Genomic DNA, 57,671 nt, shown 5'->3' with positions numbered 1-57,671 from the left:
TAGGCAGAAAAATGTTTACTCGTTAGCTGATGTTGAATACGCGATCTTTGAAACCGACGGTAAACTTTCTGTTGTTAAAAAACAAAATAAACAAACAATTACTAAAGGTGATTTGAATATCGAGAGTAGCACGAAACAAATTTATCCACTCCCAACAAATGTAATATCAGATGGTAAAGTGAATTATCAAAATCTTTCTAAGTTAAATTTAAACGAGGAATGGTTAAACCAGCAGTTAACTAGCAAAGGAATCAATTCTGTATCAGAAGTTTTTTATGCTGAAGTAAATAAAGATGGAACATTATATATTGACAATAGAAATGATACTGTCCATTAGACAAAGAAACATTGAGGACACTTAAAAAATATAAATACTCCACTTTCAAGTTTACGGAGTACAAACAATTACTAATAATGGAAAATAAAACTTATAAAAATTTGAAAAAATAAAGAAAACAGTTAATTTCAAGGAAAGTGTTGAAACTGTGACAAAAAAGGAATCCAAAACTCTAAAAAAACTGATCATGAAACTGAAACTGAGTTTAAAGATTCTAAGAAATATGTATATTGCTGTAACCCCCTTGATAAGGGGTTTTCTATCATCTTTCCTGTTACCGACGATAGCTTTTCCCTCGGTCTACTCTTTCTTAATATCAGGAATTTTCTCCCGCGTTTACACTTACCCAAATTAACACGGATATGAATTATTCAATGGCCAAAGTTCCCTCCTTAATTTGGAAGAATTTTTCCCCATTCTAAGCTCAAACTATTTTTTGGGCACATGTCCAATTTTTTTAGAGGGAGACATTATATGATGAACTTTGCTGCACATGAACTGTTAGAGACACAAGAAGCACTACGAGTAAAGATTGCTGAAATTGAACAGCATGGTGCTTTTGCAAATCAATGTCATGATCAAACACTAGCTGGCATTTTAAGAAATCATCAACAAAGAATGATTCAAGCATATCAGCAGGGCCTTAACCTTCTACAGGGTAGAGGTAATAATATGGCATATCATAATCCTGATTTCCAAGGACATTACTCCACTACCGGTATGCAAAATCAAGTTCCACTTGGTGTTCCAATGCCAAATACAAAAACATTATCGGATCAAACGATCGCAACACTTGTTTTAAATGCACATAAAACAGGCTCTGTTATGAGTATGGTTTGGGCAAATGAATGTGTTGATCCAGCTATCAGACATTACCATGTACAGGGAGCACTTTTATGTCAGGAAATGGCCTACGACATTTGGAGCTGGATGAATCAAAATGGTTACTATCAACCACCAAGATTCCCTCAATCTCAAATGACACAAATGGCATCAATGTTTCAACCAATGACTAACATTGATATGCAAAATCGCATAAATAATACTGGTAACTTTTCATACTAGGTAATAAACTGTTTGGATTTAAATAACACATTATAAGGAGGACTTCATTATGAATGGACAAGGTTTTGGTTTCCAACAATTTGGTGCTTTAGGCAGTTCACAATCAATGTTTCAACCTGGGTTTGCTGGAACTGATGCTCAACATGTTGCTCGTCAAAATGCCCAATCTGCTCATAGCGGATCTCAGGTTCAGGGTGGGTTCAATTCTTTTGGACAATCACCACAATATATGATGAGTGGTCCACAAGCTATGTTCCAACCCGGCTTTGCTGGAACTGATGCTCAACATGTAGTTCGTCAAAATGCTCAATCTGCTCACAGTGGATCTCAGGTTCAAGGTGGGTTCAATTCTTTTGGACAATTACCACAGTATATGATGAGCGGACCTCAAGCTATGTTCCAACCTGGTTTCGCTGGAACTGACGCGCAGCATGTAGTTCGTCAAAATGCTCAATCTGCTCACAGCGGTTCTCAGGTTCATGGTGGATACAATACTTTTGGACAATCACCACAGTATATGATGAGCGGACCTCAAGCTATGTTCCAACCTGGTTTCGCTGGAACTGACGCGCAGCATGTAGTTCGTCAAAATGCTCAATCTGCTCATAGCGGTTCTCAGGTTCAAGGCGGATACAATACTCTTGGACAATCACCACAGTATATGATGAGCGGACCTCAAGCTATGTTCCAACCTGGGTTTGCTGGAACTGATGCACAGCATGTAGTTCGTCAAAATGCACAAACTGCTCATAGCGGTTCTCAGGTTCATGGTGGTTTCGGAAGCTTTTAATAAATAATAAAGAGGCTAACTCAATGAGTTAGCCTCTTTTAAATTAAACCATACATTGCAATTATAAAAAAAGAACAGTATCTTTACTGATCTTCTTCCTATTACTTGGCGACGTCCTACTCTCACAGGGGGAAACCCCCAACTACCATCGGCGCAAGAGCTTAACTTCCGCGTTCGGCCTATCGGCTTGCGATAAGCGGCGAATCTCCGCGTCAGCTTGTTCGTTCAGATCCTCATGTGCCAAGACCGCACACTCCGGTCTTCACTCCCTGCGCTTCCTTGACCTTCTTGCTTCTCCCAAGCCTCTGGCTAGTAGTCTTATTTAATCTTCTACTTCTCAATTTCAAATCTTCGATTTTTCCACCACTTAATTATACAAAAAAAGAACAGTATCTCTACTGATCTTTTTCCTATTACTTGGCGACGTCCTACTCTCACAGGGGGAAACCCCCAACTACCATCGGCGCTGAAGAGCTTAACTTCCGTGTTCGGCATGGGAACGGGTGTGACCTCTTCGCCATCATCACCAAATAATATTTAGTTTGAAGGGTGTTCCTTCAAAACTAGATAACGATTCACAATTCAATTCACTCTACTGAGTTTACGCTCTTACTTTGTCCAGCTCCAGAAGCCAAATCCTACGGTAATTTCACTCTCTCGAAGAAGTCAAAGAACGACTTCATTTCGATCGCTCCAATTCCCTATGGATAAAAGCTAAGCTTCTTCCGCTTTTCTATTAGGTTAAGTCCTCGATCGATTAGTATCAGTCAGCTCCACACGTCACCGCGCTTCCACCTCTGACCTATCAACCTGATCATCTTTCAGGGATCTTACTAGCTAAATGCTATGGGAAATCTCATCTTGAGGGGGGCTTCATGCTTAGATGCTTTCAGCACTTATCCCTTCCGCACATAGCTACCCAGCTATGCCTTTGGCAAGACAACTGGTACACCAGCGGTGCGTCCATCCCGGTCCTCTCGTACTAAGGACAGCTCCTCTCAAATTTCCTACGCCCACGACGGATAGGGACCGAACTGTCTCACGACGTTCTGAACCCAGCTCGCGTACCGCTTTAATGGGCGAACAGCCCAACCCTTGGGACCGACTACAGCCCCAGGATGCGATGAGCCGACATCGAGGTGCCAAACCTCCCCGTCGATGTGGACTCTTGGGGGAGATAAGCCTGTTATCCCCGGGGTAGCTTTTATCCGTTGAGCGATGGCCCTTCCATGCGGAACCACCGGATCACTAAGCCCGACTTTCGTCCCTGCTCGACTTGTAGGTCTCGCAGTCAAGCTCCCTTGTGCCTTTACACTCTACGAATGATTTCCAACCATTCTGAGGGAACCTTTGGGCGCCTCCGTTACATTTTAGGAGGCGACCGCCCCAGTCAAACTGCCCACCTGACACTGTCTCCCAGCCCGATTTAGGGCTGTGGGTTAGAATTTCAATACAGCCAGGGTAGTATCCCACCGACGCCTCCACCGAAGCTAGCGCTCCGGCTTCTCAGGCTCCTACCTATCCTGTACAAGCTGTACCAAAATTCAATATCAGGCTACAGTAAAGCTCCACGGGGTCTTTCCGTCCTGTCGCGGGTAACCTGCATCTTCACAGGTACTATAATTTCACCGAGTCTCTCGTTGAGACAGTGCCCAGATCGTTACGCCTTTCGTGCGGGTCGGAACTTACCCGACAAGGAATTTCGCTACCTTAGGACCGTTATAGTTACGGCCGCCGTTTACTGGGGCTTCGGTTCAAAGCTTCGCTTGCGCTAACCTCTCCCCTTAACCTTCCAGCACCGGGCAGGCGTCAGCCCCTATACTTCGCCTTGCGGCTTCGCAGAGACCTGTGTTTTTGCTAAACAGTCGCCTGGGCCTATTCACTGCGGCTTTTCCGGGCTATTCACCCTAAAAAGCACCCCTTCTCCCGAAGTTACGGGGTCATTTTGCCGAGTTCCTTAACGAGAGTTCTCTCGCTCACCTTAGGATTCTCTCCTCGCCTACCTGTGTCGGTTTGCGGTACGGGCACCTCTCACCTCGCTAGAGGCTTTTCTTGGCAGTGTGGAATCAGGAACTTCGGTACTATAGTTCCCTCGCCATCACAGCTCAGCCTTATATGACAACGGGATTTGCCTCGTTGTCAGCCTAACTGCTTGGACGCGCATATCCAACAGCGCGCTTACCCTATCCTTCTGCGTCCCCCCATTGCTCAAACGGTGAGGAGGTGGTACAGGAATTTCAACCTGTTGGCCATCGCCTACGCCTTTCGGCCTCGGCTTAGGTCCCGACTTACCCTGAGCGGACGAGCCTTCCTCAGGAAACCTTAGGCATTCGGTGGAGGGGATTCTCACCCCTCTTTCGCTACTCATACCGGCATTCTCACTTCTAAGCGCTCCACCAGTCCTTACGGTCTGGCTTCACAGCCCTTAGAACGCTCTCCTACCACTGTTCGTAAGAACAGTCCACAGCTTCGGTGATACGTTTAGCCCCGGTACATTTTCGGCGCAGAGTCACTCGACCAGTGAGCTATTACGCACTCTTTAAATGGTGGCTGCTTCTAAGCCAACATCCTGGTTGTCTAAGCAACTCCACATCCTTTTCCACTTAACGTATACTTTGGGACCTTAGCTGGTGGTCTGGGCTGTTTCCCTCTTGACTACGGATCTTATCACTCGCAGTCTGACTCCTGAACATAAGTCTTTGGCATTCGGAGTTTGACTGAATTCGGTAACCCGATGGGGGCCCCTAGTCCAATCAGTGCTCTACCTCCAAGACTCTCATTTCAAGGCTAGCCCTAAAGCTATTTCGGAGAGAACCAGCTATCTCCAAGTTCGATTGGAATTTCTCCGCTACCCACACCTCATCCCCGCACTTTTCAACGTGCGTGGGTTCGGGCCTCCATTCAGTGTTACCTGAACTTCACCCTGGACATGGGTAGATCACCTGGTTTCGGGTCTACGACCACGTACTCTTTCGCCCTATTCAGACTCGCTTTCGCTGCGGCTCCGTCTTATCAACTTAACCTTGCACGGGATCGTAACTCGCCGGTTCATTCTACAAAAGGCACGCCATTACCCGTGATTTTCCGCAAGGAAATATCAACAGGGCTTTGACTACTTGTAGGCACACGGTTTCAGGATCTCTTTCACTCCCCTTCCGGGGTGCTTTTCACCTTTCCCTCACGGTACTGGTTCACTATCGGTCACTAGGGAGTATTTAGCCTTGGGAGATGGTCCTCCCTGCTTCCGACGGGATTTCACGTGTCCCGCCGTACTCAGGATCCACTCTGGAGGGAACGAAGTTTCAACTACAGGGTTGTTACCTTCTTTGACGGGCCTTTCCAGACCTCTTCATTTACTCCGTTCCTTTGTAACTCCATATAGAGTGTCCTACAACCCCAAGAGGCAAGCCTCTTGGTTTGGGCTTCTTCCGTTTCGCTCGCCGCTACTTGGGAAATCGCGTTTGCTTTCTCTTCCTCCGGGTACTTAGATGTTTCAGTTCCCCGGGTCTGCCATCATCACCCTATGAATTCAGGTGAAGATACTACTCCATTACGAGCAGTGGGTTTCCCCATTCGGAAATCTCCGGATCAAAGCTTACTTACAGCTCCCCGAAGCATATCGGTGTTAGTACCGTCCTTCATCGGCTCCTAGTGCCAAGGCATCCACCGTGCGCCCTTAACAACTTAACCTTTGACATCGAAGATGTCGTTTAAATCAATTATTAAGAGAATCACTAAACTAAGCGTTTAAACTCAGTGAATTACTTGAATTGTTTTCGTTATCTAGTTTTCAAGGAACATATATTGAGAGATAATTCTCTCAAAACTAAACAAAATCAGAAACGTCTTTTTATGAAGGAGCTTGTCCTTCATTTTTCCTTAGAAAGGAGGTGATCCAGCCGCACCTTCCGATACGGCTACCTTGTTACGACTTCACCCCAATCATCTGTCCCACCTTAGGCAGCTGGCTCCTTACGGTTACCCCACCGACTTCGGGTGTTACAAACTCTCGTGGTGTGACGGGCGGTGTGTACAAGGCCCGGGAACGTATTCACCGCGGCATGCTGATCCGCGATTACTAGCGATTCCGGCTTCATGCAGGCGAGTTGCAGCCTGCAATCCGAACTGAGAATGGTTTTATGGGATTGGCTTGACCTCGCGGTCTTGCAGCCCTTTGTACCATCCATTGTAGCACGTGTGTAGCCCAGGTCATAAGGGGCATGATGATTTGACGTCATCCCCACCTTCCTCCGGTTTGTCACCGGCAGTCACCTTAGAGTGCCCAACTGAATGCTGGCAACTAAGATCAAGGGTTGCGCTCGTTGCGGGACTTAACCCAACATCTCACGACACGAGCTGACGACAACCATGCACCACCTGTCACTTCGTCCCCGAAGGGGAACCTTCTATCTCTAGAAGTAGCGAAGGATGTCAAGACCTGGTAAGGTTCTTCGCGTTGCTTCGAATTAAACCACATGCTCCACCGCTTGTGCGGGCCCCCGTCAATTCCTTTGAGTTTCAGTCTTGCGACCGTACTCCCCAGGCGGAGTGCTTAATGCGTTTGCTGCAGCACTAAAGGGCGGAAACCCTCTAACACTTAGCACTCATCGTTTACGGCGTGGACTACCAGGGTATCTAATCCTGTTCGCTCCCCACGCTTTCGCTCCTCAGCGTCAGTTACAGACCAGAGAGTCGCCTTCGCCACTGGTGTTCCTCCACATCTCTACGCATTTCACCGCTACACGTGGAATTCCACTCTCCTCTTCTGCACTCAAGTTCCCCAGTTTCCAATGACCCTCCACGGTTGAGCCGTGGGCTTTCACATCAGACTTAAGAAACCGCCTGCGAGCGCTTTACGCCCAATAATTCCGGACAACGCTTGCCACCTACGTATTACCGCGGCTGCTGGCACGTAGTTAGCCGTGGCTTTCTGGTTAGGTACCGTCAAGGTACCAGCAGTTACTCTGGTACTTGTTCTTCCCTAACAACAGAACTTTACGACCCGAAGGCCTTCATCGTTCACGCGGCGTTGCTCCGTCAGACTTTCGTCCATTGCGGAAGATTCCCTACTGCTGCCTCCCGTAGGAGTCTGGGCCGTGTCTCAGTCCCAGTGTGGCCGATCACCCTCTCAGGTCGGCTACGCATCGTTGCCTTGGTGAGCCGTTACCTCACCAACTAGCTAATGCGCCGCGGGTCCATCTGTAAGTGACAGCTAAAAGCCGTCTTTCAATTTCAAACCATGCGGTTCAAAATGTTATCCGGTATTAGCTCCGGTTTCCCGGAGTTATCCCAATCTTACAGGCAGGTTACCCACGTGTTACTCACCCGTCCGCCGCTAATCTCAGGGAGCAAGCTCCCATTGATTCGCTCGACTTGCATGTATTAGGCACGCCGCCAGCGTTCGTCCTGAGCCAGGATCAAACTCTCCAATAAAGAGTTGATAAAGCTCATAATTAAATCTTTAAAACGTTGACGTTTCTGTTTTGTTTAGTTTTCAAAGAACTATCAAACTAGGTTTCAAAGAAACCAGCAACAGAAATCATTGTATCAAATAACTTCTCCGTTGTCAACTTCTCTGAATAATTTTTAGAGATAATAAAATTCACTAACATTTCCTAGCGACAAAATACATCTTATCACTTAACTTCACAGAAGTCAATAATGTCTCTAAAATGTTTTTTAGGTCATTCTATCCAACATATCTCATATAAAAATAACCTAACAGTATCCTTCTACGAAGGGACAAGGAACATCTTATCATCAGGGGTTAGTAAAGTCAACAAATTGTATAAATTATAAATTGGTATTTATACCCACTAATAACGATTAGTTATTGTAGGTAAATTATATCAAGAAAGATGAAGACTACAGACATGTATAGTAAAAAAGAAGAAGTGTTTTTAGCTAACTTCTATTATATAGTAGGTATACGAATTCCCTAGATGAAATGAAATCATATAGTAGAAAGAGTCGTTTTGAAGATAGGAACCAACCTTTGAGGGACGGTTCCTAGTGCTGCTTCTTCATTATAAAAAGGAAAACTCAAACTCCACTCGACACAATTGACTCAGTTCCTTCACAGAAAAATCCAACTGACAAAACCTTTCCTTTTCACCATAATGATTAAGAAAATCTTTTTCATTCACCGTCAAGTCAAGTAGACTAGAATCATATGAAATTTTAATACTTTGGTCACCAGTTAATACAATTCCATCAGATTCATAAGATAATGATAAAACGGGAGTGATGAATCGTTCTACGATTGAGTCCGGAGTTGAAGAGAAAGTATAAGTGTCTGTTAATACTAACATAGGTTTATTTACTTTCTTCCAAACAAACCTCCTTACCAAACTGTTTAACTCCGAAACTTCATATGCTTTTGCCAAGTCCATTTCTAACATATCTTCTTCATCCTGCTGGAGCTGATCTATTATTCTCGCACAATAGCTAGGGCCGTCTTTTTGCAATTGATTATTAATAATTGGTACCGAATGTCCCTGTGAACCGTTACATAAAAACTCATATCTCTTATCACTAAAATAGGCTTCACAATACATACCACTTCCTAAATCTTTAAGAAAGGTTTCACCATTAGCTTGTAGAATAAAGTGGCCGATATCATTATGATTATGAGGTTCGTCATTGTGACCACCTTTAGAGGCAAAAGCATAGCCATTATTTCTTGAAATAAGCCACTGAGAATCGTTTAAATAATAGGTTGTATCTCGCCACTCTTGCCCTCTCTTACTTTCATCAAACCAAAGCAAATTGCGAATAGCTGGTGCCCACCTGCTGCAATGATCTTCACTATATGAAGCTCTAAGCTCGTTTTTAGGCACTTCTATTTGTGGATACATGCGACTTAAATAATGACTAAGTCCGAGGAAAACAGTCGCTTCCTCTGTTGAATCAGAAAGGTTCACTACTTTCTTTTTATGTATAAAACATTTTTGTTGAAAGAGAGCCATTTTATGGACTTTTTTCTGATCAAACAAATCTACGTTTCCTGCTGTTTTTACTTTTAGTAAATCTGCAAAATAAACATAAAAACCAAACCCGTATTGCCAATAACCGTACCCTTCTAAACAGCCACCATCATCATTAAACCCTTTTAAATAATATTGAAGGGCATTCAGTACACGCTTTAAAATTCCCGCTAAAAGCGTCTCATCATTCAACAGATGTAATCCAGCTGCACCAATTGAACAAGCACAAACTGAAGCCCAGTTATGTGTGGATGTTTCCCAAAAATAAGACTGATGTTGAAAAGGGATAAAAATCCTTTTGTGTAGTTCCTGTACTATTCTTTTTTTGATAAGCGGATCAAGCACATCCTCTGTTAACCGATAAATTTCACTAAGAGCAAAAGCTGTTTCAGCAGAAAACAAATCAATCGTATAGTGAGGCTGTTCAGCTAATGTTAAGAAATCACTTTCCTCTAACATCTCAGGTCTATCTTTTAAATGCGCTGGCAAACACCAACTATATTCATTACAGATACTCCAAATCACCTCATGAAGTTCTTTTAAATAGATTGGTTGATCAGGTTCAAGAAGGCACATAATAGCAAACGTATTTAATCTTTTTCTTTTAGTAAAGTAGTGTTTTTCGTACTCTAGTCTTGAACCTGTTTCTCTAAAAAGGGTAAAGTCAAAAAATGACAACTCTGTAATTGGCTCTTTACATAGCTTATCAACTTCAGCTTTTATCTCATCAAGTAAGGACTGGAATGACTGTTTGCTCTTTATAGAATGAAACCATTGATGCTGTTCCTCTTTTGACGAAAACAAAAGTAAAGTTTTATTATGATCTATAAAACTACTTAACTGCTCCGCTGTTAATGTCAAATTAGTAGCCACCCCACTAAATGTTGATTTCAAGAGCTTTTTTATTTAAAGCTTTTATCGTTATTCGGTTAGAATCCATCTCTATAATAGGCGCTTCTTCCCACTTTGTGTAATAACTCTCTTCTGTTTCACCAAAAACCGCACTGACTAAAATACTAGTACCTGGATGGATTCGAGTTTTAATCGTTGGTATAACCGTACGTGAATGAAGAATATTCGTGTTGGAGTTAGGGTAAATAAATTCAGCATTTCCTCCTCCAAGAAGACTCATAATTCCGCTAGCTCCCCAAGTCATTGAAGCAATACAGGCTTGATCAGCTTGTTTTGTGACTAATTCTGAAATTACTTTTTTATCTTCAATTCCCAAAGCAAAGCCACCATCTGCGGTATCTAGTAATCTATTCGTTTTAATTTGATGAACTCGTATATGCCAAGGAGTTCCCGAGACAAGCCACGTCTCCACCTCTACATCATTCCAAGGCTTCCACTTACTATAAATATAGTCGTCTTCCACCCTATAGTTTTCACAATGTCTTTTTACACGGTAAAGATTATCTCCTTCACTTAAGGCAAGCATAGAGTCAAAGGCCCCTTGGGGAAGTCCCCATTCTGCTCGTGGTACACTAAACCCAAAAGAGGTTGAATAAACAAACTTTTCATATTTTGCTGTAGTATGTGTATGTTCATTTGTTGAAAGATGACCAGAATTAAATGCTAAAACATGATCATTCATTTCATTTCTACAAATAATCATATGTGGTTCTTTTTGAACAACCTTCTTACCCACTTCCGGTAAGGGTTCTTCTTCTACTTTCCAAAAGGGATGTTCCTTGTGTAGGGCTAAAGGCAAGAATGATTTTAATGCCCAATACGGAGAGCCTGGTGAATTATAATTTTCAGCCATCACTAGATTCGGATACGAATAACCAATTGTAAGCACACCCGAATCGTTAAAGATCGGCTGCTGAAACCACCATCTTAGATTTCTCAGAAGAATCCCCTTCATCACACCTAATGAAAAAGGCTCAATCCCTGCATAAACTGCAGCACTCCAAAACGATGATTGAGCAAATCTGTATGTTAAACTTCTGCCATAAGGAAGAGAGGAACCCTCTGAAGAAAACCAAGTGATAAATTCTTTAGCAAATACTTCTGCTCGTTCCTTATATTTTTGTGAACGAATCGGATCTTTATCTTCCATAACCTTCGCATAGATTAGACTATAAAATTGGATAGCAAAAGGAACATAATAATCAACATGACCATCGGTGCCATCTGAGTACCAGCCATTTGATAAGTAAAATGTTTCAATTCTATCTAGATTTTCCTCTACCTTTTTTGAATGATACGGCAGTCCAACATTCTGAAAACCTAAATTAACAATGACCGAAAAGAAAAGCCAATTGCAATCATGTGCTTGACAGTGATTAACTTGATTTAACCAACGACTAAAATTCCCCTTTTCTTCCTCACTAAGTGGATCCCATATTTTTTCAGGTATTAAAATCAGTGCTAGACCAAAGGCAGCCATCTCTACTATTCTTTGATCATAGTCTGTTATTTCACCCCAATATTCGTCATGCAGAGGGTTTGTGCCATTCTTAATGCCTTCCAAATGCATCTCCAATAACTCATTTTCATTATAATCTTCTCCCGCAAGCAAAGGAGCTAATCCCCATAATATCCGTGAGAAGCCTTCAAGGCCTGCAATAGAATCAGAATAAGCAGCACTTGTATGACCTAAATGTATTCGAGCAAATCCTTTACTATAATATTGCTTTAATGGATCACACAATTCTCTAAATGCATCTTCAACATCTTGCTTCGTTTTAAGAGGATTGCTCATTAATGATCGTTTTTTTGTAAGCATATGATCACTTACTCCCTCCCGATTTTATTTATCGACAGACCAAAATAACTGTTTATGTCCCTTTAACATAGCCAGACCTTCAACAAAATAGTAATCCCCATAAATTAGTGGAACGTCTATGTTTTTCCCTTCAGGATAATGACTTGTTCCTTCAAGAATTAATCCGTCTTCATTCAGATCTTCCCAAGCTCCATAATTCACATAAAGAGATTTTAAAATTTTTGTGCCTGCTTCTTTATACATTCTTTGTTCAGAAGGCTCGACTAAACTGCCTAAAAGAAGTAATCCACAAGCAGCAATTGCTCCTGCTGATGAATCACGGTGCTTTGTGATGTGATCTGGTAATCTAAAATCCCAATATGGTACAGAATCATCCGGTAGATTGGCAATAAAAAAGTGTGATACATTTTTAGCAGCTTGAAGATATTGCTCTTCTTGTGTGTGTTTATACAATAGCGTTAACCCATAAACAGCCCACGAAGTTCCTCTGGACCATGCTGAATCTGGTGAAAAACCTTGACCACCAATTGCTTCGACTCGCTCACCCGTAACCGGATCAAACCGAACAATATGGTGAACAGAACCATCTTTTCGAATAAAGTGTTCCAGCACTGTTTCTCCATGCTTTTTTGCAACATGCTTATAACGTGGATCTCCCGTAACTTCTGAAGCCCAAAATAATAGAGAAAGATTCATTAAACAATCAATAATCGCCCAGCCTGAGTTGTCTTCTCCTTCATGCCAGGGATTCCAGGCACGAATATAATTTCCCTCAGAGTTAAACCTTCCCATTAATAAATTCGCCACCAAAAGAGCACGTCTTTTAGAGTCTTCTTCACCTAGAAGCTTATATCTTGCCACACTTGTTAACGTCCACATAAATCCCATATCATGATCCAGCTTATAGTAGTCCGTAATAACGCTATCAAGTTTCTCTTCACATTGTTCAGCTATTTCCTTAAAAGAGTTCTCCTTCGTTTCACGATACAGTAGCCATTGAAGTCCTGGCCAAAATCCTGCTGTCCACCAAGAAGGTGCTTCTAATTGATAAGACCCATCTACACTTGCATGTGGAAAATTCGCTCCAATTTTCTCACTTGTTCTCTTAAGTTTTATAGTAGTCTTTTCCCATGCTTCGTTTACCCATGTTTGATTACTAACCATCAAATCTTCCTTTCTCAGTTTAGTTCGCCTGTTTTCTTTCTCCTCTAAACTCTATAGGCGTAATTCCTACATAGTTTTTGAATACCTTGATAAAATAACTTTGGTTATCATACCCAAGCCTTTCGCAAATTTTGCCGACTGAATCAGTTGTTTGCTCGAGTAATTCCTTTGCCCTTGTCATCTTTGCCTTTGTTACGTACTCTACGAATGTCTCTCCAACTTCTTTTTTGAAAAGTCTACTAAAATAACTCGGATTTAAATACAAAACATTCGCAACTTCATCAAGTGTTATCTTCTTCTCTAAATGAACTTCTACATATTTACACGCCTCAATTACTTCTTTACGTCTTGATTGTGTACTAACATCATTAACAGCTGAGAGAAGCATTTCAAAATACTTGATAAGCCAAACTCTTAAATCAGCTAATGAGTCAATACTTAGAATTTCTTCATGTAGCACTTCATCTGAAGATTTTGTTCCAAAAAACTGCAGAGCCTTCAATTTTACTTTCAGATCTAATAGGAGCTTTAGCACCCAGTCCTTCACAAATTCTGCCGAATATTGCTTTTCTTTAAAAACCATCATCCATTTTGAAACGACTGGATTTATTTTTGAAGCATCTTTCGCGATAATTAGCTGTCTTATTTCAAAAGATGCTTCATCATACCATTCAAATAAGCTTTCTCTTGAGACTGCTTCATGACGTTTTTTTTTAACTGAAGCTTTCTCCATATAAAAACGTTGCTGTGTACTCTCTAGTAAACTTTTACTCTTTATTTGAAAGGATGCTTGATCATCTATTAATTCACCAATTAAAAATGAAAGAGAAATATTTAATGTTTTTGATACATGACTTTGAATCTTTCTTATGCATTCATACGCTTTGCCATAACTGTCTGCTTTTAAGGTTGAATGATAGGAGAAAAACAGAAACGATTCTTTGCTTCCTAATGTAAAATGAACAGCTTCAATACCATCATTATTTAGTACCTCACCTATAACATTTTGAAGAGAAAACACTAATGTATCTTCTGACTGAAAAGACTCTTTAGCCGCTTGATATTCTTGAACAAAACATAGTACAGGAATATAAGTTGTGCTTTTTAAATTTAATCCAAGAGAAAATGCTTCATCATACCAATCACCATGGCTATAAATTTGTTGATAAATTGCTTTGCGAAGAAACTCACGCTTCATAGACTCACGATTTCTTTCTACTATATTTTCTAATTGTGATTCCTTTAATTTTTTACTATTTTCTTCATCAAGATTTTTTCTTATATTGTCTAATAAAACATCCAAATCTTTTGGATTAAGGGTATCTTTTAGAAGATAATCCTGAACATTTAGCTTTAATGCTTTATGCGCGTATTCAAACTCATTGTGACAAGTTAACATACACACTTTTAAATTTGGATTTAGTTCCTTTAATTTTTGTGTTAGCTCTATTCCATTCATTTTGGGCATCCCAATATCGGTGATTAGGATATCTGGCATTTCATTTAAGGCAGAATTCAGTGCATTCGCTCCATTTTCATGAGTACTTTGAAGTGTTAACCCTAACTGTTCCCAATCGATTATTTCAGATAATAGCTCCAAAACAGGATAATCATCATCTACTAGCATTACTTTATACACTATCTTCTCCCCCTTCTAGAAACGGACATCACTACCTTTGTTCCCTTTTCCTTCTCACTATCTATTTCCATACTAAAAGAATCACCGAATGTCATTCGCATCCGTTCATACACATTTGAGATTCCAAGACTTGAGAAGCCACTCTTGTTTTGACCTGCTATTGAATTTGAATCTAAACGAAGCTTATTACGAAGGTTTTTTAATGAATCCTCATCCATCCCTTCACCATTGTCCTCAATCGTAATATAAAAATCATTTCCTTTCACATAAGCGTGTAACAAGATTTCTCCTGCACTCTGATTTAGTCCATGAATAATGGAGTTTTCAATAATAGGCTGTAGGATAAATCTTGGTATCGCTTCCAAATAAGCGGCTGCTGAAACAATAATTTCAAAATTCACCGCTTCTTTTTGGCGCATATTCATTAAAGTGACATAATCTTTTACAATGTCTACCTCTTCTTTAAACGAAATCATCCCTTTATCTTTATCAATGGTCATTCGCAGTAGCTTAGATAAAGAACTAATCATTTCCGCACTTTCATAATCACCTTTTTTCATAACTTTCATCCGAATAGAATTTAAGACATTAAATAGAAAGTGTGGATTAATTTGAGCCTGTAGCATAGCAAATTCTGCTCTTCGTTTTCTTACTTGGGTTTCAGTAATTTCTCGAATCATTTCATTGATTTTATCTAGCATGGAATCAAACGAAATTGATAATCTCCCTATTTCGTCTTTGCTATGAATATGTGAACGAACGTTTAAATTCCCACTTTGTACAGATGATGCGACATCTCCTAAGTGAACAAGTGGTTTTGTAATAGTTTGAATAACATAAGTTAATAGAAGAAAAAAGATAATAAATGAGATCAATTGAGTTAAAAATACTTTGTTAAAAATGGAGTTAATTTTAAAAATTGCTTGCTTATATGGATTTATTGATACTAATTTCCATCCGGTATAAGAAATCTTGTGGTCTGCATAGAGGTAATCTTGATTTGAAATCGTCATTATATTTGAGAAATCTTTCTTTTTCACTTGCACTAGATAAGGAAACGATGTTCCGATTTTTTCATTATTAGCATGTGATAATATTTTATTAGAAGAATCAACTAACATCATTTCTTCTTTACCAGGCATGCTTTCAAATGCTTGTTTTACTTTGTTTTCCATGATTGTCACAATAACGTATCCGTATATTTTCAGATTCGAATCTCTTAGCGTTCTTGCCACAGAAATTTGATATGGGCTAGATTTTTGTTCAGATTGAAACACTGTTGGCTGACTACCGATCCACACCGCTTCATAACCAAAAACTCCATCTAGTTCTTTGAACCATGGTTCTTGGAAGAGCTGTTCAGGATTATATTCACTCAAAGAGTAATTGGTGTAATGTTTTCCGTTTTTCAGAAGAATTGTTACATATGACTTCTCACCAAGCAAAGTAATGTTTTCAATTGTTTTTGCCACTTTGCTGTATTCCATATAGTTTTCGTAGTATTCATTTTGTTGTACAACTTGGTTTTTATCTTCTTTAGCATGCTTTTTTAATATGGTATTAATCTCTGAATCTATTTGAACAAAATTAGCAACATACAGCATATCATCAAGTAATTTTGTTACATATTCACTTGCTAAGATAAGTTCTCTATTTGCATTTGATAATGCTTGCTCCTTCATGGCATCTTTTGTTAAATAACTGTAGATAAACAACGTTATAATAGCAGGAATCACGATGCAAATAATGGAAGTTAAAATGACTTTATAACGAAAAGAATGGGGCGTCAGCTTTTGCTGTATCCGATTCCACATAACCAATCCTCCTCAGTTAAGAAAAAGTTTGAGGGCGGAAACGGTTTTTTACGCCCCTGTTTATTATTTTATCAAACGACTATTGATTATTGTCGATTATTTCTTGTGCACGTTCTTGTGTTGCTTTTAATGTAGCATCAATATCTTGTTCACCTAGAATTAGTTTTTCATATTCTTCATTAACCACCTTATAAAGCTCTGCTTGATAAGCTACAGGTGGAATGATTTTAGATGATTTAGCGTTTTTCAGTACATTAACAAGTGAATCACGGTCTACCTTTTCTGGTGTTGCTGTACCAGCTAAAATGCCATCTATAATAGAACCTAACTCATCATCGCTTACACCGTTCCATGATGGGACATTTTTCCCTTGTACAAGTTGTCCTTCCGTTGTGTACCAACGAATAAATGTGTATGCTTCTTTTTTATGCTCTGAATTTGCAGCAACAGACATAAAGTCAGTTGTAACAGGTGTATAGCCACCCTCATCTCCTGCTTCGTTTTTCGGATAAGGTGCTACTGCTACATTAAAATCAAGTGGGAATTGATCTGTTCCACCAAGCTCTGTATTCATCCAGCTTCCAATTAAAATCGTGCTTGCATCTTGACCAAAGAACTGATTACGATAATGAAGCTTTTGAGAGATAATATCTGTATAAGGAACTGATGACTTGTCTTCTAATTCCATTTGAGCACGCATTTCTAATGTTTTCTTGAATAGAGGACTGTCAAAGTTTGATGTTCCGTCAGCTTTAACGAACTCTGTATTATCTTCTTCACTAGCAAGAGCTAGTTTCATAAATTCCATCCAGCCACCACCCTGTGGACCATGGAAATATGTGCCATAATGATCATCAGTTGTTAGCTTTTTCGCATATTCCATATATTCATCCCAAGTCCAATCCGTTGGTACTTCTAAACCTGCTTCATCTAAATGATTTTTATTCATAAGAACATACCATGGATTAAATTTACCTGGTAAAGCATAGTAGCTATCGTCTATTTTGGTGTCAACTTTATATTCTTCACTTAATGTATATCCGTCTTCTTCAATAAACTCATCGATCGGTGCTACCATTCCTAAAGCAACTCGTTGAGCATAGCTTGCTGGATCACTAAACATAAGAACATCCAGCTGTTCACCAGATGCAGCAGCTAAATCAAGCTTTTGCGTTGCTTCTTGCGTATCTCCCTTTTCACTAAGAATAACTAAATCAACGTCAATATTAGGATATTCCTCTTCAAAAGCAGTAATTGTTTTTTCCCAATTGTAGCTAGCTTCATTACCGTGAGTATGAAATTTGATTGTAACTGCTTCTTCGGATGCATTTGTATCTTTTTCATCTTCCGATCCAGAAGCACTTTCTCCCCCTCCACCAGAACAACCTGCTAAGGCACCAACAAGCATTGTAGATGCAAATACTGTTGACCAAAACTTTTTCTTCATGTTACATCCCCCTTGTTCATTATTAAATCGCTTTCATTTTATTCGGAAAGCCCTTACAACACGAATTATAGCAAAGGCCATTGATCATCAAATGTAAATTATTTTACCTCTATTAAGAATTATTTGACTTTTATTCGATTATCCTTTTACCCCACCTAGAGCAATGCCTTCAATTACTTGCTTTTGACCAATAATAAATACGATTAATAATGGTAGAATCGCCGATACAGCCGCGGCCATGATCAGGGAATAAAATTCTCCATTAATTGTCGTAAACTTTTGCATAGCTAATTGAATCGTATATAGGGCGTCTGTACGTAAGAAAATTAATGGGTTTTGATAGTCATTCCAGGTCCATATGAATCTCAAGATGGCATAAGTAGCAACGGCGGGACGGACAATTGGTAGAGCAATAGACCAGAAAATTCGCCAATGACCTGCACCATCTATTTTCGCAGCATCTATATATTCATTATGAATTCCCATAAAAAATTGACGTAGCATAAACGTTCCTAGAACACTAAAGCTTCCCAACAATATAAGACCTAAATGGCTATCAAACAATCCTATATTTCGATATAGAATGAATTGTGGCACCAAACTTGCTTGTGGTGGAACCATGTAAGTCGCTAGTACAATCAGAAACAACCATTTCCCAGCAGGAAAATCTACTTTAGAAAATCCATAAGCTGCTAAAGCTGAAACCGTACATGATACAACTGTCGTCAGAACAGCTACTTTAATAGAGTTCCAGTAATATAGGTAAAACGGAAATTCTCCAAACCATACTTGTTGGTAGTTATTAAACCCATTCCATCTTTCTGGTATCCATTGAATCGGAAACTTAAATACATCTGCTTCTATTTTAAATGAGGTTGAAAGCATCCAAACAAACGGCAGTAAAAACATGATACTAACGATAAATATGATTATTGTAATGATTATTTTTTGAACATTTAAACGGCTTGTCATATTATCCCCCCTTTAATAATTAACCCATTTTTTCTGACCAATCCATTGGAAGATTGTAATTAAGAAAACAATCAAGAATAAGATCACTGCGATTGCAGAGGAGTAACCTATATCTAGGTTCACAAAAGCTGTATCATATAAGTGCCATACAAGCATACTTGTTGAATGTAGAGGACCACCTTTTGTTAATACAGCGATTAGGTCAAATACTTTGAATGTCGAAATAATTCCTGTAATTAGCAAGAAAAAGGACGTTGGAGATACCATTGGGAACGTAATATGGCGAAATTTCACCCAAGAATTTGCTCCATCCATATCAGCTGCCTCATATAGCTCTTGTGGAATCGATTGTAAGCCTGCAATATAGATAATCAAGTTAAACCCAATCGATATCCAGATTTGAATTAGCATAACAGAAATTAAGGCAAAATTCGGATCAGCAATCCACTTTGGTGGATCGGCAATTCCTAAAGCCATCAATGTTTGGTTAATCGGTCCTGCAGAAGGGTGGAATAAAACCTGCCAGACAACCGCAATTGCTACTACACTTGAAATATATGGCATGAAAAATGCTACCTTAAAATAACTTTTCATGTAAACGCTTTTATCAATAACCACAGCTAACAATAAGGAGACCGCCATACAAATAGGGACTGTAAAAATAAAGAGTGCATTATTTAATAGAGACTTTAAAAACACCTTATCGTCCATCAAATCTTTAAAGTTATCAAAGCCTATCCACTTTAACTGATCAATACTTTGAATAAACTTCCAATCTGCAAAACTAAGAATAAACGTTGCAAAAATTGGCAGTAGGACTAAAATTGAAACACCGATCAGCATTGGTGATACAAATAAAAACCCTGCTAAGCTTTCTGTTCTTTTAACGGATCCTCTTTTCTTCCTTACCGAAACATTTGAGGATGTTGTTACTTCTGTTTTTGGACTCATCGGGTATCACCTCTCTTTTGTAATATACCTTTATTATAAAAAAGAAAAATTTCAATTACTTAACAGTATTTTGATGAAAGTTATAATAATTTTGACTTTCTCACTTAAACTATTTAGTCTTTGCTAGCTTCGTTTTAAAAATTGAAAAAGAGAAATACATTAATGCAAAGCTAATTCCACTTCCACAAAACAAAAGACCAACACCAGGAAAGAGGATACTAACTAAACTCCCAGTTCCTACTGATAGCATCATTAAAAAAGTACGACCTGGAAACGAAGCACCTAGAAGAATAGCAGATTTAAAGTAGTGAAGGACCGATCCTTCAAAATGAACATAAACTGGAAATATATACATGGTGATCATTAGTATGAAAATGAAAGCTATAACAAAGAAAGTTAAAAGCATGTAATGTAAAATTCCTTGCATTGAGTGGATTAAAACCCAGTCAACATACATAAATAAGACTGAAACTAAAAGGCAACTCCATAATATATTCGCCTTCTTAAATTCACTTTTATAAACTGACCAAAATAACGAAAAGATTGAGAGATAACTTTCTCCCATGATCCACTTACGTAAAATTGTGAACATAGCCACTGTTGCAGGTGCAAAGCCAAAAATAACGAACCCCAACACTGTAAAGCCCAACCATAATAAATTCAGATAAGCTAACTTACTAATCCAGTCACAAACTCGTAACAAGCCTCCCATCCAGCTAGACGATTCCACAAAGTTTCCTCCATTTCATCTCGAAGTATTACGTTTAATAATAGAGTGAATGATTTTAAGCTAAGTAGCATATTTTTTACTACTTTTTATAATTTTTTTACTTTTTCATACCAAAAGCGTAAGCGCCTCGTACAGCCCCGACAAGCATAAGGTGATTTAGAATAGAAGGCGTTCTTTGCCTTATATTCTAAATCGCCTTATGACCTCGAGGGGCTAGGCGCTGAAGCTGGCTGTCGAAGCATTGTCCACAATTAATGCAGTGATAATTTCCTAACAATAAAAAATAGTGCATCTCCTCAAAAAGAGTCATGCACTATTTTTCTTGTTTGTTTGCTTGGATTTAAATGGTTTATTTACTTTAAATCTTCCATTTTCACAGCATCCATGTCTGTGAACGTATAATTTTCTCCCGCCATTGCCCAGATGAATGTGTAATTGCTTGTTCCAACACCGGAATGAATGGACCATGGTGGAGATAGGACCGCTTGTTCATTTTTCACTAGTAGATGACGAGTTTCTTTAGGCTCACCCATGAAGTGGAAAACCCTTGAATTTTCATCCATATCAAAGTAGAGGTAAACTTCCATACGACGGTCATGTAAATGTGCAGGCATTGTATTCCACATGTTATTTGGCTCTAATAACGTCATTCCCATCATTAGTTGACAGCTTTGAATACCATCTGCATGAATATATTTGTAAATTGTACGTTTATTTGATTCACTATCAGATCCTAAATGAGTTGGCTCTGCATCTTCGATTGGTGCCTTCTTTGTTGGATATTGTTTATGTGCTGTAGTAGAAACAATGTAAAATTTTGCAGGATCAGAAGCATTGCTGCTTTCAAATAATACTTCCTTGTTTCCCATACCAACATATAAGCAATCTCTTTTATTTAATGTATAAGCTTGCCCATCAACTAAAACAGTACCTTCAGCACCAATATTAATAATACCAACTTCACGTCTTTCTAAGAAATATTCAGTCTTTAATGTATCTTGATCCTCTAACTTAAGAGATTGACTAGTTGGGATTGCCCCACCTGTGACAACACGATCATAGTGAGAGTATGTCATATTAATTTCACCTTGAACAAAAAGTGAATCAATTAAAAAATCATTTCTTAATCTTTCTGTTGTATATGATTTAAAGTCTGTTGGATTTGTAGCGTGTCTGATTTCCATTAAAAATTTCCCCTTTCGAATTCGCTTTTTTCTTAAAAATATAAAAACAATAAGTGTTTATGAACTCATCCATCCACCATCAACACATAAAATATGACCGTTCACATAACTTGAAGCATCTGATGCTAAAAAGATGACAGCACCCTTTAGGTCTTCAGGTGTTCCCCAGCGACCTTGTGGAATTCTAGATGTAATATACTCATTTCGATCTTTGTTTGCACGAAGCTGTGCTGTGTTATCTGTTTCCATATACCCCGGTGCGATAGCGTTTACATTCACACCTCTACTAGACCATTCATTCGCAAGAGATTTTGTTAATCCTGCAACAGCATGTTTACTCGCTGTATATGCTGGTACTCTTAACCCACCTTGAAACGAAAGCATTGAGGCAACATTCACAATTTTACCTGAGCCGTTTTCAAGCATATGTTTACCAACTTCTCTACATAATTGAAAAACAGAGTGTTGATTTACTTTAATCACTTCATACCAATCATCATCGGAAAAATTTTCAGCTTCAGATCTTCTAATAATTCCTGCATTGTTAACTAAAATATCAATCTTGTTTGTTAATTTAAGGGCCTCTGATACTAATTGTTCAGCTGCATGATCTACTGATAAATCAATTTTCAATCCATGAAATACGCCACCAACCGCTTCAATTTTTTCTTTTGTTTCGGACATATCACTCATACCTGCTCCAATAACAGTTGCTCCTGCTTCTGCTAAACCAACTGCCATTCCCTGTCCTAGTCCTCGACTTGCTCCTGTTAATAGAGCAACCTTTCCTTCCAGTGAAAAAAGTGAACCCATTTTCATACCTCCTCTTGTATCAATATGTTCTTTATTGTTTGTTTAAGTTCATTATAGTTTGATTATAACATAAATAAAAAAGATGACAACGATTAATTGTTCGTTTATCATCTTTTCTTCTAATCTTTATACATTTGCTAGATGTAATCGCACGTGACTATTTTCTAATGTTTCTTTTATATGTGGATCAAGATTTGTATCTGTTACAATTTCATTTACTTCATCAAAATTTGCAAATTGTATAAGAGCAACCTTTTCAAATTTTGATGAATCAGCCAACAACGTAATATGATCTGCACATGATATAATTTGTTTTTTCCAATCAGCATGGATACTATTAAAAACGGTTAATCCATGTTCAACTGAGATTCCTGTTGTACCGAAAAACAAACGATTCACTCTCATTCGCTTTAGCATTTCGGTAGCTTGTGCCCCCATCAAAGAGGAAGATTTATCAATTCTTGTTCCACCTAAAACCATTAATTGGACATTGCTTTTTGAAAGCAACACATTCGCTATTTTCAAATCATTTGTAATGACAGTAATCGGAAATTCTCCAAGTAACTCTGCAATAGCTATCGTCGTACTGCCTCCGTCCATTAAAATCGTTTCATTCGGTTCAATGAGCTTGACAGCCTCTTTTGCAATCGCAGATTTGACATCACTATATCCCGATTGTCGTTCCGCAATTGGTAGCATTCTTCCTTCGTCCTCTGCCAATACGGCTCCACCGTGAATTCGATTTAGAAGACCTCTTTTTTCTAATAGCTCCAAGTCCCCGCGAATCGTTTTCTCAGTTACATCTAACAGCTTACTAAGCTCAGATACTTTTACAATCTTATTTTTATCTAGTTGATCTAAAATACGTTCATGCCGTTCCACTGCAAGCATTCTTTATGTCCCCCGTTATTTTCTTTATTTTACTATTATAGGACAGGATTGAACAAAAACAAACCTAGTATAAAAGGTCCAGTTTTCTTTTCGAGAACCCCCTATTGTTCGCTATTGTTCCATTTATATCTTTAATGTTCTATTTCGTAAATATAGTATATAATTTAATTGGTTATTTCTCTAGACTTTTTTGTTATTTTAAAACAACTATAATAAAAAGACGTTTAGATATAACCTTACTATTCGAACAGTAAATCGCACTTATATTAATCGATAATTTGATGAGCAATAATCTTGGAAGATTGTGTCTCCATGTATTTTTACAGTATTTTGCATCCTATAGATGTGTTTTCACAAAATTAGAAAAAAATAAACGGAATAATTCCGTTTAAATCGTGAAATACCAACATTCCCCGCAGAATAAGGGGAGTTTTTCCGCTTATATTAACTTTATCTTTAGATTTAGTTAAATAAAGAGAAATTAACCGGAATATATCCGCTTATATAGGCTTCTTAAGCACCTACTATACACGTTAACCGGAATTTCTCCTCCTATCAATGCCTATACCTCCACGAAAAAATCAACAATGAATAATATCAGAGTCTTTTCCTCAACAGTATTTTCTACCTTGAATATCGAAAAGCCTACCACTTTCACCCCAATTAATTTCGCAAAACAAACTCACCACTGACACTTACTTTTGTGATTGTGTTGTAAGCAATCCAATTAGCGTTACATTTATTAAACCTTGATAAGCAACAAAAAGATGCAGTCCATTCAGTTGCGAATCCGGCTGCATCTTTTTGTTACTAATTAAGTTTTTGTACTCGAAAACTGAACTTTACATACTCTTAAAGAAAAACGTCTTCTTATTAGTTATCTTAATAATAGAAGCTTCTATCAAAAACCTAAACTCCAGAATAAGACATAAATCCACCATCAACTGGAACTGTAATTCCTGTTACAAAGCCAGCAGTGGTTTCATCCACTAGCCATAGCAGTGTTCCTAGTAAGTCTTCTGGTTTACCAAATCTTCGCATTGGGGTGTGTGCAATAATTTTCTCAGAACGTTCAGTTAAGCTACCATCTTCATTTTTCAGTAGTTTTTTATTTTGTTCAGTTAGAAAGAATCCGGGTGCTATGGCATTCACACGAATACCTGCATCAGCCATATGTACGGCAAGCCATTGTGTAAAGTTGACGATTGCTGCTTTAGCAGCACTGTAAGCGGGAACTTTTGTCATTGGTGATGGTGCGCTCATCGAAGACATATTGATGATGACTGCACCTTTACGATTCACCATCTTCTTTGCGAAAATTTGCGTAGGAAGTAATGTGCCAACAATGTTTAAATCAAAAACAAAGCCAAAGCCCTCTTTTGTTAAATCAAAAAATGTTTGCAGACCTTCCTTATTAAGGTCATCCTGGTTTAATGTTTCGTTCGTGGTCGTACCACTAGGATGGTTTCCCCCTGCTCCATTTATAAGAATGTCACAAATACCAAGTTCTTTTGATACGATTTCTTCTGCTTGTTTCACGCTTTCACCATCGAGTACATTACATGAAATAGATATCGCTTCTCCACCGAGTTCTCTAATTTCGCGAGCGACTCTTTCACCTTTTTCAGCAGTTCTGTTTAGAATCGCAACTTTAACTCCTTGCCTTGCAAGTTCTTTTGCCATTGAGCTACACAAAACACCACTTCCGCCTGTGACAACAGCTACTCTGCCTTTTAATTGATCATGAATCGGTAGCATCATTAGTTCCTCCTGTGTGCTCTTTCTAATGAATCCCAAATTCCCCAGAGGTACATGATACCTAATGCCCTATCGTATAAGCCATAACCCGGCCTACATTTTTCATCCCAGATATGTCTACCATGATCTGGTCTAGCATAACCATCAAATCCTATTTCGTGGTATGCTTTAACAACTTCATAAATATCAACTGAACCATCAAATGTTCGATGGGAGGTTTCAATAAAGTCTCCATTTTCATAGACTTTTACATTTCGAATATGTGCAAACGGAATGCGATCTGCAAATTCACGAACCATCTCTGCAATATTATTGGATGGGTTTGCTCCAAGTGAACCACTACATAGTGTTACACCATTAGATTTACTATCTACAACATCCAAAATACGCTTAATATTTTCTTTATTACAAACAATTCTAGGTAATCCGAAAATAGGCCATGGTGGATCATCCGGATGTATACCCATTCTTATTCCATTTTCCTCTGCAACAGGAATTACTTCTTTAAGAAAATATGATAGATGTTCAAATAAATCTTCTTGAGTAACTCCTTTATATGCTTCAAAAAGTTCTTTTAATCGAGATAATCTTTCTTGCTCCCAGCCAGGCATTGTAAAGGTAGAGTTTTTAGAAATATTTTCAACTAATTCATTTGGGTCCATACCAACAACTTTTGCTTTTTCATAGAAGAGAGCCGTTGAACCGTCTTCCATTTCTTTAAATAATTCAGTTCTCGTCCAGTCAAAAACTGGCATGAAATTGTAGCATATGACTTTTACGCCAACGGATGCCAACTTCTCAATCGTTCTTTTATAGTTTTCAATATATTTGTCTCTTGTAGGTAATCCTAGTTTAATATCTTCATGAACATTTACACTTTCAACAACATCTATATTCAGTCCGTAGTCATCTGCTTGTTTTTTCACTTCGTTGATTTTGTCCATTGGCCACTCTTCACCTGCTGGAACATCATGAAGTGCCCACACAATTCCCTCTACCCCAGGAATTTGCTTGATTTGCTTGAGAGTAATGCTGTCATTTCCCTCACCATACCATCTAAATGTCATTCTCACTTTAACTAACCTCCATAATTGCCTGAACTTTTTCAAGCAAGGGAAAATGTTTTGGTTTCCATGAGCTTTTTCATTTATTTTCTTTTACAATTAATAATAGTTATAAACTATTTCTAGCTTCTCTTACAATCTCACAATATTGCTTTGCCAGTTTTGTTACTTCAACAAAGTTTCCTGTTTTAGCAGGCTTTGATAAATCACTACCAATACCAATCGCAACAGCCCCATTTTTGATCCACTGATCTGCGTTTTGAAGGTTTACCCCACCAGTTGGCATTACAGATGCTTGAGGGATTGGTCCCTTGATTGATTTAATAATAGAAGGATCGAATGTATTGCCAGGGAACAATTTGACAACATCTGCTCCATATTCCATAGCTGTTTTTATTTCAGTAATGGTCATACAACCAGGCATGTATGGAATTTGATATCTATTACAAAGCATTGCCGTATCTTTATCAAAGCATGGACTAACAATGTACTCGGCCCCTGCCAAAATAGCAATTCTAGCAGTCTCACTATCTAGCACACTTCCTGCACCAAGAATCAATTCATCTGAATGAAATTTCTCTTTTAAGGATTTGATAACATCTGTTGCTCCAGGAACAGTCAATGTCACTTCAATCGCCTTAATTCCTCCTTCTATACATGCATTAGAAATGCTTACTGCTTCTGATTCGTTTTCTGCGCGAACAACGGCTACAACACCTGATTCTACGATTCTATTTAGGATATCAAGTTTTTTTATCATACGTTTTTTTGTTACGATTGTATCGTAACTTCCTCCTAACATATTTATATTTTATTCTTGAATACTTATCTCTCAATAAAATCCTTTTCACCTAATCTAATTTGAATGTCTTCCAAATAAGGCAGTCCTTCATTATCTCCCGAAACACCAACAACCATTGAACCAACTGTATTTGCAAAATGAAGAATTTTTTCTAATGACCATTTTTGTAGAACTCCATAAACAAAGCCTGCATCAAAACCATCACCAGCACCTACTGTATCAACAACCTTTTTTGGAGGAACAGGTGGAGATTCTACTGTTTTTCCATTATGGTAACCAATCGAGCCTTGATCACCCTTTTTAATGGCTACATAAGACATACCCATAGCTATTGCTTTTTCAATAATCTCATTTTCATCCGTTGTCCCTAACAATAGTTCAGCTTCTTCAATACCTGTTAAGAAAATATCAACAAAAGGAAGAATCTCTGTTAAAACCTCTTTTGCTCTTTCTTTACTCCAAAGCTTTAAACGGATATTTGGATCAAATGAAATAAGCAGATTATGTTGTTTTGCTAAGGTAATGGAGCGTTTTATAATGTCCACGTTTTTCTCATCTATTGCTGGAAATACTCCCGTAATATGAAGCACCCTTGTATTCTCAAAATAGGAATCTGTTAAACTTTCAGGTGTTAGCGTTAAAGTTGGAGATTTCATACGGTAATAAAATGTTCTCCCTGATCCATCCTCTAGCACCTCTTTAAAATTAACGGAAGTTGGGTAACCATCAACAAGCTTTACTTGTGAAGTATCAATTCCCTCTCCACGAACAAAGTGTTGAATATAGCGACCAAACTCGTCATTACCTAATCGACTAATCCATCCTGTCTGTAAACCAAGTCTTGCACAACCAATTGCAAAGTTGAGTTCTGCTCCTCCAACATTTCGTTCAAATGTATGAACAAAACGCATTGGCCCCTTTGCACTTGGATTCATCGTAATCATCGCATCACCGATTGTAATAATATCTTTCATTACTTATTCACTCCTTTGATTTTGATTAGCACGAATTTCTTATCATAAGCTCAGGTTCAAAACGATGTACTTTCGTTTCTTCTTGATAGTCTGGATCCTTAATTTTATTTAATAGTAGCTCTGCAGCTCTTTTCCCCATCTCAAATGTCGGCTGAGCAATTGTTGTTAATTCTGGGGTGAAAAAACTAGCAAATGAAACATCATCAATACCGATAAGGGCTAAATCTTCAGGAATCGATATATTATTTTCCTTTGTAAACTTTAAGATTTCCATGAGAGTTAAATCATTCCCAGCAATAATAGCTTGTGGTGGGAAATCCAGAGATAGCATTTGCTTTAATCCATCTTGAATATGATGAAGATCCAGAGTACGAATATAGTCTTCATTACTATCTAAATTGTTTTCTTGTAATGCTTTTTTATATCCTTTTATTCGCTCAATCCGTGGTGTAACATTTCTTGATATAGATGTTGTCATGATTCCGATTCGTTTATATCCTTTTTCAACTAAATGCTCTACTGCCATTTTGGTAGCACTTTCATTATTTAGCATGATTGTAGATGCCTCGATATCCTCAACAACTCGATCAAAAAACACAAGTGGAACATTCTTTTTCATCATCCTTTTATAAAGATCGATATTTCCGCCTGTTGGAAAAATAATAAGACCATCCACCTGCTTTGCAGTTAGCATTTCAATGTAGTTCTTTTCCTTTTCTGGTTCATCATCAGCATTGCAAACAATGATGTGAAATCCCTGTTCGTTACATATATCTTCAATTGCTCGTATAACTTGAGTTGAAAACGCATGCAGAATATTTGCCACAATCACACCTATTGTTGAGGTGGACTTTTGCTTTAAGCTTCTGGCGACGATGTTCGGCTGATAACCTAACTCCTCAATTGCTTGACTGATTCGTTCTTTCGTTTTTTCACTCATATAATCATAGCGTTTGTTTAAATACTGAGAAACAGTACTTTTTGATACATTTGCTTGTTTTGCAACATCAGAAATCGTGATTGCTTTCATAATTCTCTCCAATACTAAATCGATAAAAATAAATAACCTTATTTCGTTTTTATAAACCGATTTACTAAACCGGTTTAGTTTCTTACTAATTTGAATTATACGACATTTATATTCAGCCATCAAGAAATTATTTTATTCACAAAAGGTGTAGATTTTTAGTCTACACCTCCGAATTCCTACTCATTTTCCACGCTTCTATTTAAAAAGCTTGTTAATTCTTTTTCCCTTCTTTTTGAAACCAGAATATAAAGAAAATCACCCGCCTGTATTTTTGTCTCTCCATAAGGCGTAACCAAATCTCCATCCCTAATGATGGCATTGATAAGTACCTCTTTAGGAAACTTAATATCCTTTAACAGCTTATTTGTGATAATGGACGTTTCACTTACTTCAAACTCAACAATTTCTGCATTTGCTTTCCCAATTGAAACAAGTTCCAATGAATGTGGGGCCTCTACTTTTTTAGGACCATTCAGCCCTAATTTGCTGGCGATCAATGAAATAGTAGAGCCTTGTATTAAGGCGGATGTTAAAACAACAAAGAAGACAACATTAAAGAATAGCTGACTGTCTTCTAGTCCCATCGTCATTGGGAACGTTGCAAGCACAATAGGAACTGCACCTTTTAAGCCTGCCCAGGAAAGAAACACCTTCTCCTTATTCGTAAATCCTAATTTTATTGTCGAGAGAAAAACTGCTACAGGTCGAGCGATAAAAATTAATATAATGGCCAGTAGAAGACCTTTAAAGATAATATAGGTATTAAAAATTTGTGATGGAAAAACTAATAACCCTAAAATGATAAACATTAAGATTTGCATCATCCATGCAAAACCTTCGTTGAACCTAAAGATCGAGTGGCGATAAGTCAGGTCTCCGTTTCCAATCACAAGTGCTGCAATATAAACAGCTAAAAGTCCACTTGCACCAATGATGTCAGTTAAGCTATATGTTAATAACGAAAAGGCCAAGGCAAAGATTGGATAAAGACCACTTGAATCTAAATTGATTTTATTGATTGCAAACCCTGCAAATTTACCAAAAAGTAGCCCAAGAAGTAATCCAGCACCCATTTGCCAGATAAAAGAACCAATTAATAACAAATAGGATGGGTTATCAACTGTCATTAATTCAATTATTGATAAAGTTAGAAATACAGCCATAGGGTCATTTGTTCCAGATTCTGCTTCAAGTGTTGAACTTAATCTGTCACGTATATTTTGTCCCTTTAATACGGCAAATATTGCTGCAGCATCTGTTGAACCAACGATCGCTCCAAATAAAAATCCTTCAAGCCAGGTTACATCAAAGATTAATTTTGCCGCCACTGCCACAACAATCGTCGTAAGCAAAACACCAATTGTGGCAAGAGATAGCGATGGGACTGTTACTGATTTAACTGATGACCATTTTGTTTGTAATCCACCCTCAAACAAAATGACAACTAAAGCAAATATCCCGATTAATTGTGTTAGCTCAGGATTATCAAAATGAATAAGACCTAGCCCATCACTTCCCATAATCATTCCAACCATTAAGAAAAGAACAAGAGCAGGAACACCTAATCTTGTTGAAAACTTAGTTGTTAGTACTCCTAGAATTAATAATACTGCCGTGAAAAAAATAAAGTATTCTATATTTATATGCTCCAAAACCTAACTCCTCTCTTTGGTGTGAATCGTTAAAGTACAATATCTTTATTATAATATTTTGCCCCATAAAAAACATGAATGACGCTGTTGACTATAAAACATATTAGCATAGACATAACAAAAAGCCTGGAATCATCCGAGAAGATTCCAGGCTTTTCAAATTATACTATTTACTTTTCAAGCTCAACTAATCCCTCTACTGCCGCTTCTAAGGCAATCTGTGCTGCAACTACTTTTTCTAATGTAGATTGTGGATTTTTCAATGCTTCTTTTGCGGTTTGTAATGCCTTATGAAATACTTTCCAGCTTTCCTTTGTGTAATCTTTATGGTTTTTATCTTTATGTGTATCATACAATTTCTGCAATTCTTCCTTATCTACTTCCACTTTATTTTTCCCTTTAATAACATCAATTCCGTCTAGGGTAAATGTGCCGCCTTTAACAACAATTCTTGCCGTATGCTTAGTATCTTTAAGGCCTCTAATGTGATAAGAGTTTAGTCTGTCTCCCTTTGCATAAATTCTGAAATTTTCTTCAATCAGAAGATCATCGATATAAACATCGATTAAAGCATCTGGAGTAGCACCAAATAAGTTAAAGCCTGAACCTTCAAAATCAAAGATCATACTACTTTTTGCGCTATTCGCTTCAGGAGTGCTGTATATATTCACTCCTCTGTAATCCATGTACGTGTCTTTTCGCTCATTATCTTTTAATGATACTTTCAACGTGTGTGGTTTTTCTTCAAGTCCTCTTACAGAATACCTTACACCCGTTTTAAGATCGACAGCAAAATCACCGACATCCACTCCATCAAGCTCAAAATTATAAAGTGACTTTTCAGCTGTGCCTGCAAGATAGTCAATACCTGATCCCGTAAAATTGATTAAGATATAAGGATCATCGTCGAAATTCGCCCATGCATTCGTACTGTTAGATCCCCAAGCAGCATTTTTTCTAAAGGCATAAACCGTATTTTCGTTATTTCCAATTTCTGCTTCATCTGATATTTTAATTATCTCAGTTGGTCCCATGTTTTTAACTGCTAATACAGGATCCGTTGTCGTAATTTCAGCTTTTGTAAAACTAGTATATTTATCTTTAGAAACAACTTTAAGTGTGTGCTCTTTATCCTCAAGATTCTCAGCAGACCAAACCATTTGCGTAATGGAGCTGTTGTTTAAATAATTTGCTTCTCCTACTAGCTCTCCATCAAGGTAAATATCTGCTGTTCCATTTGATGGGTTAGTCACACCAAACAGCCTTATTTCAGTACCCTTAAATGCGATTTCAAAGGAAGCACCATTTGATCCCCAAGTGTTGGAACTGTTTGATGACCAACTTCCTGAATAAAATACCTTGTTTAATGTTCCTTGATCACTTGTCGAATCTCCGAAGCCTACTGTTACCCCATTCCAAACCGGAATATCTGTACGTGCTGTCATTTGTGTCCGGTTAAAATGAGCAAATCCAGCTTGGGTATAGTTCCAGTCACCAACATATCCAATCGGATTCAATGAATCGGAATTGTTTAAAGCTTCCTCCTCTGAATCGTACACCTTGCCTTGTGCACTGTCATATTTATCTGATTGATACGTATATCCTTTTATTGGATCAACACGTAAATTATCAATTAATGTTTCATAATAACCAGAACCTAACGCCACTCTACCAGCCATTACTGTATAATCTTCGTCTGTGTACGAGTCAATTTCAGCTCCATCTAAATAAAGTGTAAACACGTTTTCCTTTGCTTCAAACGCTAGATTATGCCACTCTTTATTATTGAAGTTCTCAATCGTTCCACTTTTTTCAACTTTGCCAAGCTTCAGAATTTCATAACGACCATCAGAAAAAACGCGTGCATTATAAGGTGCATGTGAATCTGCTCCACCAGCTTTTACTTGACGCACACCTATAAGCGCATAATTACTTCTACCTTCTTCTTCAGGTGTATGAGTATCTAGTAAAAAGTCATAAGAAACTTTATAGTTAACCCAACGATGATCACCTATCGTCGTATTTGGATTACTAGTTGATGCTGTACCGTCTCTACCACCCCAAACTGCCCAATCTGCTCCGATCGTCTCAGGTGTCATCATCTGTTGAAGCATATTACCATGTTTTTTGCTATCTGGAATATTCAAATCAACACGTTCAGCACTTCCACTCGTTTTTTGTTTTGTTGCTTTTTGAACTACTTCAAAAGCTCCAATTTGATCTGTTGTGTATCTTGGTGTTCCTCCGCGACGCTCAACATAACTTCTGCCTTTTTCATCAACAGGATAGTTATTATATTCAAAATCATCCTTGTAAGGTAAAGGTAAAATTGTGTCTTTTGAAACATCAACAGGCTCTGATTCATATTCAAAATCTTTCACTTCTGATTTCTTGTCTAAAGTTGAAATAGTTACGATTGAATAAGGTTTAACCTCAATTTCATATTCTCCATCCTTTGGAGTGATAGTATTGATAAGCTTAAACCAATTATCATCATAATTTTGTCCTTCATCTGCTCCTCGTGTTTCCCAAACATAAATCGGTGCATCTTCTTTTCCATTTAAATTCTGAGCCTTTATTTTATATTTGCGAGTTTCTTTCGTGTTATTTGCAAACACTGTTGTATAATCGTCTGATTCTGGATCTTTTAACGTTAAATAGTTATGAGTACTAGTGTCAACGTCTACTCCTCCATCAAAAAAGTTACCGTCACTAAATGTCGCATCCTTCACATACATCCAGCGCTCGTTTTCAGGTGTAGAATGGTCATCATATCCTACAAAATTCATCACGTGACGTACTCCTTGTAACCCTCCATCAATCTCATAAAAGCCTGACCAAGGATCGTATGCACTAATGAGATGTTTTGGATTATACTGAGAACCTTCATAAAATGCTGCAACCGACGGCTGAAAATCAAATGAAACCGCATTTAGTGGGTTATTCGTTGCCCCTGTCCATGAATAGACTGAAATGATTCGTGATGTAACATCAATAATTCCAGCCTTACCTCCAAGCCCCTTATAGTGTGGCTCCATATTTTCACGATATCGAGCATTAATCATCGGAGCAATACCCTCAGAAACCCAAACTTCCTTAGGTTTCTTTCCATCAGCAATCAGTTTATTTTGCAATTGTGTGAGTTCATTTGATCCAGTTAAACCATAATGAGAACTAATGACATCAATTTCTTCGATCAAATCTTGATGCTCAAGCAATGTAGAACTTATTGTCGATGTATCACGATAACCATCTGCAGCAACTAGTTTAATATGCTGATAGTCACTTTCGTAGTTCGGCTCTTCTTTTATTTTTGAAGTAAAGTATTTAAGCCACTCCAGCTCAATTTTTCCATTGTTATTTTGTGCACGTTCATTTTGAGAGATACCCACATAATCTAACTTAAAGCCATATTCTTCATACACAGCATCAATCGTTTGTTTATACCATTGATATCGATTTTCGTAATCTCCTTTTGAAGCGCCATTCCAAGAAAAGCGCGGCTCCCCCCAACGCAAAATTTCAACTGTAATATCTTCGTTAATCGATTTTGCATCAGCAGCAAATTGAAACCCTGCCCCTCTTAGAACATTAGCAGGCTCATCCTCATATCTCATTGTGGCCGGCTCAGTTCCGGATGAAGAATTCACATCTCCACCTAACTCTACCTTCACATGTGCCAAACCAGCTCCAGTGTCTTTATTAAAAAGCTTATTCATTATTTCCCAGTATTCTTTAGGATGCTCTTCCTTGTAATCTAACATTAAACGAGATGTATTATTCGCTGTAACGGTTCCAAATCCTTTAAATCGGTTATGTTCATCTACCTTTGTTCCATCAATTGTAATTGTTTTAGTGATCTCTTCTGCTTTAGCTTCATTATTATTCATAAATACCACTGAACCTAAAAGCATAGAGGCAATACAAGATACCCCTACAAGTTTTTTAACTGTTTTTCTCCTCAAAATTCATGACTCCTTTCTGAAATGGAATGGGAGTAATAATCTAGCTTCTCCTTCATTAGAAGAAAAATAGTTTCATTATTTTTAGACCATCGAAGCTGTTTATGTATGCTATCACTAGTAGAAATTAGTAGAGGTAAGAGTAGGAGATATGATGGACTTTTTTAATGAAACCCTTTTTGATCCCTCCTTTTATGTGAGATGGATATGTTAGCTGTATTGGAGTTTGATTTCCAATAACAGTTCTAACCTTTTTAGAGGTAAGATCCCTGGGAGTTGTGTAAACATGTTAGCGTTTTCATTATTTCACATAATTGTTTGTTTTTAATGACACTATCTTTACTTGATTTAGTGTTTTTTTTACATTCTTTTAGTAAGTACAACCCGATTCTTACCAACGGATCAACTTCACAAGGGTCTTCATCTACTTTATGTAGACCAGTTCCCGGGCCAATTCTACTGCAAATGGTCTTCATCTATTCTATGAAAACCATCTCTATGACAATTCTACTCCACGATGGTCTTCATCCATTCTATGAAAACCATCTCCAGGCCAAATCTTCTCCACAACGGTCTTCATACACTCTATGAAGACCATCTCCATGACAAATCTTCTCCATAACGGTCTTCATACACTTTATGAAAACCATCTCCAGGACAAATCTTCTCCACAACGGTCTTCATCCACTCTATGAAGACCATCTCCAGGACAAATCAACCCCGCAATGGTCTTCATCCACTCTATGAAGACCATCTCCCTATCAATCCACCTGCACAATAGTCTTCATCCAAACAAAAACAACAAAAAAAGCTTCAATTCCACCAACCAGGAATGAAAGCTCTTCTAACCTACTAACTAATGATGATGCTCCCCATCACCATCCTCTACTACAGCACCTTCCTGAAGAAACTCCAGCTCACTTTCCGAAAGCTCCCCTACAATAAACTGTTTTTGAGGCATAATAATTGAATCGCCACTACTCGCATGTACTTTAATAAAGTACAACCCTTCACTCTCTAGTTTTTTACTTAACTGAAACGTTCCATTTCCTACCTCTTCAGCTTGCTCCATTTCAAATTTTACAGAACCATCTTGCTTCCATATTTCAAAGTGAACATAGTCTGCTGAGTCTACTTTTTCTTCACCTTGAGTAAGGACAACCTGAAATGGTGTATCGCGATTTGTTGAAAGAGAATCTGGTATGATAATATCGGCCATCAAGGGCTCTTCTTCTTTATACTGCTTCGCAACATCTTGTTTAAGCTCCAGTGAACAGGCACTGAGTATCAACAACATAAAAGAGAGCAGAAGTATAGCTTTAAATTTCTTCACGGTCACAACACCCTTACTTGTCAAATTACGCATTTAAAAACCTCTTCACAACAGGTATTCTTTGAATGATAAGCAAGTCAATGATCCATACGGCGATGATGGATAAGCCAACAAGTGGGAACAAAATACTTAATCCAATTATTAACACGAAAAATGGTCCCATCTTGAACATTCGTGTTGATGTTGGTGTACCCATTTCCTTTTTAGGCTTACGCTTCAACCATAGGTAAATCCCGCTTGCCACAACAAGAATAATACCTAAACAAATGAAAAGACTTAATAGCTGGTTCAGAAAACCAAATTGAGTACCTTTATGCAAGGTGACTCCTAGCGCAACCATCTTACCGACAAAACCATAGTGGTCATAACGATAATCGGCTAGAACTGCTCCTGAGTATTGATCAACATGAATTGTTGCTTCATCCTGAGCTCTTGGAGGAAAGGCTGACAACGTATATACCCCTTCTTTATCACTTGGGATATTAATTGTATAAGTTGGATGCATTCCTTCACGATTTGCAATGTCAACAACATCGTCGATTTGGAGTGGAATAAAGCCTTGCAGATCAGATTTTGGTACATCCAAGGTTTCTGCGGCCCATGGAACATCTGCTACATCCTTTGTTTGAACGATTGATGTTGGAGCACTCCCAACCCAAACAGAAGGTGGGTAGCCCGTCCCAGCATTTGTTGCAATGGTTTGGAAGTTAGTACCCCAGAATCCTGACCATGGTAAGCCTGTTAAAATTAAAAATAACATCCCTGCTGTTACCCAAAAAGCTGGAACTACATGTAAGTCTCTTCGGAAAATCTTTTTCCCTTTGTTTAATCTAGGGATCAATACTCCTGATAAATCTTGCTTCTTTTTTGGAAACCATAAATAAAGTCCAGTTACAATAAGAACAATTGCCCAGCAAGCAGCTAACTCAACTATTCGGTCACCGATTGTACCTACCATTAACTCACCATGAATCTCCTCAATTTTATTCATGATCCTGTCTTCACTATTTAACTCTCCGATTACCTCTGCAGTGTAAGGATTAACAAACACTGTCAAAGTTTCATTATTAGATGAAATCGTTACTTCACTTGATCTTGAATCACTTTCACCTGGACGATATTTACTCACAACAGCGTCAGGATACTCATTTTTAACTGTCTCAATTTGCTGTGTTGCTGAAATTTTTTCACCTTGTGGATTTACCTCATAATATTCCTGATAGAGCAGTTGTTCAATCTGTGGTTTAAATAAATAAACGGCTCCTGTAATTGCTAATATCATTAGAAAAGGGGCAAAAATAATCCCCGCATAAAAATGCCATCGCCAAACAGTCTTGTAAAGGGATGGATTTGTCTTCTTTATCGTTTGCTTCTTTGTTTTAATTGGGACTGCTTCCATTAAAAAAACTCCTTCTTATTCTTGAATGATTCATTAGTCTAAAGAAAGAATAACGGCAAATTGTGTGGAAAGAATGAAGTTTTTATCTTTTTTGCATCTATTTTTCCCCATAGAAAAAGGAGTTGCTACAACAACTCCTTTCACTATCGAGACACACTTTGGCTGCTCGCCCTTTTTTCTGTCCCGATTCTGCCACTATCGAGACATATTTTGACTGCTCGCTCTTTTTTCTGTCCCGATTCCGCCACTATCGAGACACACTTTCACTGCTCACTCTTTTTCCTGTCCCGATTCTGCCACTATCGAGACACACTTTGGCTGCTCGCTCTTTTTTCTGTCCCGATTCCCCAACTATCGAGACACACTTTGGCTGTTCACCCTTTTTTCTGTCCCGATTCTGCCACTATCGAGACACACTTTGGCTGTTCACCCTTTTTTCTGTCCCGATTCTGCCACTATCGAGACATATTTTGGCTGCTCGCTCTTTTTTCTGTCCCGATTCTGCCTCTATCTAGACACATTTTGGCTGTTCACCCTATTTTCTGTCCCGATTCTGCCACTATCGAGACATATTTTGACTGCATGCACTTTTTTCTGTCCCGATTCTGCCACTATTGAGACATATTTTGACTGCTCGCTCTTTTTTCTGTCCCGATTCTGCTACTATCGAGACACACTTTGGCTGCTCGCTCTTTTTTCTGTCCCGATTCTGCCAATATCGAGACACACTTTCACTGCTCGCTCTTTTTTCTGTCCCGATTCTGCTACTATCGAGACACACTTTGGCTGTTCACCCTTTTTTCTGTCCCGATTCTGCCACTATTGAGACATATTTTGACTGCTCGCTCTTTTTTCTGTCCCGATTCCCCAACTATCGAGACACACTTTCACTGCTCGCTCTTTTTTCTGTCCCGATTCTGCCACTATCGAGACACACTTTCACTGCTCACTCTTTTTTCTGTCCCGATTCTGCCACTATTGAGACATATTTTGACTGCTCGCTCTTTTTTCTGTCCCGATTCTGCTACTATCGAGACACACTTTGGCTGTTCACCCTTTTTTCTGTCCCGATTCTGCCACTATTGAGACATATTTTGACTGCTCGCTCTTTTTTCTGTCCCGATTCCCCAACTATCGAGACACACTTTCACTGCTCGCTCTTTTTTCTGTCCCGATTCTGCCACTATCGAGACACACTTTCACTGCTCACTCTTTTTCCTGTCCCGATTCTGCCACTATCGAGACACATTTTGACTGCTCGCTCTTTTTTCTGTCCCGATTCTGCTACTATCGAGACACACTTTGGCTGTTCACCCTTTTTTCTGTCCCGATTCTGCCACTATTGAGACATATTTTGACTGCTCGCTCTTTTTTCTGTCCCGATTCTGCTACTATCGAGACACATTTTGGCTGCTCGCTCTTTTTTCTGTCCCGATTCCCCAACTATCGAGACACACTTTCACTGCTCACTCTTTTTTCTGTCCCGATTCTGCCACTTTCGAGACATATTTTGACTGCTCGCTCTTTTTTCTGTCCCGATTCTGCCACTTTCGAGACACATTTTGACTGCTCGCTCTTTTTTCTGTCCCAATTCTGCCTCTATCGAGACATATTTTGGCTGCTCGCTCTTTTTTCTGTCCCGATTCTGCCACTATCGAGACACACTTTGGCTGTTCACCCTTTTTTCTGTCCCGATTCTGCCATTATCGAGACATATTTTGACTGCATGCTCAAAGGAGTTGCTACAACAACTCCTTTCTCATTGGGTGATAGTATTAGAAAAGCTTTTCTCAAAAACCTATAATGTTTTTACCATATGAAGTGTCTGCCATACTGGATCATCCTCGGCTAGTATCTCTTTGTAACCTTGAGATTTCCAAAAAGGAATCGCACCAGGCAGGAACGGGTGAGTATGTAGATATAATGATTGATAACCAGCATCACGACTAAAACTAGTTGCAATAGTAGATAATTCTGTACCAATACCGTACCTTCGATAATCTGGATCAATATAGCATTTTACAATTTCAGCTGCTTTCGTAAGAGGATAAGTTTCACTTAGTTGATGAAAACGACCATCGTAGGGTATTACACCTATGGATCCTATGATTCTATCTTCAGTAACAACCGTAAAAAAAGCAGCATGATCAGGTTGAATATAACAGTTTTCAAAATGGAGAAGATCTTGAGGAAGCATTTCATGATCTAACATAGGAAAAAGCTCTTTTCTCATTTTCATAACAAAGTCTATTACAGAGGAATAGTTTCCTTCTAGAAGTTTATTCATTTTATAGTTAGGATGTTTAGTCATTTCACTGATTTCCCCTTTTTAGAGACTTTTCATACTGTTACATATTATAAACAATATAGCATGTTAAACAACAGCTTATTTTTCATCACATCTATATTATTTAGATACATGAAAAAAAGTCTCTAAACTCCACGAGCCACTATTGGGCAGGGAAGGTTTCAGAGACTTAAACTTAATTGTAGAGATCAATTATTTCATATATTTTTCGTTTCCTTATTTTCAACAACCTCATATTTCCCCTTATTCATATGATAATAGAAATATGCCCCTATTAAAATCCAACCAGCGACCATCACCCATTCATAGGGCCAAATGAGTGCAGCAGGCATTCCCGGCATGTATAATAAAATAAATCCTAAGCTTAAAAAGAGAGCAATCCACCCCACTGCATTTTGCTTGCCAGCCTTAAATGGGCGGTCCATGTTTGGCTCTTTTTTACGCAAAATAATAAAGGATAAAGCCACTAAAAAGTAGGCAACAACGATACCAAGTCCCCCAGCATCAACAATCCACACGAGTGCCGGTCTTCCTAATAATGGTGCTAATGTTGCTAAAGCACCAAGAAAGATGACTGCATTTGAAGGTGTTTTATGTTTTGGATGCAAATATCCAAACCAAGCAGGCAGCATTCCTGAGTTTGCCATAGCATAAATAATACGGCTGCCTCCGATAATAAATGCATTCCAGCTAGTAACAATCCCGCAGATTCCTCCGAATATTAAGATATTTGCGAAAATTTTAGATCCAAATACAGCTGCCATTGCATCAGCAGTTGCTAATTGTGAGATACTTAATGCCTCATGATCAAGCGCCATAGACACGCCAAAGGCAATAGCCAAGTAGAAAACAACCGCACAACCTACAGAAAAAATAAGAATCTTCCCAATATCTTTTGCAGGAATATTCGCTTCTTCAGCAACTTGTGGAATAACATCAAATCCTACAAAAAGAAATGGTACCATGATCAGCACTGTCATGATTCCGCCCACTCCACCGGTGAAAAGCGGCTGAAGGTTTTGTGAGTCTCCATTTGTCCCTGCTCCAAATACAAGTAATATCCCAATCCCAACAATAAAAACTGTTAAAACAACCTGCATAAATGCTGCTGGCTTTAAACCAAAATAATTAAGGGCTGTAAGCAATATCGCCCCAACAGATCCAATTAATACCCAGGTCAGATAAACATCCCATCCACCTATTGTCCATAAGTAACCAACCTGATAGTTTGGAAGTAAATAATCTATAACAGTTGGTAGGGCAACAGCCTCAAATGTTACGACTGAAACATATCCTAATGTAATTGCCCACGAAGCAATAAACGCAGCTTTGCTTCCCATTGCCCTCTCAACATAATGATGCTCTCCTCCTACTGCAGGCATGGCAGATGCGAGTTCAGCATAGGTCAGCCCGACAAAGGTTACGAGTAATCCCCCTATAACAAATGCTATGATTGCTCCTGCGGAACCTGCAGATACGATCCAATTTCCAGAAAGTACAACCCATCCCCAACCGAGCATCGCACCAATGGCTAAAAATAAGACATCAACCTTTGTTAAAACCTTTTTCAGCTCTTTTTCTTGTTTCATCTCCTTCATCCTCTCAATCTATGTACTTTTCTGCATTTTAAAATGGTATATTTAGCCGTAACTCACAATCTAGTTTCTCTTATGTATAGCTTAATGCCCAAATTCCAGTGGGCATTAAGCTCATTAATCATTTTATGCCTGATTAAAAACAACTAACTTCTGCTCAGTCATTTCCTCAATCGCAAATTTTACCCCTTCGCGCCCAACTCCGCTCTCTTTTACACCACCATATGGCATATGATCAACACGGAATGTTGGGATATCATTGACCATAACTCCTCCAACATGTAGCTTTTTCGTTGCCATGAGAGCGGTATGAATATTATCTGTATAAATTCCGGCCTGTAATCCGTATTGTGAATCGTTCACATTGCTAATGGCCTCTTCAACAGAGCTTACTTTGTTAATAAGAACGATCGGTGCAAACACCTCTTGACACGAAACTTTTAGCTTAGCATCAACATCTGTTAGAATCGTTGGCTGCAAGACATTTCCTTCAGCAGCTCCGCCAGTTAATACCTTTGCTCCTCCTTGCTTCGCTTCTTCAATCCAAGCTAGAGCACGATCAACATCACGTGGACTAATTAATGCTGAAACATCTGTGTTAGGATCAAGTGGATCTCCTATTTTGAGTTGCTTAGTTGCTGCCACCATTTTCTCTACAAACTGCTCATACAATGATTCATGAATATAAACACGCTGCAATGAAATACAAACCTGGCCTTGGAAAGAAAAAGCCCCCATCACACAGCGGTCAATGATTTTATCAAGATCAATACCTTGATCAATAATAACAGCTGCATTTGAACCAAGCTCCAATGTCACTCGTTTTAAGCCTGCTTTATTACGAATACCAATTCCGACCGCAGGACTTCCAGTGAACGATATTTTTTTCACTCGATCATCTTTGACGATTTTTTCTCCAACAACAGACCCCTTACCAGTGACAATATTTAAAGCACCATCAGGTAAACCAGCTTCTTTAAAAATATCTGCTAAAAATAAGGAAGATAGTGGTGTTTGTTCTGCTGGTTTTAACACCACTGTGTTTCCTGATGCAATCGCTGGACCTACTTTATGTGCAACCAAATTCATTGGGAAATTAAATGGTGTAATCGCACCAATCACACCGATCGGCTCACGAACTGTATAAGCGATTCGATTTTCTCCACCAACAGCTGCATCAAGAGGGATTGTTTCTCCATGAATGCGTTTCGCTTCCTCTGCTGAAAATTTATAGGTTGCAACGGTACGACTCACTTCACTAAGTGCGGTTTTATATGGTTTTGCAGCTTCAGCAGAAATGATTTTGGCCGCTTCGTCTGCACGCTCTTCAATGAGATTTGCCACCTTTTCTAAAATAGAAGCCCGCTGATGTGCCGGCATTTCAGCCATGATTTCATTTGTTTGATAAGCCGCAGCAATTGCTTTATCAACATCTTCCTCAGTTGCGGAAGCAATTTCAGCAATTTTTTCATTATTGTAAGGAGAAAGTAAATCTTTATAAGACTCTGTTCCAATCCATTCTCCATTAATAAATAATTGTTTTTTCATTTATATCCTCCTTATCCTTTTACAGCATCCTTTGTTACTGACGTAAACGTTTCGTCTAGGATGGAAATGAGGGATGTAATATCCTCTTTTGTCATGATTAGCGGTGGGGCAAAAACAAGTGTATCTTGACCATCAAACACAACAGATCGAAGAATGAGTCCTCTTTTCGCTGCTTCATTAACAAGTTGAGGTGCTAATGGTGATGCAAAACGTTCGTTTGTTTGCTTATCTTTTACGATTTCAATAGCACCCATTAAGCCTAACGCTCGAACTTCACCAATTATGCTATGTTTTTCCTGTACTGATTGAAAGCCTTTAAGCATCTCTTGACCCATTACTGCTGCATTTTCAATCAAATTTTCACGCTCAATAATTTCGATATTTTTAAGTGCAACGGCACAGGCCATTGCATGACCACTGTACGTATAGCCATGAAGCAACGTCCCAGTCGATAGTTCTTTAAATTCCTTGTGTAATGTCTCAGAGATCATAACCCCGCCTAATTGAGCATATCCGCTTGTTACACCTTTTGCAAAACACATCATATCAGGTGTTACGCCATAATGATCGATACCAAAATATGTTCCAGTACGGCCAAATCCTGTAATAACTTCATCAGTGATAAAGAGAATATCGTATTCATCACAAATTTCACGAACTTCCTGGAAGTATCCATCTGGGGCAATGTGAACTCCACCCGCTCCCTGAACTGGCTCAGCAATAAATGCTGCAACGGTTTCAGGTCCTTCTTGTTCAATTAAGCTTCGCAGTGATTCTGTTGAAAAATGATCAACATAATGAAAATCGGGAGCTATTGATGTAGTGAAATCCCGAAATGGTTTTAGTCCTGTCGCACTTGTAGCCCCCATTGAAACTCCATGGTATGACTTTGTTCTAGAAATTATTTTTTGTTTATTCGGCTTACCTTTTAAAACCCAATAATGACGAGCAAGCTTATAAGCCGTATCATTTGATTCCGATCCACCTGATGTGAAGAATGTTGTTGATAAGTTTCCTGGTGCAATCTCAGCCAGTTTTGCTGCTAAACGAATTGCCGGCTCATTACTGAATGTTGCAAAACAAGAGCTAAAAGCTAATTTTTTCATTTGCTCCTTCGCAACTTCACTAATTTCCTCACGGCCGTGCCCGATATTAACATTCCATAAAGAAGACATTCCATCTATTAGCTTGTTTCCCTTCATATCTGTTAGAAAAACTCCGTTGCCCTCTGTAAAAATGAACGATGGACCTTCTTTTTGCTGCTGTCCGATCGGTGAAGTTGGATGTAAAAAATGTTTCTTATCTAATTCCGTTAATTCTTCCATTTTGTTTGTATCAATCACGACTAACAACTCCTCTAATAAAATCTATACTTTCTTTTCTCTATTGCAAGTTTCGTGCCAACTTTCCCCTTTGATTTGATAAGGTAACTTTCATCATTTTGATTCATTTTCAAATCAAATATGTTAAAATTGATTTATATTCAAATCAACTAAACATTTTAATTCATAAATGAATCAATATCTTACATAAATCTAGGGAGGATGTATGGAAAAGCACATACTCAATATGGTGTTAGATAAAATTATCGAAACCTCCAACAACAATATTACGATTACAGATCATCAGGGAGTTATACTTCGGTCTAATCCAAATCATTGGTCAATCTATGGAATTAAGGCTGATCAATACCTTGGAAAATCTGTTTATCAGCTCCAAAAAGAAGGCATTTTATCTCCTTCTATTCATGCAATGGTTCTAGAAAATAAGAAAACTTGCCAAATTTTACAGCATACCAAAACGGACAAAGTGGTTATGGCTACAGGTTTTCCTATTTTCGACGAACAAGGTAACATCGTGTGCGTCATTAGCTATAGCCAAGATCAAACCGAAATTTTGAATCTACAGGAAGAATATAAGAGATTACAAACAAAGCTCGTTAGCTATCAAACCGAGGTCGAGGAGCTTCGTGAAAAAGATGCTGAGCAATATGGAATATTGTTTCGCAGTCAATCTATTGAGCAAATTGTTAAAACCATTTATCGTGTATCAAAAACAGATGCAACTGTACTTCTTTTAGGACCTTCAGGTGTAGGAAAAAGTACGTTTGCCAGGATGCTACATGCAAACAGCACTAGAAAAGATGAACCTTTTATCGAGGTAAACTGTAGTACAATTCCTGAAACATTGTTCGAATCAGAAATGTTTGGCTATGAGTCCGGCTCTTTTACAGGTGCAAATAAACAAGGAAAACAAGGACTGATTGAGCAAGCAAAAGATGGCACACTTTTCTTAGATGAAATCGGGGAATTGCCTTTAAGTGTTCAAGCAAAGCTACTACGTGTTCTGCAGGAGAAAAAAGTGATGAGAGTTGGAGGAAAAGAGGAAAGACACATCAATTTCCGCTTAATTGCTGCGACAAACCAAGATATTGAGTCTATGGTTGAAAAAGGAGAATTCCGTTTAGACTTATTTTATCGAATTAATATTATTCCACTTCATATTCCTCCTTTACGTGAGAGAAAAGAAGATATCCCGATTTTACTTCAACATTATGTTAAAGGTATTAATGAAAAATATCAGTTATCAAAAAAACTACATACAACAACGTATGACTTATTTATACAATATGAATGGCCGGGAAATGTTCGTGAGTTGGAAAATATATTAGAACGAGTTATGCTAACAACTGATGAGGACATCATTTATCCTGAACATTTACCAGCTCCTATTAAAAAAGAACATCTATCCGAATCTGCAATACTACCATTTATTGACTACCATATCGATGAAGGGCATAACTTAAAAGAAGCTGTTGAACAGGTAGAAAAAAGATTGCTATATAAAGCAATGGAACGCTGCAAAACAACTTATGAAATGGCTGAATACCTCGGAATCAGCCAGCCTTCTATTGTTCGGAAATTAAAACAATACTCTATAAATATGAAAGAAGAACGAAGGAAATAGCTCCTTCGTTCTTCTTCATTATCCAACTTCTTCAGCAAATCTCTTTCGTTTTGATGAGGAAGGAATGTTTAGTTCATCTCGGTACTTCGCAATCACTCTTCTCGAAAGCTCAATCGAATGTTCTTCTGCAAGGATGTGTACAATCTTTTGATCTGATAATGGCTTTAATTTATTTTCTTGATCAATCACTTGCTTCATCACCTTTTTTATATGTGAAGCAGTTGTACTACTAGCAGTAGAACTAGTATAGAGTGAATGAGTAAAGAAATACTTTAATTCAAAAATTCCTTGTGGTGTTTCCATATATTTATTGGATGTGATCCGGCTTACCGTTGATTCGTGCACTTCCAAATCCTCTGCAATGTCTTTTAAACTAAGAGGCTTTAATGCTTCTGAGCCTTTATAAAAAAAGTCTCTTTGTTTTTCAACAATTGCTTTAGCAACACGGTACAGTGTTAACTGCCTGTGGTTAACACTTTTAATTAGCCATTGCAGTTCTTGATATTTTTCTTTTACATATGAATTTATTTCTTTATCTTTTAACAAAGATTTATATTGTTCTTGAAATTGTATCTTTGGAATCAGCTCATCATTTACCGAAACCACTAATTCTCCATCCACCTCAAGCACCGAAACATCAGCAGCAATATACTCTGGAACATCAAGGCTAAAAGAACTTCCTGGTCTTGGCTGTAATTGTTGGATGACATCATGAACCTTTTGGATTTCTTCTAAAGAGATTGATAGTTTGTTTGAGATAATCTTCCATCTTTTCTTAGCAAAATCCTCTAAGTACTCGGCAACAATCATTTCAGCAAGTTCATTTTTTTCCGGACTTCTTTTTAGTTGCAACAATAAACATTCCTGTAGATTACGAGCTCCCACACCAACGGGATCTAAGCTTTGAAGCAGAGATAAAAGTTGTTCCCCCTCGGTTGAGGTTATCTTTAAGTCTAAACAAAGCTCCTCTACATCTTCAGTAAAATAGCCATTTTCATTTACATGATAAATAAAATATCGTACCTGCTTCTTCATACGCTCACTTAGATTCAGAAGACTTATTTGGCGAATGAGATGTTCTTGGAGGCTCTCTCCTTCCCCAGTGAGAAAATCCAGGGGAGATAGTTGTTTATCTTGCTCTTCATAACGAATCGTTGTGTTTCTTTTAAAATCGCGATCTACAAAAATATCCTTCGAGTCATGATCTTCCATTTCAAGTAAGGGATTCTCTAATGACCTTTCTTGGATAAAATCTGTTAGCTCCACCGTCGAAAATTGCAGCAATGAAATCGCCTGTGCCAGCCCTTGAGTCATCGTTAAACTTGTTACTTGTTGTTGAAAAAGTCCTGCACTCATTTGCATTATACTCACCTGTTTTACTTTAAGATGAGTTCATTGTAACGATCATCACAGGAAAAAACAGGGAGATTGTTAGAAGATCTAACCATGTTTTTTATAATACCTTATTACATATCAAGTTCCTCAAACTTAATCTCAGGTGGCGGGCTTTTAAATAAATTTGTTGTAAAGGCTAAATAGATAATACCAAGTCCTGTCCAGATTAATCCGATGATGATAGAGAAAAGATCTAAATTGATCCAAAGATAAATGATAAAAATTAAACCTAAACAAGGTGCAATGATATTACTTATTATGTTACCAGCTGTTCGTGCTTGTTTTGTTTTTAAAAACGAGATAATGACACATAAATTAACAAACGAAAAAGCGGTAAAAGCCCCGAAATTAATTAAAGAGGTTGCTGTTTCTAAATCTAAAAATAAAGCAGACAACGCTAGAATACCTACTAGAATAATATTTAGTACAGGTGTGTTTTGTTTTGGGGAAATGTATCCAAAGAAAGACTTAGGAATAACCTTGTCTCTTCCCATAGCAAATAATAAACGTGATGCACTTAATTGAGCCGCTAATCCTGATGCAAATACCGAAACTAATGCCCCACTAATGAAAAGTGATAAAAAGAAATTTCCTCCTATTATATAGGCGATTTCTGGTGAAGCACCTTCGATATCTTGAAAGACAGAAACATCAGGAAAAAGTGACTGCATAAAGTAAGTAACTGTGAAGAAAAACACCCCACCTATAGTAGCAACGATTAAGATTGCTTTCGGAATATTTTTTCTTGGATTAATCGTTTCTTCTGAGAGAGTTGTGATTGCATCAAATCCGATAAAAGATAGCGCTAGTAAAGCAGCCCCAGCAAGTAATGGTGACATTTCCATGTTTGCAGGAAATAGAGATTGTAGTGTAATAAATTGATGAGCTCCATCACTATTAATCGTTCTAATATTTAAATAAATAAAAATGGCCCCAACTAAAAATTGAAAAATAACAAGCAATATATTAATAGATGCTGTAATTTTCACCCCGAAAATATTAAAAATCGTTATAACAGCTATTAAACCGATCACCCAAACCGCTTCAGGAATAGTTGGGAATCCAGATGACAAATAAATATTGGCTAGTAATGCATTAATCATTGGCAAAGCAAGATAGGCAATAAAAGTCACCCAGCCTACAAGGACTCCAATGTATGGGTTCATAATTTTTCTGGTATAAGTATAAACAGAACCTGATATTGGGAACATTTTTACTAATTTACCATAGCTTAGAGCAGTAAATAGAATGGCAGTAAATACAACTAAATATGAAGCTGGAACATACCCTCCGGATGCATCCGAAGCAATTCCAAATGTATCAAAAACAGCAAAAGGAGACATATAGGCAATCCCAATTGCGATCACATGTATTAATTTCAATTGTCTTCGAAGCTGACCATTATTATTTTCTTTTACATCCAATTTAAAAACACCCTTCCTACTATGTTTTTTCTCTAGCAAGTTAACAACTTTCTATGTTAAAAGTACTTGATTAATAGCCCGCCTAAGCGGCGGGAATATTCTAGTTTATTCAAGATTAATCCAAACACTCTTAACCTCAGTATAATTAGAAAGAGCATATGAACCCATTTCTCTACCAAATCCAGATTCCTTATAGCCACCGAATGGAACTGCTGCGTTCGTAATATTATAACAATTCACCCAGACAGTACCTGCTTTTAATAGATTTGCTACTTTATGAGCATGTTTTACATTTTCAGTCCAAACTCCTGCTGCTAAACCATATGAAGAAGCATTTGCTCTTTCAATTACTTCTTCGAGATCATCATAAGGCATTGCAACAACAACTGGTCCAAAAATCTCCTCTTTCGCAATTGTCATATGATCCTCAACCTCTGTAAACACGGTAGGAGTAACATAATAACCAGATTCTCTTGTTTTCCCACCTACTAGTAAATGAGCTCCTTCTTCTACTCCCTTTTGAATATAAGAAGTGACGATTTCTTGCTGTCTTTTAGAAACTAATGGTCCCATCGTTGTTGATTCATCTAACCCATTTCCTAATTTAACTCTGTTTGCATAGTCTACTAATTTATCGGTTACTTCTTTGTACATATTCCTCGGGATGAAAACTCTTGATCCAGCACAGCAAACCTGTCCTTGATTAACCATAATACCTGAAAACACTCCTGGAATGGCTTTGTCTAAATCTGCATCAGGTAAGATGATGTTTGGAGATTTCCCACCAAGTTCTAACGTTACACGCTTTAACGTGTCTGCCGCGATCTTCATGATTCTCTGACCAACAGGTGTAGAGCCTGTGAACGCAATTTTATTAACTTTTGGATGACGAACTAACGCCTCACCAGCAATTTTCCCAAACCCATTTATGATATTAATAACACCTTTAGGAAAGCAAGCCTCCTCTATTAGCTTCCCAAGATAAATAGCCGAAAGCGGAGTTTGCTCAGCTGGTTTAAGAATAATTGTACAACCAGTTGCAAGAGCTGGAGCTATTTTCCACATTGCCATCATGATCGGAAAATTCCAAGGAATGATTTGCCCAACAACTCCAACTGCTTCGTGTCTTGTATAGTTTAAAAATTCTCCAGACACAGGAATTGTTTCACCGTAATTTTTATTTGTCCAACCAGCAAAGTATCTTAAATTTTCGATCGCATTTGGTAAATCAGCTGATAACATTTCATTGATAGACTTACCATTATCTAGCGTATCTAATTGAGCTAGTATTTCCATATCACGTTCCATTAGATCTGCTAACCTATTCATTAACTTTGAACGCTCATAAGAACTAATCTTAGTCCATTCACCATTTTCAAACGCTTCAGCCGCAGCTTCAACAGCCAAATCAACATCTCTTGGCCCCGCTTCATAAACCTCAGCAAGAATTTCTTCTGTAGCAGGATTGATTGTCTCAAAGGTTCTTCCTTCTACTGAATTCTTCCATTCTCCATTAATAAATAATTGTTTAGGTCCTTGTAAAAAGGTAATAACATCTGGATGAAGTTGAATCACTTCCAAACCTCCTAGTTAGATCATAATGTTTGTGAAAAAGATGCTAAAGCATCATCCAAAATAGAAATGGTCTTTTCAATCTCCAGTTTCGTAATAGTTAATGGAGGTGCAACCGCGATTATATTCATCCCTGGCTCAAAATCAAAGCATCTTATTAAAAGTCCTCGTTTGTAACACTCATCAACAACTGAAACGGCTGCTTGTGCGGACTGCTCAAAAGGGATATTGTGATCTGGATTTTTCATTAAATCAAAACCAGCAAGTAGTCCAACATTTCTTTGATTTGTGAAAATCTCATGTTTTTCGTTTAAATAGTGAAAACCCTTTTCTAGTTCAATGCCCATTTGACGAGCGTTTTCAACTAGTCTTTCATTTTCAATAATTTCAATATTCTTAAGCCCTACAGCACAAGCGGTTGGGTGGCCACTATACGTAAAACCATGTGGAAGAACATCATCATAATCCTTAATCACATCGGCAACTAGATTATTCATCACAACACCACCAAGGTGTGCATACCCACTTGTAACTCCTTTTGCAATACTCATTAAATCAGGAACAACATCCCAATTATCTACACCGAATAACTCTCCTGTTCGACCAAAACCACAAATGACTTCATCCGCTATCAGTAAAATATTAAACTCATCACAAAGCTTTCTCACTGCTTTCAAATATCCTTCAGGAGGTAGATGAACGCCACCAGCTCCCTGAATAGGCTCGAGAATGACGGCTGCCACATGCTCTGCCCCCTCACTCTCAATAATGCTTCTGATACATCCAGAAAACTCAGGGTGAGATTTGTCTCCAAGTTCACATTCTGTTAAATGAGCTTTTGCATTTAAAATATCAGGATCTGATGAGCCAGAAAAATTTCTAAATGCATCAATGCCAGTTGCCCTCTGCGCTGAAACTGTTACTCCGTGATATCCTCGTCTTAATGAAATAATTTTCCTTTTATTCTTAAAACCTTTTTGTTCCCAATAAAAACGTGATAGTTTAAAAGCTGTATCGTTTGATTCAGATCCTCCGGAAGTATAAAAAATCGTATTTAAATCCCCAGGAGTGATGGAGGCTATTTTCTCTGCTAAACGGATAGCCGGCTCATTTCCATATCCATAGAAAGTTGAGCTATATGCCATTTTCATCATTTGCTCATGTGCCACATCCGCTAATTCTTTTCTTCCATGACCAACATTGACATTCCATAGCATTGACACTCCATCAATATAGGAACGATTATGAACGTCTTTCACATAAACACCTTTTCCTTCAGAAAAGATAATCTTTGGTCCTACTGATGCATGAACCTTTGGCACGGCTACAGGGTGGATGATATGTTTTTTATCTAAATTACTTAGCTCTTCAAAATTTGTTTTTGTTAGTAATTCCTCTTGTTTAAATGTCATGTTTATTCGCTCCCAACATATTCATTTTCAGTTGATAGACTAAGAGTAACTGATAAAAGAAGATTAGCTCCTTTTTCAATATCATCTTCTAGTGTTTTCTCAAACACATTATGACTAATTCCATTAATACTAGGTAAAAAAATCATTCCAGTATCACCTAAATAACTCATATATTTAGCATCATGTCCTGGACCGCTGTACATTCTTTTAGATGAAAAATTTAACTTTTCAGCAGTTTCAGAAATAACATTTGTTATAAGCGGTGAAAACGTAACAGCATTCGAATTCCAAGGAGTTTGAATCGTTAACTCCACTTGATGTAAAAAGGCAATTGTGCTTAATTGTTCTTTTAATCTTTCGATTGCGTCATTTCTGATCTCATCATCTTGATGTCTGATATCAACCGTAAATTCAACTTCACCCGGAATAACATTTGCAACATTTGGACTAACATTCAACTTTCCTACCGTTGTTTTTAACCCCTCAATCTCACGAGTAAGCCCATTAATAAGTGTGATCATTTTGGATGAAATGACTAAAGGATCTTTCCGATTTTCCATAGGAGTTGGTCCTGCATGATTGCTTTCTCCAATCACTTTAACCGTTAACCAGCTCATTCCTTGAATTCCTTCAACAATTCCGATTGTTTTGTTCTCTCTTTCTAATATAGGTCCTTGTTCAATATGAAGCTCTATGAATCTTTTCACTGATTTAATCCGATTTTCCTCATCCCCCATATAGCCAATTTCCTTTAGAGCTTCTTCAAATGTTACTCCGTTTGTATCTTTTAAGTTATAAATAAAATCTTTGGTAAATACTCCGGCAACCCCACCTGATCCTAGCATCGGTGGTGAAAATCTTGCGCCTTCTTCATTTGTAAAATTAATGATTTCGATCGGATAATCCGTTTCAATGTTATGCTCATTTAATACACGAATCACTTCTAATGAGCTCAAAACACCGAGTATTCCATCATAACGACCACCACAAGGTTGAGTATCAAGATGGGACCCAATTGCTAGTGCATGCTCATTATTTTTTCTACCAGGTCTTCGCCCATATATGTTTCCAAAATCATCCACTCTTACCTCAAGATTTTCTGCTATCAGCCATTCGCAAAATTGATCTCTCATCAATTTATCTTCATGTGTTAGAGCTAATCGATTTAGCCCTCCATTATCTATCTCTCCTATTTTCGAACTAATATTAATTGTTTCTAGAAGCCTAGTTCTATTAATACTTAGTTTAGTTGTTTCCACTTCTTCCCCTCCTCACTTTACTAGGTGCAAGATCTATGCCAAATGAAAAATTGATGTTAAATAGACAATTTTTCAGAATAATGATACTATTAACACGCAAATGAATCGATTCCGCATCAAAGTTGAATCGATTTCGACTAACTGATTCGATATCGACTCAAAAGGAGATGACGTATGAGTTTACATAGTGAATTTTTCACAGCTGTTCTTAATCATCTTAATGATGGAATCTTTATAGCTGATCATAATGGAATAGCAAAATGGCTTAATAACACAAGCACAAAACAGTTAGGATTAAGTCGAGAGAAAATAATTGGAAAAACCGTCGAGGAATTAGAAACAATGGGGGTTTTCACTCCATCTGTCACAAAAATAGTTTTAAAATCAAGAAAAACAACAACAAAAGTACAAACCTCAAAAGGTAGACAATATCTCGCAACAGGCTATTTAATTAAAATAGAAGGAACAGAATATGTGGTTGTTCATGTTAAAGATGTGACAGAAACCGTAAAAGCCTCACTTAAGCTGGAAAAAACGGAAGCATTAGTAAAGCAATACTGGGAACAAATTCAAGAAATGAAATTATCTCAAAAAAAAGAAATAGATCATAAAAAGATCATAGGCAAAAGTAAAAAACACATTGAAATGATTGAGTTAATTAACAGAGTGGCAAGCTTTGATGCAACTGTTTTGTTAACTGGAGAGTCTGGTGTAGGAAAAAGCTTTTCAGCAGAAGAGCTTCACTTAAAGAGTCAAAGATCTGATCAACCATTTGTAAAAATAAATTGTGGTGCAATACCAGAAACATTAGTTGAATCAGAATTATTCGGCTATACGAAAGGAGCTTTTACAGGAGCTAACTCCAAGGGAAAACAAGGTTTAGTTGAAAAAGCTAATGGAGGTACACTGTTTTTAGATGAAATTGGGGAGCTACCTCTACACCTACAACCAAAATTACTGCAATTATTACAAAATAAAACATACATTCCGATTGGAAGTACCGAGGAAAAAAAGGCAGATATTAGAATCATAACAGCAACAAACCAAAATCTACAGGTAATGGTGAAACAAAAGAAATTTAGAGAGGATTTGTTTTACCGCCTAAATGTCATCACAATACAAATACCTTCTATTAAAGATCGAAAAGACGACATTCTTCCCCTTCTTTACCACTACTTAGAAAAATTCAATTATAAATATAACCGAAATGTCGCTTTTAACAAAGAAACATTGGAACAATTACAGCATTACGAATGGCCTGGGAATATTAGAGAAATAGAAAATACAGTAGAAAGATTAGTCATCACAGCCTATAACAACCGCATCTCGTTAGAAGACCTACCAGAAGATATTCACAAAAAATCAATAACGACCAGTGAAACTACCTCTAATAAAATCTCAACATTACAGTTAAATCACCAAAGCCTAACAGAGTATATAGAAAACATTGAAAAAGAAATGATTCAACATGCATTAATTGAGCATGGCACTGCAAGAAAAGCTGCTACTGCACTGGGAATTACACAATCATCTATCACCAGGAGAATTAAAAAATATGATATACATAACGTCTAGTTTAAGAATTGGCACACTTATTGCATAACTATTTATGAATTGAATTTATTAATAGCTAAAATTTATTGATTAAAATACACCTACTATATATTCAAAGATTAGGAGGATCATAGATGGTTGTACAGATTACTAGCACACCAAAAAAAGATGGATTTAGAATGCCTGGAGAATTTGAGCCACACAAAGGAACTTGGATGCTCTGGCCAACACGAACTGATACATGGAGAGCAGGTGCAAAACCAGCACAACGGGTATTTGTTGAAGTAGCAAAAGCAATTTCAAGATTTGAACCCGTTACAATGTGCGTATCCTCTGATCAATTTGAAAACGCCCGTGCCAAGCTACCAGAAAACATTAGAGTTATAGAATTATCTTCTAATGATGCTTGGATGAGAGATATGGGACCTACATTTGTAAAAAATGATAAAGGTGAAGTCCGCGGAATTGATTGGGGATTCAATGCTTGGGGTGGTCTGGAAGAGGGACTATATTTTCCTTGGCATTTGGATTTGCATGTTAAGAAGAAAGTGCTTGAAATTGAACAATTAAAAAGATATGACGCTTCTGAACTGATTCTTGAAGGTGGTGCCATTACAGTTGATGGTGAAGGTACATTAATTACAACAGAGCAATGTCTACTTAATTCGAACCGTAACCCTTCATTTTCAAAGGAAGAAATTGAAAAGAAACTAGATGATTACTTAAATATAAAAAAAGTCATTTGGCTTAAAGATGGGTTAGTTGGTGATGAAACTGATGGACACGTAGATGAAATTGTCTTTTTTATCCGACCTGGTGAGGTAGCAATTGGATGGACTGACGACCCGAACCATTCACAGTATGAGGTTTTAAAAAATGCCTATGAGATATTAAAAACCGCAACAGATGCAAAGGGAAGACAGTTAAAAATCCATAAAATTCATCTTCCCGACCAAATACTATTAACACCATCTGAAAGTGAAGAAATTGACTTTGCTCATAACAGCTTCCGTCGCTCAACAGATGTAACATTCATTTCCACTTATATTAATTGTTATTTATGCAATGGTGGTGTGATACTACCTGTATTTGATGATCCTCAAGATGAGGTTGCCATCGAAGCTTTCAAAAAAATGTTTCCAGATCGAGAAATCGTTCCTGTAAACACTAGAGAAATATCTGTAGCAGGAGGCAATATTCACTGTATAACTCAGCAACAGCCATTACCATAATTTCTTTGGTAGATAATTGCCCACATAAAAAACCCGAATAGAAACCCTTCACAACAACTTCTACTCGGGTTTTTCTTTCTATTAAAAATCAAAAAACATCGTACAAAACATTCTCAGAAATCTTCAACTCCGCTTCAGTCGAATCAACAATATCTTGAACACTATACCCTTTTGCCACTTCAACTAAATGTAGTCCGTCCTCTTTCACATCAATAACAGCCCGATCTGTAATAATTCGATCAACAACCCCTTGCCCTGTTAATGGCAAAGTGCACTTTCTCAAAATTTTAGGTTGGCCAACTTTGTTCACATGCTCCATAATAACGATAATCTTTTTTGCACCATGAACTAAATCCATTGCACCGCCCATACCTTTAATCATTTTACCTGGAATCATCCAGTTTGCTAGATCACCATTTTCGGATACTTCCATTCCACCTAGAATAGCAACATCAATATGTCCGCCACGAATCATCGCGAATGACTCGGCATTACTGAAAAAGCTTGCCCCTTTAATGGCTGTAACAGTTTCTTTCCCCGCATTGATTAAATCCGGATCTACCTCTTCTTCTGTTGGATAGGGTCCAATCCCTAATAATCCATTCTCAGATTGAAGAACAACATTTTTATTACCAGAAATATAGTTCGCAACCATTGTTGGCATCCCAATACCTAAGTTCACATAAAAACCATCCTGAATTTCTTTTTCAGCTCTTTGGGCAATTTTCACACGTACATTTGTCATACTATTCCCCTCCTCTATTATTTTATTTAGATTTAACAGTCAAACGCTCAATTCGCTTTTCATGCTCTCCAACAATAAGTCCTTGAACATAAATGCTTGGCGTATGAATCGCATCTGGATCAAGCTCACCTACTTCTACAATTTCTTCCACCTCTACAATGGTTACTTTTCCTGCAGCAGCCATAATTGGGTTAAAGTTTTGTGCCGTTTTTCGGTAAATAACATTTCCTAATTTATCAGCCTTCCAAGCTTTTATTAAACTAAAGTCTGCGGTAAGAGCCTCTTCTAATAAATATTCTTTTCCATTAAATTCTCTCGTTTCTCTTCCTTCTGCAATAGGTGTTCCTACACCAGCTGGCGTATAGAACGCTGGGATTCCTGCTCCACCTGCACGAATTTTTTCTGCTAACGAACCTTGGGGTGTAAGTTGAACTTCTAATTCTCCACTTAATACTTGTCTCTCAAACTCTTTATTTTCTCCAACATAAGAAGATACCATTTTTTTAATTTGTTTATTATTTAGTAGTAAACCTAGTCCCCAATCATCTACACCACAATTATTCGAAATAACCGTTAAATCTTTTACATTTTTATCACGAAGAGCTTTAATAAGATTTTCAGGAATTCCAACTAATCCAAAACCACCGACCATTAATGTCATAGTATCTTTAATTTCTGCAACCGCTTCTTCAAAGCTTGTAAATATTTTCTTCATCCTCTATACCCCTCTCTCTTAATAGGCTTCAATAATCGTTGAAACACCTTGACCGCCACCGATACATAATGTTGCCAATCCATATTTGCCATTGCGACGTTTCAGTTCGTGAATAAGTGTCGTTAATACTCTTGTTCCACTCGCTCCAATCGGGTGTCCCAATGCAATAGCTCCTCCATTTACATTTAATTTATCTTTTGAAAATTGAAGATCTTTTCCTACTGCTAACGATTGTGCTGCAAAAGCTTCGTTAGCTTCAATAAGATCTAAATCTTCAACTCTTAATCTAGCTTTCTTTAATGCTTTCTTAGTTGCCGGAACTGGACCAATTCCCATAATACCCGGATCAACGGCAGCACTTGCATTTGCTCGAATCGCTGCTAAAGGCTTTATACCAAGTTCTTTAGCCTTGCGCGCACTCATCATTAGTACTGCAGCAGCACCATCATTAATTCCC

The 57,671-nt window shown here is 37.8% G+C and carries 39 protein-coding genes and 3 rRNA genes (2 of these 42 cut by a window edge); 6 read left to right on the top strand and 36 right to left on the bottom strand.

Translation table 11 applies throughout. The annotated features are described in order from the left end of the window. The 3 genes from D9842_RS00470 to D9842_RS00460 form a co-directional block, all read left to right on the top strand. Positions 1-337 carry the final stretch of a YetF domain-containing protein gene (locus D9842_RS00470; protein WP_121660784.1) on the top strand. The gene continues 362 nt to the left of window position 1, outside the view, so only the last 337 of its 699 coding nucleotides appear in the window; its start codon lies off the left edge, out of view; the stop codon is at positions 335-337. A gap of 474 nt (positions 338-811) precedes the next feature. Then, positions 812-1,402: a spore coat protein gene (locus D9842_RS00465; protein ID WP_162987253.1), complete on the top strand. Its 591-nt coding sequence runs from the start codon at positions 812-814 to the stop codon at positions 1,400-1,402. A 49-nt stretch (positions 1,403-1,451) separates the two neighbouring features. Then, a complete protein-coding gene (locus D9842_RS00460; protein WP_121660782.1) occupies positions 1,452-2,192 on the top strand; it encodes a hypothetical protein in 741 nt (246 codons plus the stop codon). Between the two features lie 415 nt (positions 2,193-2,607). Here D9842_RS00460 and rrf read toward each other — a convergent pair. The 28 genes from rrf to D9842_RS00310 form a co-directional block, all read right to left on the bottom strand. Beyond that, positions 2,608-2,723: ribosomal RNA gene (rrf, locus tag D9842_RS00455) — 5S ribosomal RNA — on the bottom strand. 206 nt (positions 2,724-2,929) lie between these two features. Beyond that, a 23S ribosomal RNA gene (locus D9842_RS00450) occupies positions 2,930-5,882 on the bottom strand. 193 nt (positions 5,883-6,075) lie between these two features. Continuing rightward, positions 6,076-7,625 (bottom strand): 16S ribosomal RNA (locus D9842_RS00445). The 16S, 23S and 5S rRNA genes sit together here, the layout of an rRNA operon. Before the next feature lie 593 nt (positions 7,626-8,218). After that, on the bottom strand, positions 8,219-10,039 hold the full coding sequence (locus D9842_RS00440) for a heparinase II/III family protein (protein WP_121660781.1): 1,821 nt from the start codon (positions 10,037-10,039) through the stop codon (positions 8,219-8,221). 16 nt (positions 10,040-10,055) lie between these two features. Further along, a complete protein-coding gene (locus tag D9842_RS00435; RefSeq protein ID WP_121660780.1) occupies positions 10,056-11,909 on the bottom strand; it encodes a DUF2264 domain-containing protein in 1,854 nt (617 codons plus the stop codon). A gap of 24 nt (positions 11,910-11,933) precedes the next feature. After that, positions 11,934-13,073, bottom strand: coding sequence for a glycoside hydrolase family 88 protein (locus D9842_RS00430; RefSeq protein WP_121660779.1), 1,140 nt, complete (start codon positions 13,071-13,073; stop codon positions 11,934-11,936). Between the two features lie 19 nt (positions 13,074-13,092). Next, entirely contained in the window at positions 13,093-14,712 is a 1,620-nt protein-coding gene (locus D9842_RS00425) for a response regulator transcription factor (RefSeq protein WP_121660778.1), read from the bottom strand. After that, complete coding sequence (locus D9842_RS00420) at positions 14,712-16,526, bottom strand: cache domain-containing sensor histidine kinase (RefSeq protein ID WP_121660777.1); 1,815 nt, start codon at positions 16,524-16,526, stop codon at positions 14,712-14,714. The genes D9842_RS00425 and D9842_RS00420 overlap by 1 nt, the downstream gene beginning before the upstream one ends. A gap of 79 nt (positions 16,527-16,605) precedes the next feature. Continuing rightward, the gene (locus D9842_RS00415; protein WP_121660776.1) at positions 16,606-17,973 is read right to left on the bottom strand and encodes an extracellular solute-binding protein; all 1,368 of its coding nucleotides are present in this window, start codon (positions 17,971-17,973) and stop codon (positions 16,606-16,608) included. A 138-nt stretch (positions 17,974-18,111) separates the two neighbouring features. Next, the gene (locus D9842_RS00410) at positions 18,112-18,945 is read right to left on the bottom strand and encodes a carbohydrate ABC transporter permease (protein WP_121660775.1); all 834 of its coding nucleotides are present in this window, start codon (positions 18,943-18,945) and stop codon (positions 18,112-18,114) included. Between the two features lie 12 nt (positions 18,946-18,957). Further along, the gene (locus D9842_RS00405) at positions 18,958-19,896 is read right to left on the bottom strand and encodes a carbohydrate ABC transporter permease (RefSeq protein WP_121660774.1); all 939 of its coding nucleotides are present in this window, start codon (positions 19,894-19,896) and stop codon (positions 18,958-18,960) included. A gap of 109 nt (positions 19,897-20,005) precedes the next feature. Further along, positions 20,006-20,626 carry a YesL family protein gene (locus tag D9842_RS00400; protein WP_121660773.1) on the bottom strand — a complete coding sequence of 207 codons (621 nt, stop codon included), beginning with the start codon at positions 20,624-20,626 and terminating at the stop codon, positions 20,006-20,008. 353 nt (positions 20,627-20,979) lie between these two features. Further along, positions 20,980-21,810 carry a 5-dehydro-4-deoxy-D-glucuronate isomerase gene (kduI, locus tag D9842_RS00395; RefSeq protein WP_121660772.1) on the bottom strand — a complete coding sequence of 277 codons (831 nt, stop codon included), beginning with the start codon at positions 21,808-21,810 and terminating at the stop codon, positions 20,980-20,982. Positions 21,811-21,867: 57 nt separating this feature from the next. Continuing rightward, the gene (gene kduD, locus D9842_RS00390) at positions 21,868-22,623 is read right to left on the bottom strand and encodes a 2-dehydro-3-deoxy-D-gluconate 5-dehydrogenase KduD (RefSeq protein ID WP_121660771.1); all 756 of its coding nucleotides are present in this window, start codon (positions 22,621-22,623) and stop codon (positions 21,868-21,870) included. A gap of 126 nt (positions 22,624-22,749) precedes the next feature. Then, positions 22,750-23,514 carry a DeoR/GlpR family DNA-binding transcription regulator gene (locus D9842_RS00385; RefSeq protein ID WP_121660770.1) on the bottom strand — a complete coding sequence of 255 codons (765 nt, stop codon included), beginning with the start codon at positions 23,512-23,514 and terminating at the stop codon, positions 22,750-22,752. Between the two features lie 909 nt (positions 23,515-24,423). Next, a complete protein-coding gene (locus D9842_RS00380) occupies positions 24,424-25,272 on the bottom strand; it encodes an SDR family oxidoreductase (protein ID WP_121660769.1) in 849 nt (282 codons plus the stop codon). A 2-nt stretch (positions 25,273-25,274) separates the two neighbouring features. Further along, complete coding sequence (uxuA, locus tag D9842_RS00375; RefSeq protein WP_121660768.1) at positions 25,275-26,345, bottom strand: mannonate dehydratase; 1,071 nt, start codon at positions 26,343-26,345, stop codon at positions 25,275-25,277. 100 nt (positions 26,346-26,445) lie between these two features. After that, complete coding sequence (locus D9842_RS00370; RefSeq protein WP_218975610.1) at positions 26,446-27,093, bottom strand: bifunctional 4-hydroxy-2-oxoglutarate aldolase/2-dehydro-3-deoxy-phosphogluconate aldolase; 648 nt, start codon at positions 27,091-27,093, stop codon at positions 26,446-26,448. Positions 27,094-27,161: 68 nt separating this feature from the next. After that, positions 27,162-28,112 carry a sugar kinase gene (locus D9842_RS00365; RefSeq protein WP_121660766.1) on the bottom strand — a complete coding sequence of 317 codons (951 nt, stop codon included), beginning with the start codon at positions 28,110-28,112 and terminating at the stop codon, positions 27,162-27,164. 25 nt (positions 28,113-28,137) lie between these two features. After that, entirely contained in the window at positions 28,138-29,262 is a 1,125-nt protein-coding gene (locus D9842_RS00360) for a LacI family DNA-binding transcriptional regulator (RefSeq protein WP_121660765.1), read from the bottom strand. A gap of 56 nt (positions 29,263-29,318) precedes the next feature. After that, positions 29,319-30,794 (bottom strand): potassium/proton antiporter, encoded by a 1,476-nt coding sequence (locus D9842_RS00355; RefSeq protein WP_121660764.1) that lies wholly within the window; start codon positions 30,792-30,794, stop codon positions 29,319-29,321. A 170-nt stretch (positions 30,795-30,964) separates the two neighbouring features. Beyond that, on the bottom strand, positions 30,965-34,759 hold the full coding sequence (locus D9842_RS00350) for an S-layer protein (RefSeq protein ID WP_257535958.1): 3,795 nt from the start codon (positions 34,757-34,759) through the stop codon (positions 30,965-30,967). 853 nt (positions 34,760-35,612) lie between these two features. After that, complete coding sequence (locus D9842_RS00345; protein ID WP_257535957.1) at positions 35,613-36,122, bottom strand: FixH family protein; 510 nt, start codon at positions 36,120-36,122, stop codon at positions 35,613-35,615. Continuing rightward, positions 36,115-37,488 carry a PepSY-associated TM helix domain-containing protein gene (locus tag D9842_RS00340; protein ID WP_121660763.1) on the bottom strand — a complete coding sequence of 458 codons (1,374 nt, stop codon included), beginning with the start codon at positions 37,486-37,488 and terminating at the stop codon, positions 36,115-36,117. The genes D9842_RS00345 and D9842_RS00340 overlap by 8 nt, the downstream gene beginning before the upstream one ends. A gap of 1,798 nt (positions 37,489-39,286) precedes the next feature. Continuing rightward, on the bottom strand, positions 39,287-39,799 hold the full coding sequence (locus D9842_RS00325; protein WP_121660760.1) for a GNAT family N-acetyltransferase: 513 nt from the start codon (positions 39,797-39,799) through the stop codon (positions 39,287-39,289). Between the two features lie 194 nt (positions 39,800-39,993). Further along, positions 39,994-41,385 carry an APC family permease gene (locus tag D9842_RS00320; protein ID WP_121660759.1) on the bottom strand — a complete coding sequence of 464 codons (1,392 nt, stop codon included), beginning with the start codon at positions 41,383-41,385 and terminating at the stop codon, positions 39,994-39,996. A 132-nt stretch (positions 41,386-41,517) separates the two neighbouring features. After that, the gene (locus tag D9842_RS00315) at positions 41,518-42,939 is read right to left on the bottom strand and encodes an aldehyde dehydrogenase family protein (protein WP_121660758.1); all 1,422 of its coding nucleotides are present in this window, start codon (positions 42,937-42,939) and stop codon (positions 41,518-41,520) included. Between the two features lie 11 nt (positions 42,940-42,950). Further along, complete coding sequence (locus D9842_RS00310; protein WP_121664891.1) at positions 42,951-44,264, bottom strand: aminotransferase family protein; 1,314 nt, start codon at positions 44,262-44,264, stop codon at positions 42,951-42,953. Between the two features lie 223 nt (positions 44,265-44,487). Here D9842_RS00310 and D9842_RS00305 point away from each other — a divergent pair, with 223 nt between their 5' ends. Further along, positions 44,488-45,906 (top strand): sigma-54 interaction domain-containing protein, encoded by a 1,419-nt coding sequence (locus tag D9842_RS00305; protein WP_121660757.1) that lies wholly within the window; start codon positions 44,488-44,490, stop codon positions 45,904-45,906. A gap of 18 nt (positions 45,907-45,924) precedes the next feature. Here the strand turns inward: D9842_RS00305 and rpoN are convergent, their stop codons facing one another. The 5 genes from rpoN to D9842_RS00280 form a co-directional block, all read right to left on the bottom strand. Beyond that, positions 45,925-47,262 carry an RNA polymerase factor sigma-54 gene (gene rpoN, locus D9842_RS00300; protein ID WP_121664890.1) on the bottom strand — a complete coding sequence of 446 codons (1,338 nt, stop codon included), beginning with the start codon at positions 47,260-47,262 and terminating at the stop codon, positions 45,925-45,927. A 110-nt stretch (positions 47,263-47,372) separates the two neighbouring features. Continuing rightward, positions 47,373-48,725, bottom strand: coding sequence for an APC family permease (locus tag D9842_RS00295; RefSeq protein ID WP_257535956.1), 1,353 nt, complete (start codon positions 48,723-48,725; stop codon positions 47,373-47,375). Positions 48,726-48,830: 105 nt separating this feature from the next. Further along, positions 48,831-50,306 (bottom strand): aldehyde dehydrogenase family protein, encoded by a 1,476-nt coding sequence (locus D9842_RS00290; RefSeq protein ID WP_257535955.1) that lies wholly within the window; start codon positions 50,304-50,306, stop codon positions 48,831-48,833. A 14-nt stretch (positions 50,307-50,320) separates the two neighbouring features. Then, a complete protein-coding gene (locus tag D9842_RS00285) occupies positions 50,321-51,709 on the bottom strand; it encodes an aminotransferase family protein (protein WP_121660755.1) in 1,389 nt (462 codons plus the stop codon). 2 nt (positions 51,710-51,711) lie between these two features. Next, on the bottom strand, positions 51,712-52,968 hold the full coding sequence (locus D9842_RS00280; protein WP_121660754.1) for a M20 family metallo-hydrolase: 1,257 nt from the start codon (positions 52,966-52,968) through the stop codon (positions 51,712-51,714). A 174-nt stretch (positions 52,969-53,142) separates the two neighbouring features. Here D9842_RS00280 and D9842_RS00275 point away from each other — a divergent pair, with 174 nt between their 5' ends. Next, entirely contained in the window at positions 53,143-54,543 is a 1,401-nt protein-coding gene (locus D9842_RS00275; RefSeq protein WP_121660753.1) for a sigma-54 interaction domain-containing protein, read from the top strand. Positions 54,544-54,656: 113 nt separating this feature from the next. Then, on the top strand, positions 54,657-55,754 hold the full coding sequence (aguA, locus tag D9842_RS00270) for an agmatine deiminase (RefSeq protein WP_121660752.1): 1,098 nt from the start codon (positions 54,657-54,659) through the stop codon (positions 55,752-55,754). An 88-nt stretch (positions 55,755-55,842) separates the two neighbouring features. On the opposite strand, the gene D9842_RS00265 is transcribed toward aguA, so the two are convergent. The 3 genes in view from D9842_RS00265 to D9842_RS00255 are tightly spaced (at most 22 nt apart) and all read right to left on the bottom strand, a layout consistent with a single transcriptional unit that may run on beyond the window. Further along, positions 55,843-56,499: a 3-oxoacid CoA-transferase subunit B gene (locus tag D9842_RS00265; RefSeq protein WP_121660751.1), complete on the bottom strand. Its 657-nt coding sequence runs from the start codon at positions 56,497-56,499 to the stop codon at positions 55,843-55,845. Positions 56,500-56,521: 22 nt separating this feature from the next. Then, a complete protein-coding gene (locus tag D9842_RS00260) occupies positions 56,522-57,214 on the bottom strand; it encodes a CoA transferase subunit A (RefSeq protein ID WP_121660750.1) in 693 nt (230 codons plus the stop codon). Between the two features lie 18 nt (positions 57,215-57,232). Continuing rightward, positions 57,233-57,671 carry the 3' end of an acetyl-CoA C-acetyltransferase gene (locus D9842_RS00255; protein WP_121660749.1) on the bottom strand. It continues 749 nt past the right edge of the window, so 439 of the gene's 1,188 nt are visible here — the last part of the coding sequence; its start codon lies off the right edge, out of view — the gene reads right to left on this strand; the stop codon is at positions 57,233-57,235.

Origin of the sequence: Metabacillus litoralis, from assembly GCF_003667825.1 — a bacterium.
GTDB lineage: Bacteria > Bacillota > Bacilli > Bacillales > Bacillaceae > Metabacillus > Metabacillus litoralis_B.
The sequence above is the reverse complement of the archived record's forward strand: the minus strand, read 5'-3'. Positions and strand labels throughout refer to the sequence as shown.

What these genes read in the sequence shown, in the direction of transcription:
- D9842_RS00415 (WP_121660776.1), bottom strand. Translation starts at nt 17,973, where the DNA reads ATGAAGAAAAAGTTTTGGTCAACAGTATTTGCATCTACAATGCTTGTT.
- D9842_RS00430 (WP_121660779.1), bottom strand. Translation starts at nt 13,073, where the DNA reads ATGGTTAGTAATCAAACATGGGTAAACGAAGCATGGGAAAAGACTACT.
- kduD (WP_121660771.1), bottom strand. Translation starts at nt 22,623, where the DNA reads ATGGGTTCACTTTTTTCACTGGAAGGAAAGGTTGCTCTATTAACAGGA.
- D9842_RS00360 (WP_121660765.1), bottom strand. Translation starts at nt 29,262, where the DNA reads ATGGCTGAATATAAATGTCGTATAATTCAAATTAGTAAGAAACTAAAC.
- D9842_RS00435 (WP_121660780.1), bottom strand. Translation starts at nt 11,909, where the DNA reads ATGCTTACAAAAAAACGATCATTAATGAGCAATCCTCTTAAAACGAAG.
- D9842_RS00310 (WP_121664891.1), bottom strand. Translation starts at nt 44,264, where the DNA reads ATGGAAGAATTAACGGAATTAGATAAGAAACATTTTTTACATCCAACT.
- D9842_RS00340 (WP_121660763.1), bottom strand. Translation starts at nt 37,488, where the DNA reads ATGGAAGCAGTCCCAATTAAAACAAAGAAGCAAACGATAAAGAAGACA.
- D9842_RS00320 (WP_121660759.1), bottom strand. Translation starts at nt 41,385, where the DNA reads ATGAAACAAGAAAAAGAGCTGAAAAAGGTTTTAACAAAGGTTGATGTC.
- D9842_RS00420 (WP_121660777.1), bottom strand. Translation starts at nt 16,526, where the DNA reads ATGTGGAATCGGATACAGCAAAAGCTGACGCCCCATTCTTTTCGTTAT.
- aguA (WP_121660752.1), top strand. Translation starts at nt 54,657, where the DNA reads ATGGTTGTACAGATTACTAGCACACCAAAAAAAGATGGATTTAGAATG.
- D9842_RS00365 (WP_121660766.1), bottom strand. Translation starts at nt 28,112, where the DNA reads ATGAAAGATATTATTACAATCGGTGATGCGATGATTACGATGAATCCA.
- D9842_RS00265 (WP_121660751.1), bottom strand. Translation starts at nt 56,499, where the DNA reads ATGACAAATGTACGTGTGAAAATTGCCCAAAGAGCTGAAAAAGAAATT.
- D9842_RS00385 (WP_121660770.1), bottom strand. Translation starts at nt 23,514, where the DNA reads ATGCTTGCAGTGGAACGGCATGAACGTATTTTAGATCAACTAGATAAA.
- rpoN (WP_121664890.1), bottom strand. Translation starts at nt 47,262, where the DNA reads ATGAGTGCAGGACTTTTTCAACAACAAGTAACAAGTTTAACGATGACT.
- D9842_RS00380 (WP_121660769.1), bottom strand. Translation starts at nt 25,272, where the DNA reads ATGCTACCGATTCATGATCAATTAAAAGGCAGAGTAGCTGTTGTCACA.
- D9842_RS00325 (WP_121660760.1), bottom strand. Translation starts at nt 39,799, where the DNA reads ATGACTAAACATCCTAACTATAAAATGAATAAACTTCTAGAAGGAAAC.
- D9842_RS00410 (WP_121660775.1), bottom strand. Translation starts at nt 18,945, where the DNA reads ATGACAAGCCGTTTAAATGTTCAAAAAATAATCATTACAATAATCATA.
- D9842_RS00275 (WP_121660753.1), top strand. Translation starts at nt 53,143, where the DNA reads ATGAGTTTACATAGTGAATTTTTCACAGCTGTTCTTAATCATCTTAAT.
- D9842_RS00315 (WP_121660758.1), bottom strand. Translation starts at nt 42,939, where the DNA reads ATGAAAAAACAATTATTTATTAATGGAGAATGGATTGGAACAGAGTCT.
- D9842_RS00465 (WP_162987253.1), top strand. Translation starts at nt 812, where the DNA reads ATGATGAACTTTGCTGCACATGAACTGTTAGAGACACAAGAAGCACTA.
- D9842_RS00345 (WP_257535957.1), bottom strand. Translation starts at nt 36,122, where the DNA reads ATGCGTAATTTGACAAGTAAGGGTGTTGTGACCGTGAAGAAATTTAAA.
- D9842_RS00460 (WP_121660782.1), top strand. Translation starts at nt 1,452, where the DNA reads ATGAATGGACAAGGTTTTGGTTTCCAACAATTTGGTGCTTTAGGCAGT.
- D9842_RS00285 (WP_121660755.1), bottom strand. Translation starts at nt 51,709, where the DNA reads ATGACATTTAAACAAGAGGAATTACTAACAAAAACAAATTTTGAAGAG.
- D9842_RS00260 (WP_121660750.1), bottom strand. Translation starts at nt 57,214, where the DNA reads ATGAAGAAAATATTTACAAGCTTTGAAGAAGCGGTTGCAGAAATTAAA.
- D9842_RS00405 (WP_121660774.1), bottom strand. Translation starts at nt 19,896, where the DNA reads ATGAGTCCAAAAACAGAAGTAACAACATCCTCAAATGTTTCGGTAAGG.
- D9842_RS00305 (WP_121660757.1), top strand. Translation starts at nt 44,488, where the DNA reads ATGGAAAAGCACATACTCAATATGGTGTTAGATAAAATTATCGAAACC.
- kduI (WP_121660772.1), bottom strand. Translation starts at nt 21,810, where the DNA reads ATGGAAATCAGACACGCTACAAATCCAACAGACTTTAAATCATATACA.